The organism is Pedobacter sp. KBW01 (assembly GCF_003852395.1).
Lineage (GTDB): Bacteria > Bacteroidota > Bacteroidia > Sphingobacteriales > Sphingobacteriaceae > Pedobacter.
Genome location: NZ_QAJQ01000007.1, coordinates 1 through 57,671, shown reverse-complemented (window position 1 = coordinate 57,671; position 57,671 = coordinate 1). Strand labels below are relative to the sequence as shown.

Below are 57,671 nucleotides of genomic sequence, written 5' to 3'. Positions count from 1 at the left end.
TTACCAACTCTCAGTTCGAATGGGCAGAGACAGGGTGAAAAGTTACTTCGGGATGCGCAAGATCAGCATCGGAAAGGATGATCAGGGCGTCGATCGTATTTTATTGAACAACAGGTTCACCTTTAATCTTGGAACCCTTGACCAGGGGTTCTGGCCAGATGGGCTGTATACTGCGCCCAATGACGAGGCACTCGCTTTCGACATCAAGGCAATAAAATCAATGGGTTTCAATACCATCAGAAAGCATATTAAGGTAGAACCGGCAAGGTGGTATTATTATGCTGATAAACTTGGGTTGATGGTATGGCAGGACATGGTAAATCCCAATCAGGGATTGCCTGAAGGGAGCAGGGAGGTTTTTGAATCCCAGAACGCCGAGATCATCAAACAGCTACACAATTACCCTAGCATTACCACTTGGGTATTGTTCAACGAGAAGTGGGGAGCATATGACCAGGCGCATTTGACCAGGTGGTTAAAGGAAGTCGATCCTACCAGGATAGTCAACGGGCACAGTGGAGAGTACCTATATGTTAATAATCAATTGCGAAGCCCAAGTCCGGACGCTTATGTTAATTCGGACATGACCGATGTGCATGCCTATCCAGATCCTATGATCAGTTTGAAACAAGATGGAAAAGCACAGGTTTGCGGTGAATTCGGGGGAATCGGCGTACCCGTACCGGGACATCAGTGGACTGATCTTACAGGTTGGGGGTATGTGCAGGTACTTCCCCGGGAGCTTGATAAGAGATATGATGAGATGGTTAAAAAACTACAAACACTAGTTCCCAAGGGACTTTCTGCAAGCATATACACGCAGCCATTTGATGTAGAGGGTGAGGAAAATGGCCTGATGACATACGACAGGGAGGTGATTAAGATCCCACTGAAGCGTCTACGTGAGATACACAGCCAATTGATAAAACCCGAGGATAAAAGCTTTTCAATTGATCCTGGTTTCTCAATTGGGACCGATATAGATCCTAATGACACGGATGAGCGGTATGCGGAATTTTTGAAACTATTTAAGGATGGAAAAAATGATTCCATTTTCTTAAGAAGATTAGTTTTGATGTCTTTAAGGCAAAAAGATGATTCAAACACGCAAAGGATTGCAGATGTTTATTTTTCTGTCATCCAGTCTCCGTTAAGCCCCGATAACCTAACTGTGCTCCAGAAAACCACGCAAAGTACATCTTCCGGCGCATTTGCTAAGTTGTTTTCGGCCTACAACTTACAAAAGGATTCAGCGGCTAAATCAGAGATAGGCAAATTGGTAAAAGATGTGATTGACGGTGAAATTAAATCTGTTGTTTTTGACAAGAACAAAGCGCCGGATTTTTTGCAATTGAGAACAGAAGCAGATAAGTTCGGGCCGATTGGCGAGCAGGCCATCCTAGAAAACATCGCTTTATACTACTATTTTCAAAAAAATCTCCCGGGTTTTGTGAAGACTAAAGCAGAGATTTTGGCAAAATATCCATCCTTGCTCTCAAATTTTACACTTACCAATGATACCTGGTTTATCTTTTTACATGCTAACGATGAACAAGATCTCGTTACTGCACTGGAATGGACCAAGCGGTTACTCAGCAGTGAGCCAAATAATAATGCAGCCATGGATACCCATGCGAATATCCTTTATAAATTGGGTCAGAGAGAAGAAGCTTTAAACTGGGAAAAGAAAGCGTTAGCAATTGATCCTCAAAATAAAGAAATCAAAGAAAATTACAATAAAATGCTGAATTCCTTGCCTACCTGGCCTGTGAAATAAGCTTCGGGTAATCAAAACAAGTAATCATCCCCGAGGCAGTTTGTTCCCATATCCGACAAGCTATGGTAGGACTGATTTACTCGTGGTATATCAATAAAGAAAGAATAATAGATATGAAAAATAGGATCATCAAGCTGGCTGTGTTAGCCATTGCATTCATCAGTTTAACTTCAAGCAAGTTATTTAAAGCAGAAACGGACTTTTCCGGGAAATGGACGATAGATTATGAACGTAGCCGCATGGCAGACAAGCCATTTCCGAATACCGGGAAGAAAAGCTTGAAGATATCCCAGTTATCCGATAGGATGGTTTTGGAGAAGTTTTCGGTAGACAGTTCGGGAAAAGAGCAGTCGAGGCTGGATACGGTGGTATTTGATGGTAAACAGCACCTGGTGGCTTTAAGCAATGGGCTGCAGGTATTGAAGACTGTTAATAGGAGCTGGTCTGCCGATGGAGGTGTGATGACATTGAAATCTGAGATGGTAATGGGCAGTGAAGAGGAAGCGGTGGTGATCAAGATCACAGAGGACTGGAAGATCGAAGAAGGTGGAAGAAAACTGGTATTGCTTACCGCAGCGGTGTTTCCGGACCACACTGAAAAAGGGGAGCTGGTTTATTTAAGGGATAAATAGGTAATAACAAATGTTAACTATATAGGTTATTGTTACGTTGTAGTAAAGGAGTGCCGGGGCTGCGAGAGTTCCGGCCTTTTTCCTTTAGTCTAGTATTAAACGCTTTCCGTCTATGGATAAAATTGAATACCTGACTGTAAAAGGCGGAGATGCCAGGTATCCAACAAGCAGTATTGAAAAGGATGAACACGACTTAATCTAGAAAAAACTTGAAGTACTGGTGGGATATAGGATCTTGCTGTTTTTAAGCATTCACCCAATAATTAAGTTACGATTTTAATTTTGAAAATTATGTGTATGTTTGAGAATAGTATAATAAAGAAAAACTAATGGGAACTAACGCTCCAGGTCAACTATTAGGTTTTTCGCTACAATTTCCAAGAGCTCTATGGCACCTGCTGACCAGTGGTCCGGGTGATAAAATCAGCTTAGAGGTATTGGGAGATGTTGGCGTTGCTAAAGAAGACCAATCAAAACTCGCTGAAGAGGATAAATCATCCCAGAACGGCAATCCTGTAACGGACCTATCGTCTGATCTATGGAAAACTTTTTACAACTGGACCAATCAGGTCATTAGTGGAGAACTCGATCCTGCAAACACAGTTTTTATGCTTTACGCAAACAAAAAAGGCAGAAAAGGCATAGTAGATTCATTTAATAGGGCAATAACGAAAACTGATGCAGATGCGGCAATCCAGACTGCCCTTCTAAAAGTTAAAAAGATAGATTCAAAACATGAAATTTTTAAGCATGTAGATTTTTTGAGTAAGCATACATCTGAATTATCGTCTGTTGTTGAAAAGTTCGAATTCGTTACGGGTAGCGGAACGGGTTTAAAAGAAGTTGAGAAAGCAATCTTGACCAAACACGTGGGCGTGAATCAGGTTGATTATTTAAAGCAGAGGCTGCTGGGATGGTTGTTTGAAGACGTAATGGCTAAGCTTGCCGTGAAGCAGCAGGCAGTTATAACTTGGGAAGAATTCGATAAAAATGCGACCAAATTTCTCGAAAGCGCGCGTAAGCGAGAACTTATCGATTTTGCACTTGAATTTCCACCTAATGAAGAGGATACAAAAAAGCAAAAACTGCAGCGTCCACTGTATATTCAACAGTTAGAAGCTATCGATAGTGATGATGATGAAATCCAGGACGCAGTTACTGCTTTTCTACGCGCTAAGGTGAATAGGCAAATGTGGATAGAGAATGAACTCATTGATGAGGATGTTGCTTTAGATTTTGAAGGAAAGCTGATGTCCTTTTGGCGGAATAGCGAAAAGGAGGTACGGATTACCCATTCTGCACTTCCAGATGTCAGCAAAGGGCAACTGGTCTACCTGGCCTGTATGAAGAGACAATTGCTGATTAAAAATCAGGAACCGCCCATCTACACAATAGCAGGTTCTTACCACTTGATGTCCAATGGCCTAAGTCTAGGCTGGCATCCCAATTGGAAAACTTCGTTCAAACCACTAAATAAAGCAGAAGATGAGTGAATTGATTGAAGAGGTAAAGATATGGAACACTCCTGCGGTAGGTGCGTTTTTACTTTATTGGTTCACTAAGGGTTTTGTATCTGCCCATCAGGAAGGAGCGGCACCGAATGCGCTTAACCACTTTATAGCGGGTGCAATATTGACCAATGACAAGCTAAAAGCGCCTATTAGCAATATGCGGAATGACCTGCAGTCCTACGTGCGCAGTTTTGAAGACCACAAGAACTCAGACCTGTTGCTGGATATCCAGCAGCGCGTGAAAGCCAAACTGTCTTATACCTGGGCAGCAATAGATATTGCTGTTTCTACGGGCCTACTTTTTTGGGAGCCCGATGAGGCCAGCCTTTATGTAAGGAGTGGCGAGGAATTACTAAAAAGGGGCAATGCTCCCAAACCGGACCTAAAAAGAGACGGAGAAAAAGCAGAAATATTAGGCAGGTGGTTCGCCGAGCATGATATCAGTACCGTTTGTACATACCTTAAAATAGTACTTTAATGAAATTTCAGATATTAAAATTAATTATATGGCCGAAACTCGAAGGTACCCTGCCTCAGGTGATCGAGTTTGTTCCGGGAAAGCTCAACGTAATTACAGGTTCCTCAAGAACTGGTAAATCAGCGATAATTCCCATTATCGACTATTGCCTGGCCTCAAGCGATTGCTCGATACCAATTGACACCATTAGGGATCATGCATCCTGGTATGGCATCGTTGTTGAAACAGCCATGGAGCAGATTCTCATAGCAAGAAGGGCTCCAGTGATCAACAAATCACCCAATCATTTCTATTTATTGAGGGGAGAAAAACTGGTTGTCCCCGTCGTTTTAGTTGAATCAAATGAAACGCTCGACGGCATCAAACTGATGTTAGATGGCCTTTCTGCGCTACCATATCTGGACCTTAACAGTTCAGGAGAGAAAACCTCATATCAGGCCCGTTTAGGATTCAGGGACCTGATGGCTTTTGTATTTCAGAGCCAGGATATTGTGGCCAACCAAAATATATTGTTTTACAAAACCCATGCACATGAGCACAGGGAGAAACTACGCAACTGGTTTCCGTTCATCATAGGAGCGGAAACTACCGAAATCCTTCAGGCGAGGATCAGGATACAGGAAATAGAACGTAATCTGAACCGCTTAAAGCGTGAGGTTGAACGTATGGGAACTGTTTCTGCGGCCTGGGTTGCAAATATGCAGGGACATCTCCGGATTGCTGGGGAATATGGATTGCTTCCGGATGATTATGAAGAATCTACCGATCCCTCCATTCTTTTGGAAACCGCTGCAAGTTTGTTGCATACCACTCCGGACCACTCGAAAACAGCCGCTGGAGACATTCAGACTTCCAATGCCGAGAGACTTGAAATGGAGCGTAAGGAGGAAAAACTTAGCATCAGTATCGCTTCCATTAAGAAACGCCTGCATGATCTTAAGGACCTACAATCGGGCCTATATAACTACGGCAACTCGGTGAGACGCCGCAAGGACCGTCTGCATATCTCACAATGGTTGCTTGATATGGACAGCGAAGGTGGTCCTTGTCCTTCATGTGGCAGTGCTGAACATCCTTTGGCACGCCACGAGATTTTAAAGATTGCAAACGTATTCCAACAACTTGAGGGGGAGTCAAAAAAGGTTGCGGAGATCCCCGGTGCATTTCCCCGGGAAGAAGAAAAGCTTAAGATCGATCTAGATAGATTACTAGAAGAGAAGAAAATACTTCAGGACAGTTTTGACCTGTTGCGGGCGAGAGATCAAAAGGTTCAGCAGGAATTTCAGCAAAATAAGAACATGTACCTTTTTCTCGGCCAGTTGAAGGCTAACTACGATTATTTTCAAAAACTGAATGACGGCGGAGAGTTTCAAAGGGATATCGAACGTTTGCAGGCTGAATATGATAGGCTAAGCAAGATTGTAGACATTCAGGGCGTCAACAGGAGAATTGCCGCTGCAACAGAGCGGATTTCTAGCAAAATGTTGACCTATCTGAAAACACTTGATGTTGAAGATAAGTACAAAGAAGTCCCTCCCAGGTTTGATATAAAAGATTTAAATATCAAGGTCTTGGGTAGTGGAGACCATTGGTATTTTCTGTCTGAGGTGGGAAGTGCATCCAACTGGGTATCATTCCATATAGCTCTGATGTGTGCACTACAGGAATTTTTCAAAGATCTTAAAAATTCAGCCGTTCCTGGTTTTGTGATATTTGATCAACCTAGTCAGGTGTACTTTCCAAAATTAAGTAAAGCCCAATCTGCAGAGATTGGAGAAATAGATGTTCAGTTTGAGGAGGATGAGGATGCCGAAGCAGTGAAGAAAATTTTCAGGACTATTGCCAATTGTATCAAACAAAGTAATGGAAGTTGGCAGGCGATTATTCTGGACCATGCCGATCAGAGCATCTACGGTAATGAAGATGTACATGAAGTTGCAGTTTGGAGAGATGGAAACAAATTGATACCGACAGAATGGATACTTCGACAGTAAAATTATTCTGACAGTTAAATCTGCGTTTTTAGGTCGCAGTAGCCACTGATGTAATATCAGTAGCTGGCAAACCCAATTACTTTAATGAAATCCAGTGTCTTGATAGCCACACATGCAATCAGATCAGTTTCGATTGACGTATTATTAATCATTTTGGAGAATGAAGAGCACTAAAATATCGATAACAATACCTTTTTCTACAGTTGGCAAACATCAAAGAGCCAGGACTGAAATATTAAAGAAAGTTCCTGATAATGTCCTTTTTGGGAATTCTGTTCCAAACCTATGTTATCACTGTCTGCTTGGGTTTGATTTCCCAGAGACTGACCTCGGTGCCTATGACTCACAAAAACTTGAGCATGCTGCCCAGAGAATCATTGAACTGATGGGATACGGAAAGGATTCCAAAGAAGTGTGGAAGAGAGTTAATAACAACCCACTTGAGGGGTTTATGTATTATTTTCTTGAGTTGAAAGAGCTCCCTGCTGTCCATAAATCAATGTTGGAAACGAAGGTCGCAGCAGACCTCAACGCCATTGATGCATTGATTACCAGATACCAGTCTATAGAATTTATCAGAGCGGGTACAACACCAAGAAATCAAGCCCAGCGTACCCAGAAAAAATTCTTTGAAAGATGCGTGGCAGAACGCAAAAAGATCTGGACATACAAACGCTACGGGATCAAGCAACGTGCCCTTGTGAAAGCTGGGGCCTATTCCGATATGCTTGGCAGCTGGTGGATGGATGCCTTTTATGACCGGCCATATACCCTTCCGCATTTTCGTTCTGAACGCTATTTCGATTACGAAGAAATTGATAGGATCACCCATAGGCTGCTGCCAATACCTTTAAGAAAGGCAAATGAGCTTAAAGGGGTGTACAAGACGGACAAGCAGTCTTTTTATCAGCAGCTGGAAGCATATATTCCTATTGAGCAGGCTATCATAAGCATGAAATCCTCAATCGATTTCCTGCCTTTTCTCAGTCCACAGCGGAAGGCGATTTTTGGGGAACTTGTGGAGCTTTACAGGGAGGGGAAGTTTTATGGCTTTTACGCACTGGCAGTTCCACAGGTAGAAGGGCTTTTTACTGAAATGTGCAGGATATGCGGTAAGCCAGCAGATGCAAAGTCCCTGCCTGATAAGGTTGGTCTGGTAACACCATTCTGCAAACGTTCTACCGGAATGGATTATTTTGAGCATCATTTCCCGCATCAACGTAACCGTTTTTTACATTACGGAACAGATTCTACAGAAGATATACAGATATTATGCAAGGAGGTCATTCATGATCTTGTCGAAGTGATTGTGATCTTCAATAACCTCGACGTGGATACCATGCACCTTTTTAAGTTGATCAGAAAACGTGACCATTCAGAATTTCATTCCATAAAAGACTTATCCCTATTCATAAAACTTTATCTCAGCGTTTCAGCCAGCGGTCAATCCGATCACTATCTTGATGAGCTTAATGACTTCAGACGGATATTCATCCCTAATGTGCTAGATGATGCAGTCGGGGAACTTATAACTGAAATACCAAGTATCCTGGCTGAAATCATTCCGGTTATTGATGTGTACCTAAGCCGCAATAGCATCTCCTTCGATCAACTTGGGCTAAATGTGGTCGATAAAAAAATAGTAGGTATTAAAAAGAGCCTTAAAAGCAGCTTTCAATACCAATGTCAACAACCGCTCAGGGACATCTACGCAATCAAATACTTTTTGACCAATTACAAAAAGGGTCTGGATATCGGGACGGTATCAGCCGAAACACTTGGTACGATAGAGCACTTATTGAAAGAATACAACATGACATTCCGAAAAATAGAGGTTCTGATAACAAAAACCGGTGATCAAGCCAAAAATTACCAGTATTAAAACTCGGGATCTCAAACAATTCGCACACTTAATCTAAATTACACCCTCATGGACGAAAACCAAATAAGAAAAATCCTCTCAAAGGCGAAGGAGCTAAATATTGTTATCGATCAGGATCTTGCAACAAAGGCACTGGAGATTAATAGTTTAGCTGCAAGTGCAGAACGTAAGAAGCTACTCAATAGATTAATTTCAAGCCTTGAACAGTACATTGCAAAGGAACAGAATCTGGTTTACATTGGATTTGTAGGCCATTTTTCCTCCGGAAAATCGAGTACCATCAACAGTATCCTGAAAATTTCAGATACGCCTGATGAACGGCATACGGACCAGAATCCAACAGATACAACGATAACCCTGATCACCGACAAAAGCAATTCGCATAAAGTCATGCATATGACTAAGGAGAGTACACTGGTGCCGGTAAGGACATTTCTGATTGAATCTGTTTATCTGCAGAATGTGGTGGTTGCTGATACACCGGGATCGGGTGATCCTAACATTGCCAATGAGCTGATCCAGGATTTCTTACCCATATGTGACTATATCCTGTATTTCATCTCAGCAGCCAATCCCATTGATCAGGCCGATATACCGTTGTTGATGCAAAAAAATATCAAACTGCCGTTCATTCCGCTAAAATTTGTGGTGACCAGGTCAAATGAATTTTGCAAGGTCGGAGGAACAGCCGTTTCATCTGAAAATATTGACGATAGTAAGAGAGATAATTTTACCGGTCAACTGATCTCTAGATTGAAGGAGTTTGCGAAAACTGATGAACTTACCGTGGATGACTTTATATTTATCGATAACCGTGATAAATATAACATTGATGAACTTGGCAGCAAAATTTCATCCTGGTCATCAGCCCTTGACCAAACTGCAATATGGAACAACCATAGCCATAAAATTGATTTCTATTCCGGAAACCTGAATGAGCTGGAACAGTATTTCCTGAAGACTATTAGCGACAAGATTAGGATTACAGCGGACTTTTTGACAACTGCCGGCGAAAATATCCATAAATTTGATGCAGCCGTTGAGGTCAATAACGAAAAACTAAGAAGTGTCTGGATCGACAGCGAACGGAAATTAAAAAAGTCCTCACAAACAGAAATAGAACAGTTAGATTATCTCATTAAGGCACGGATTCCGGTAGTGCTCTTCAACTCGGAGCAGATGGCGTCTGAGCAGCGGATAATCAATTCCTTTATAGAAAACCAGTCAAATGGCAACATCGGTCAGTTTGCCTCGGTACTTTACCAACAGGTAAGAAGCAGGATAACTGTTGTGAAACAGGATCTCGAAAATGCCTTAGAAAATGAAGATATCCTTATAGAAGATATCCGAAATGTTTTACCTCCACGAATAGAACTGTCCACTATAGAAGAAAAAGTTGGTGTTGATTTTTCAAAAATGGATGCTCAGGTAATCAGTTACCTTAACCGCTTATATAACCTGGCAGATGGCTTCAGATTGGCGCTTATTTCAAGGATTGAAATGTTTTTGACGGCATTAAATCAGAAACCGGTGGTCAACACATTAGAAAATATCTACAAACATGGGGGAGAGACCATTTCGGAAAATTTTGATAAGTATTTTGATGTAATAGAAATGTACAAGGCAAGTGTACTGACTAAAAATACAAAGGATACCATTCAGAAGTTGCGGATAGGTAAACAATTGGATGAACTGGATGACGAGTTTCCGGAAGAGTACAAGCAGACCAAGAAGGAGGAAGCGATTGATTCCATTTATCCAAAAAAAGAGGATAAGATTGCTGAACTCAGGGTTGCTGTGCATGAGATTGAGGATCAGGTTTTGGCACTTAAGAGGGAATTGAGTTCCGAACAAATTAAAAGAGATAGTACATTAAACACGTTTTTTGAAAAAGAGGAATTCAAGATTACCGACATTATGGAGGAGGCGAAAAACTCCATTGAAAAAGAGGTTAACCGGATCTATCAGGAGAAGTTATTGAAGGTTTTTGAGGATCACCGGAAGGAATATCTTGTATATCTTGAAAGAAAAGAAAAACAAAATAAGATCCGGATCTGGGCAATTGCTAAATGGACACTTATTGCGGCGGTGCTCGGTGCATTGTTTGCTGTTGCACTTTTTAAACTTAAAATGGTGACCCCAGCGAGTGTCATTTGGACAATTGGGATTGGCCTGGGGACGAGCTTTATTTGGGCGGTTCTGGCTTACATAATTGCGATATTTAAGAATGATCTAACCACACTAACTGAAAAACACAACCGTGCATTTCGGGAAAAGTCCATTCAGCGGATAAAATCAGACTTTAACGAAGATTTTTTTAACGGGATTTCGCAGGCTATAAACGAGGCGAGGCCAAAGAAGCTGCCTTCGTTGGAAAGTATTTATCTAAAAAAGATCGGTGAGGTAACGGGTGCAGGTAATTTGGAGGTTCAGCAATTGCTAGCAGACTTAAATAACCAAAATGACAAGCTGATAAGTGAAATAATAAAGTACAATCAACTGGTTTCCGGTTTTCAGCAATCATTTAACGGTATTTTTTCGAATCTTGATGAAAATATACTCAAAATAAGATTGATCACGCAACAGATTAAACAGAAATCGATTGAACCATCATTTGCCCTGCTGGAAAATACACAAATTGACTTGAAAAATGTTAAGGTCCAGATCGAATCCATTGTCACAGGAACAGAGGTGGTAGAAAGTGCGATGATCGGATAAACTGGAACTTGTTGATAGCACTTCATGTAATAGCGTGCATTGAAGAAAAAATACTGAATGCGTTTGAATTACTACAGGATATTCCAAGAGGATATCCTGTAGCTTAGGCTAGGTACAATATTGTTATAGTTTTGTGTGGATCATTTGGTTTTCAAATATTTCCATTATCGTAGTATGTGAATTTCTATCTTCATCCAGGTAATCAATTTTCAGTTTTAGGCCTTCTGCCAGTTCGGGGATATAGTGGTCGAAAATTTTATCTGCAACCTTATGGGTATCTTCGATGCGCTGTAGAAATTCAGCTTTTAACTCGATACTGCTAAAGGGTGGGATATTATTGATCTTAGGCAGTTTTTCCAGTAACGAAAAATGTGCATTTCCAATACTCTCAATACCAACATTAATGGCGTGGTGGCTGGAGTTGTTATGGATAGCCAGTGAGAATTTCCATTTGATTTCCCAGTGGATGATGGGTAGGGATGAGCCTCCTCCGATCACCCTGACCGCTACGCCATTTTCAATGGTAATAGGGTTTTTATGACTGTATCCGCGGTTAAGCCTTTGTCCACCTGTCCAGATAAGATCGGGTTCGAGATAAGGTTTTTTATTTGATTTTGTTTTTGCTTGTATGCCCATCAGATTGGCCAGCATTGACGCTTCCGCTTTCGCCTTCCATTGTTTCAATAGGGCAACAGGGTAAGAGTCAGCATCTTTATCGATCAGATCTGAACAGCTGGAGCAGAGCCATATGCCATTTTCGATGCTGCGCCTTTCATCACGGCTCATCTGCACATCGTAACGCGGCCCACCAACTGAAGCGGCGCAGATATGCGCTGCCTCGCCAATAATTGTCACCTTTGCGGGGTTGGAATGAGGGCCGGAGGTATGTTTGCCACATCCAGGATTGGAGCAGAGAAAGCCTACTCGTTTTCCAAGACTGTTAACGGTTTCAGTGGTGAAGTTATCCCTTGCCATTTGCTGTTTTTTTTGCGCAAATGTCGTGAAATCTACTCAAGGTTTTTTCATAGAAGTGAGAAAAATACCAAAGCTGTAACATAGATAGTTTTGTTATAGTAGCTGCAAATCTGTCTACCGTTTTTTCAAAGTAATCGAAGTGTTTTGTTTCTGCGAATGCTCTTTTTGCTGCCTCAGATGGCATTGCTGGTGAAAGCCATAGCCGGTAATGGACCTGTCTCAAAACACAACAACTAAATCAGAAAAATGATAGAAAAAAGAAAGATGCATTTTGCCATAATGGTTTTTGCAGTAGTATGTATATCATGCCAAAGCAAAAGCTCGAAACCAAAAGGCGCAACAAAAAGCTACAGGGTATTTGAAATAAGGAACAAAAGGGGAGTTACAGCGAAATTTTGTGAGAATGGTGCAAGGTTGATGAGTTTAATGGTTCCTAACAGGAATGGTGACCGGATTGACGTGGTGATTGGCTTTGAAAAGCCAGAGGATTATGATTCGGCGACAGAGCCCTATTTCGGAGCCACCATCGGGAGGTACGGAAACAGGATCGCTAAAGGGCAGTTTAAGCTCTCTGGAAAGCAATATCACCTGAGCATAAACAATGGAGAAAATACCCTTCATGGTGGAAAGACAGGGTTTCAGTATAGGATATGGAAAATGGTCAAGATTGGTGATAGTGCACTGATCTGCAGCTTGCATTCCCCGGATGGTGATAACGGTTTTCCCGGGAACCTTGATATTAGCGTTACCTATACACTGAATTCGCGGGATGGCCTGGAGATGAGATATGAAGCGGTTACTGATAAAGAGACAGTGGTTAATTTGACCAATCATGCTTTTTTTAACCTGAACGGGAGTGGCAATATTTTAGGGCATGAACTGCAGATCAGTGCTGCCAGATATAATCCGGTGGATTCCGGATTAATCCCCCTGGGGATGCTTAGCCCGGTGGCCGGTACGCCGTTTGATTTTAGGGGCTTCCATAAGATTGGAGAGCGGATCGGCGCGGTTGATCAGCAGTTAGAATATGGCAGGGGTTACGACCATAATTTTGTAGTAGATGGTAAAAAAGCGGCACCGGTAGCGATAGTGAGGGGAGAGCATTCTGGGATTGAGATGCGTATATTTTCCACTGAGCCTGGTCTACAATTTTATTCGGGGAATTTTATGCAGGGCAAGAATACCTTGAGAAACGGTAAGGATGAATTTAGAACGGCTTTTTGCTTGGAAACGCAGCATTTTCCGGATAGTCCAAACAAGACTGAATTTCCCTCGACCGTGCTGCGTCCCGGTGAAAAATATACCAGTAGTTCAGAATATATATTCAATGTTTACCGATGATTAAACAGTAGCATTTTGGACATCACTTATTAGGTATCCTTAAAGGATATAGGCAGCAGGGATTCTGTTGTTTAAGAATGAAGTACCGGGAACCGTCCGTATCCCCGGTATTTTTTCTAAATGGTATTAATCGGGAGTTTTTGCCGAGTAGGATACTGATGCTGCTAATTTAATAACTGACTCGTCGACTGGCATCACGGTGTCAATGGAAAAAGTTGTTCGGGTGCCAATATCGTATCGATCTGTTGTTTGGTTAGTTTATGGTTTTCAGCGATTAGAAGGGCTTGGGCGATCAGTGCGATTGCATGCCAGACTTTTGGCTGATGAAAAACCTCATTGATCTCTTTGTCTATTTTTTGAACGAATTCGAAACTATCCAGGCCAATTCGATCGATTTCATCTTCAACCACCTGGCATATTTTAATATCTTCACCTCCTTGGTAGCTCTTTAGGTTACGGATATGCAGGTAACTCACTTTTTGGAACCTAGCCTGCGCGATTGGACCAGCCATTGCAATTCCATAACGCATTCTGGCAATCGCAATGGTCTGAGCTTCGTCCGGAGCATCAATATTGGCTTTTTCGGTCGGAAATTCCTGGTCATGTTCATACACTTTTAGTTGGTCGGTAAAATCATATTTGGTCCTACCGCTCCATTCCGGACCATACTCATCATCCAGCTGGACGCGGAGTGGAGTGCCTGCTCCCATGTAAAGCGCCCCGATGACATGGCCCGCTTCATGGATGGCAACCATTTGCTGATGCTGACTGAACCGGGAAAAAGTTTTTTCAATTGATAGAATGTTACTTTCAAGGGAAGCTGGTTTTGAGCCACTGGGCTTTATTCCGAAAAGTTTTTTTAATAATTTCATCGACAAATCTATTTGTTTTTTGACGTCATAAAATGTAATGACTGGTACCAAACTAGTGGTAGCGTATGATAGTGATACCGGTCTGCAAAAAGTAAAATAAAAAGATTCTACACATAGGCCTTTCTCCACTTTTGTTTAAACCGACCGGTGATTTAATTTTTTTTGGGCCTTTTTTATTTTAACGGTCAGCCTGTGGCATAGGGACTGACCGGTCAAACGGAATAATTTTCCTCCTCATCTGCTGTTTGTTTCTGAAATGGCGTGAAATCTCCTGTGTTATGGGCGTATAGTTATTGAATGCACCGTTTTTGTAATAAAATATCTTCACGGATTTGCAGTTTTCGTGCTCAAAAACCATATTGAGCATGGTGCGGTCCGAAAGGCCGCAGGAGTGCCCAAGTATGAAGATCTGGTAGGGACTTTCATCAATAAAGCGGATCAGGTTGTGATAATTTGAAGTACGGAAATACCAAAAGGATTTGATGTATTCAAATATGCCTTTAGTTCGTTCCAGTTCAAAACCTGCATAATCTTTATCAAGTTCATCCCCGAATCCAAAAATGATCGGATTGTCCTTTTCACCAAGCTTACCATGGATGTAGTTGATTTCAATCGGTTGGCCCGCTGGCTGGTGGCCATTAACGTATTTCTCCACAGTCGAAGTATAATTGAAATTGAGTACATGCATGGATTTGAGATAGTGCGTATCCAAATATTGGAATTCTTTATCTATGAAGTCTGAGGGATCAAACGGACTGTTTAAGAGCGCATGATATCCATCAACAACAGTATCGGTATTGACGGTCTTCAAATAGGTCTGCAGATGGGCGATCAGAATGGTAAGGGATTTGTTCAGATCGGCAACCATCATGTTTTTTTCCTCCGCATTCGCCATGATCAGGGAAGCCTTGAGCTGGTCATAGAACGTATTTTCGATATCGACCCATTTGGCACTGTTACAGTCCGACAACAGCGTATGTAGCAGATTGGATTTGACGCTGATTTCAAAAGGGTTATAAAAATCGTTGTTCCACCCTTCAAACTTTAAGGTCTGATGTCCGATCATTTTATAAAATCCCTCATGATAAAAATGGTTGATAAATGCAGCGACAGTATCCACCTTGGGGCCGCGGAGCCCGCTCAAGGTATTGATATCGCGGACCGTAACTGTCATCAGTTCATCCTCATATTGGTAGCTGCTCTGCGCTTTATCAAATGCGAGGTTGAGGTACCAGAGAATGAAGTCGTTGTAGCCCGTTTTTAGCCCGTGGGCAAGATCAAATCCGTTTCCGATGAGTATCAGTCTGTTTATTCCTGTTTTGGTGGTCATTGTTTTCCTTGGTGTCATTCTTTTTGGTGCTACAATTCTGGTGATGTTGCTTGGTTTGTCTCCGTAATTTCATCATTGCTGATCGTTGACGTGGAGGGTAGACAATTCAGAAGGAGAATGTGAAGCCCCTTGATATCAGCATATTCCTGGATCAGGGACTGATAGTTTTGCAAATGCTTTGCGTCGTTTCTGGTCTGAAAGATGGCATATATCCCTTGATAGCCATTTGCTGAAAGGTATTTTTCAAGCTTTATTTTATATGCTTCGCGCTTTGTGGGATCCTGGATCTCGGGATTGTGTAGCAGTTTTAGTTCAACGACAAGAGGACCATAAAGGCCATAACTGATCAGATAATCATAGCGGAGGTTGTCAAAACTCTGCACTTCGCGGTGGATATCCGATTTTCTCAGTCCTTTCTCCAGCAAGCTTTTCTCTAAAGCGATTTTGAGTGTTTTTTGGATTACAGTTTCGCCAATATTGACTTCCGGGCTATCTGTATTAATCTTGAAATCGGCCGTCAAACGGTAAAAACCTTGATCTTCAATGAGGTTCCTGATCTCCGTTTCGAAAACATTCCCTACGAATTCTTTAAGTTCGAAATTGCTGTTGATCGGCAGATACTTTCTGGCCATCAGTTCGTTCAACCTGTGTACGGCGGTCACAAAGGGTTCATTATTGCCTTTTTGATTCAAAAGGTCTACTGCAAGCTGGCTTAGATACTGGTTAAATGCATAGGTTCTCTCCCTGAATTGATATCCGGCAGTATGATGGCGAAGCTGGCTAAGCAAATCTATGCTTATTAGACCGCGGAAGTAACTATATACAGCCCGTTGAAGGTAGCTGCTATATTTCCAGTAGTTTTTTTCTATACGGATTTCAAAGGAATATTCCAGCAAACTGAACATTTCAGCCCTGATTAGCTCATTATCAATCCCGTAAAGACACTTTGGGAATGAGGGGCGATCCATTTCGCTCTCAAAGTCAGACACACCGCGTATTCCACTTCTGAAAATATCATCGTTGAAGCCTTGTATCCTTGATTTTAATTGAACAAACCGCCATTTTATAGCTTCCTCGTCCCTGTATCGTGTGATCAAGAAGGCATTTGCAATATCTTTGATCCTGCTTTGGTCATTGCTCGCATGTTTTTTCCATAGTTGCCTGAGCGCTGCTTTATCCTGCTCTCCATCAGCCAACCTTCCAAAAGCAGTTAATGCCTGTTCCTGGTCAAAAGTGGAAAGTTTGTTATCTTCGGCTAATCTGAGCAGGATGGGATTCAACGCGGAAAGCTTCATCTGTGCGACAGTCTGAGCAAATGAACGTGCACTGATCTCGATCAGGTCGTCCTTACGCGTATTAAAAAAGGTGACAACCATTTCGGTTTCGGCCGGAGATATCGGATGGAGGCTTTCAATAATCCTTTTTGTGAGGTCATCATTTCCATGGTCATAAAGGTCAAGTCTGGAAATACTCTTGAGCAGTTTTTCGCGGAAAGTGGTGAGAATGCCTATTTCATTGAGCAGAAAGGCCGCTTTGAAATAGAGCTCAATATGTAGCCAGATGCTGTTATTGTGTTTATAGTTGACCTGGCTCTCGCTACGGCTCTGAAAGGTTAGTTCAAACTGATCGGGATTATAGCTTTCCAGCACCATAACAATGACCTGCGCTATGTAAAACCGATCACTTGGCTCAAGGAGCTGAGCCAGTTTATCAAATTCCTTCACCACGAAAGGGATCAGACCGGTATTGAAGTGGTCTTTTTTCCTTACATAGTGTCTGCGCAGATCATTAAGCAGTTCGTTCAGTGATGCCACCTGGTTGTTTTGATCGCTTTTCTTTGGATATTTTTTTTCCAGGTATAGGTAGATGGGATGCGAAGAATGGTAAGGCTCCAGCTCATGTCTTGCCTTGCTGATGACCTGGCCCATTCGCCAGCTTTCGCCATTTTGGTTTAGGTGACGCTCGATTGCGCGGAATTCGCTAAGGCTGAGATGCCGTACAACCGCTTTTATGATCCCATCAACAGAGCTGTTGAAACTCCTCGATTTCACAATGGTCATCAGAAAACCGTTTCGTTTTTTAACCAGATAACTTGTAGCGTGTTTGATCATTTCTGGGAAATAGTCATAGTAGCGGTCCTCATCGAGTGCTTTTTTGACAAGCTTTGCCAACAAGAGGTCAAGCTTTTTGCTGTTAAGCGCAGTTATCGTATCAAAAAGTCTATAAAAGCTCTTTCCATAGCCAAAATTCGCATGGTTGAGTGCTTTAGTCTTAACCTTAAATTCATTCAAGATACTGATGATAGCATATTCGTCCGCCAGATTATTGATAGCGGTAGAAAGGTTTTCCAGTTTTTTACCTGAACGGATAATGCGTTGCAGAAGCGATATTAATCGTTCATCGTTTGATGCAAGCTCCGAGGCTGCTCGAAGGAATTCATTTAGGATATGGTCGGGACTGGATTCAAAATATGCAATTTCAACAAGCACGGGTTCTCCCTCGCCCATAGCAATCATTGCATAAAAGGCTGTGCTGTGCATGGAATGCAGATTTTCTTCTTTTGCAACTGAAAGTAAGTAGGGTATCCATGTTGCTTTTTTGCCTGCAGAAAGCTGCGATTGTGATGCTACCGCCTCGATGACCAGCATCTGGTTGGCCTGTTCAGTTCTTAATGGGGCAGAAAGCAATAGCTCATCAAGTCTGTAGCGAGGTTTTTCAAGCAGGAAATGATTTTCGGAGATGAACTTTGCAAGTGCACTATGGATATTGAGCATGGAAAGGCCATTTTTGGTGTAGTAAGAAAAAATGGTTTCAAAGACTTCATCTAAAAAACGCTCGTCAAAAGCCTTAGCATCAGTATCCATGATAATGGAAAAGAGTTTTTCATCAATGTTGTGGTATTTTTCCGATTTGATGAATGCAATTACCGGCCTTAAAAACTCCGGTTCCATTTCCAGCGCAAAATTGAGAATATCCACCCAGTTTGGCCTCAATAGATCCAGTTCGGTATCTATCATGAGATCGTAAACAGTCTGAAAACGGTATCCAAGCCTTGTCAGTTCCTTTGCAGCCAGATATTCCTGAAATTCCGTATGTTCAAAACTAAAATAGTCACCAGTCGGCTTCATTACCCTTGAGATCAAGGTGTCCAGTTCGATCAGGTTTAGAAAGATAAGACTGATATTAGAGCTGTTCTGATCAAGAAAGGTGATAAAGTCTTCTTTGGAGATCTGATTAAGACCCTGGATCTCCAGGGTTAGCGCCAGTCTTTCGAGCACCCTTTTGGTCAGGTGGCTTTGGTTACTTTTGCCTTTTTTGGTATGGCTGTCCAGGTTATAATAGATCACCTTATCAAAAAGTTGTGATTTATTGATCTGGAGTGTGCTCTCAGGGGGAAGCTTACTTTGAATGACGTAGTTACAGAATTCATCAAGATACCTGGGTACTTTTAAGATGGATTCACCTATGCCACTTTTAGAGTTGCGGACAATGGCCTCAATGTGATTTGGTTCAAATTTTGAAGGGGATAGTCTAAAAGTCAGGTAATCTGATATCTGATAGTGATTAAAAGGGATCAGTTTGATGAATCGGAACTGTTGGCCATCTAGCAGATAAGCAATCACGGAAGTGAAATGTGTCCGGTTGCTAATAATCAAGTTGATATTATGGGCATTGCAATGGGCCGATATGGAGATAAATGTGGGAATGACGTCCCGGTTTTCATCAAGGGCATCGTAGATCAGGTATTTAATATCACTTCTAAGAGGGGTGGGCTTGGTTTGCATGCCGCGGATGAGCTGGTATTGCTCACCCCGCTTGTTCAAAAACGCAGCGGTCTGGTTAATCAAAGTCGTTTTGCCATAACCTGGCTCAGCTAGGATAAGGACCTGTTTATCATTAAGCAGCTCTTCTGGCGAAATGAAGGGCGATCTACTATATAAGCTGACCTTCTGTTTTGGTTTGTCTGCCTCTAGGTCCTGGTAGGAAGTAAATTCCTCAAAATATTGTGAGATGAAAGCGCTCATGTGGTGATATTATGCTCCTCATTTATTTAAGATTGATGAGTGCATAAATATGGAGAATATTTTTGTTTCATAGGTAATTGATAGAGGGATTCATTATATTTTATTGCATAGTTCGCTGAACTAAAAACACTCCCAACTATAAAGCTGTGTTATTTTTAAAAAATAAACAGAAATAAGTAGGGATTGCTCAGGTGCCCAGATACCCGGTTTTCATTTTTGACAGGATTTCGTTGATGTCCATTTAATAATGTCTTGGTTCAAGAGCTTAAGTAATATTTCATGAATTGTTAAATTACCTGTCGCTATCTCATAGGTCAGTAGCATGCACCGGCCGGTCCAAAAGTATGTTTTTGGTCCATTGTCCCCAATCGGTAAGCCGTCGGTGGCTGACCTGGACAATATGGGGATTCATTTTACTAGCTGATTTGCGTTCAGCTTCAGTCGGGATTTTGAGTGTTATCGTCATAAGTCCCAAAGATTCAAAACTATGGAAGGTATTCCGCCCGAAATTCAGGAATGTTTTTTCAGTGAGTTCCAGAAGATCCGTTTCGGTCAAATTGTCCATTATATGTGCGAACCGCTGGTAAAAATCATAGGTGATTTCGCCACGGGAAAGATATTGTGCTGCACGGCCAAGATATCCAGCCTTAAATTCATCATTCAGTCTATCCAAGTATAGAAGCGAAAATTTGCCGAACTTTTGCCGGTATTGTGTATCCTGCTGGATTTTTTCGATCATTTTTTGACGTGCTGATGTTGGGACTTTTCCGATTTCGGAGAGAAATGCAATCACTTTTTCCAGAAATACCGCATCCCGGACGGCAATAGTGGCTTTCAGGCCTTTGGCTATATAGGAAAAAATGGGGACGGCGTCACCAACGTCCAGGATTTTTTCCAATGTAGAATCCGCAAGCCCTCCGATAATTTCGTACAGCTTGTCCTTGGCAACAGATGCCTCGAGCGTTTCCCCGGCGAGATTAATGCCTTTTTCCATGTTTTTATTTTTACGTTTAAAATAGCCTGTCATGCACACTGGGCGGGTCTATGCGCTCAGAAGTGACCGGACTTCCCAGAAAGTTTAGGTGGGGGATGTTGGGAATGCGCAGGCTGAAATTACCGTTCAGGAGGTTTTCGCGCAGTTCCATTAGCAGGCGGCCCAATGCGTTGGTGCCGACGTAGTATTCACCATCCTCCACAGCCCCCCAAACTTTGTCTTTATCGGTGTACTCCACAATGTTATAACCCGAAGTGCTTTTGAGCACATTGGAAAATATGTCGTAATGCTGGTAGAGCTTGAGTTCGATGCAAAAGCGCATGATTGCAAACCGCTGCCGGTCCCAGTCTGGCCGGTTGAAGTCCATAACCGAACGGGCATAGTTTTTGGCGGATATCGGGCTTTTGTAGCCGAGTATATTGCGCTGGATATCAGCCCTGTCTGGGAATCGCAAGGCTTGATAGAGCGCTTCGGCTGACAGTATTTTATGGCCGGAAATGAAAAGGGGCAGGTTGGGTGCCATGTTGGAAAGCGCCCCATACTTACCCTTCGTACTTTTAAACGTAATACATTCGTCCTTTTTATAAGTCCTGCTGCTCAGTACCATCTACCAGTGTGCCCCCCGGTTTTTAACTTCAAATAACGGAAACCAGCCATTACTGCCCCACCAGAATACCAGTGGGCAGGTATTGGATATGTTCCGCCAGGTAAAAAAATGTGTGCCGGTACCGAGCGTCTGGAAGCTCGGCGGGGTGAAGCCTAAAGGGCGTACACTTGGTGCAGTTAGTGTTTCAACGCGGTTGATGATTTCAATACCTTTGGTAAGCAATATGTTTTCGTAGCGGTCGCGGGCTTCGGGGGAGGAATAATAGGTTTCGGTTTTCGGATGGCCTTCGGGTCTGAAAGCGTATTTGAAGTTTTTTAAGGGGTAGTCCCGATCAAAGGCGCCCTCGATAAACTGCAGGAAATTTTCGCCTGCCTGACTTTGTTTGGGATAAACTACGTCCAACAGTGGGTCAGGATTGTAGTAATTGATAACAGGATAGTTCATGGTTTCGCTCACACAATAATAGCGTATACGTTTTTCCATGTCGAAACCCAATTTTTGCGTCAAGCCAAATCTGACATTTCTACCGCCCCAGTTATGCAGGATGATGAAAGAGCCAATGATCTTGATGCCCGAATCCCGGAAAGCTTCAGGACCATAGGCCGCAATTTCCGCTTCGATGTCACCCCTGAAGTTACCGCCAGAGGCCAGTACATCATCGAGGTAAATCCAATATTTCACATCCCCCTGACCGCAGTCATTCAGTGTATAGCCATATTTTTCCAGAAGGGTAGCATTCATGATCGCCAGCATGTCCTTTTGGCTTTTCAACGGCTGTTGGCAGTCCAGGAACCTGCATTCATCAAGCAGGTCCGTGACGTTTTCATAACCAAAATCCCGGCAGTATATTTCCATTTCTCCGCCAAATATACGTAATGTATTTTCTCTGGAAAGGTAACTTTTGGGCAATAGGTGGAGAAACTCGCCAAGTATGAACTCCCGGTCGTCAGCTTCGAACTGGTTGATCCAGCGTGTTACCCGGTCGCGGTCGATAGGTCTGAAAAAAAAACCGGCTTCCTCAATACGGTAGTTGCCGATTATGGTTAAAATGTCGTCAATAAGTGCATCCATGACTTTGTTAATTTAGGTGTGGTTTGAGAGTAAAGTCAGGACTAAATATCGTACAATTTTTAGAATTATGAAAAGTAGGTTAGTGCATTGTGGAAAAATACGATTGAAGATGAGTGAAGCTTTTGTTTATTATTGTTCAGCCGGCCAAGTCTAACTGTTTTGTCGCTACTTACATATGCTAGAAGAATTATTTGAACTTATACGTACCCAGCAGGTCTGCCTTTGGATCGGTGCAGGTTTTTCGAGGTATGCAGGTTATCCCACCGGATGGGGGCTGAAGGAGAAGCTGGAGGAAGGCTTGCCGGAAGAAGAGCGGGCACAGCTTTCAGCTTACCAGAGCCTGCGGGAGTTTTCGGAATATTATACGGTACTAAAGGGAGGCAGGCAAGACCTGGAAGGTTTTTTGAAGCATACTTTTTCGCAGGCCCCGGCCTCAACCTATTTTCATGACCTGCTTAGCCGGGTCAGCCATTTTAAGACCATTATCACCACCAATTACGATCATTTGATCGAAGATAGTTATAGCCGCAAAGCCTATGTGGTCCGTTCAGCTAAAGACCTGCCCGGCCTGAATACAGATCAATGCGTGATCTACAAAATCCATGGGGATATCAATGATGGAGGCAGTATGGTCATCACTTCAAAGGACTATGCGCAGATGTACAACCGGGGAGCGAAAAATCCGCTTTGGTCCAGGATCAACGGGGAGATTGCGAGCAAGCACATGGTGTTTTTGGGTTATGGTTATGAGGACGATAACATATGGGCAGATTTTGACTCGGTTTACGGGCAGTTGCCAGGGCACAGCCTACGGCGGTTTATGGTCGGACCGGGTATCGATGCGCTCAAGCTGGCCAGGTTAAAGCGGGAAAAGATAGAGTTCATTCAAATGAGTGGAGAAGACTTTATCATCCAGCTAGTGGAATACCTCAAGCAGCATGTGATTGCGGATATGGAAAAAGGCCGTGTTGCCCCGCAGGTTGCTTTGAATTTTATGTCCGGCTTTGGTATGGTGGCAACAACGGAAATGGATGAGTACAAAACCCGCTTACTATCACTGGGGAAACGCAATGGTAAAACGGATTCGAAAATCGAGTTCCGCACAGACGATAAGGATTTTATAGCTGAATACAAAAAACTGGTGGACGGCACGGGCAGCACGGTTGTTGAAATACCCCAAGATAAACTTTTGAGTTTTGTGCATTCCGTCGAGGGTTTCCACTGGAATACCCTGGAGGAGATTAGCAGGTTTGGTTTGGCCATGCTACCTGTACTTTCGGAAGCCTGCAATGTGGAGTTTCCGGACCACGATGTTGAACTGCGCGGACTTCCAATAGAACTGTTTGTATTCCATAATAAAAACCTAAGGCTGAAAACTAAGGTCCACGGTTTTGATTTTGAGCTGAACAGTTCCATTACCAAGTCCAAAAAGACTGATGTCAAGATCCATATGGCTGCCCCCGCTGAGTTCAGCAGTGTTAAAGCCTACAGGGATGCCTATATTGTGTTTGATTTGCTGTTATCGGGGGAGGAAGTCAGGCTCTACAGGCCTGGCAAACCCGAACCGCTGAAGCAAAAACTGGTGCTGCCCGGCCGGGTGCAGGAAATCAGGTATTTTCGCGAGATCTATAGCGCACTGGCCACGATCGAAAATTATTTTGATGTCCGGTTTTCAGATGTCCAGCCCGGATCAATTACCGAGGAAGACAGGTTGAATATCAATATGCTCACCTCGCTGATCAATAAAAAATACCATGCTGTCGAAATCCCGGAAGGGATCGTTTTCCAGGCCAGCCCCGACACGATAAACAAACTTAAGGTAAAGCTAGAGCCTGATATGTTTTTTGTCCTACATGCCCAGGAAAAGTACCTGGAACTGTTCGGCCAGAGGCTAGACCTAGGCGAGGAGCAGATCATTTTACAAAAGCCGACGGACTATCACCTCGATCCCAAAACCCATACGCTGAGTGTCAGGGATGCCAGCAACCTGGTCGTTTTCAAGTATAGCAGGTTAGGTTTTGAGGATTTTTCAACACTAGAAACAGTTTTCGAAAAAAAGATTGGTTAACAATACAATTTAAGATTTGTATGATCAACTATTTAGATATGGCTGATCAGCTTGTTAGGGAAACTATTCAGCATCGGTATTTACACTTTGGTTGAGCTGAAGTCAGTGAAACGGAAAAGTCCGAGATAGCAGGTGGGCGGCAGTGTTGACTGCCAGCTAGAATCGAACTCATAAGGGAAACTTTCGATAAGAACCTGTCACTTAACATCGATGGTCTTAAAGTGTGTTTCGCAATTACCATCCCGGAGGTATCTTTGGATAATTCAACATTTTTTCACAGTTCAGGACCGCCAGAAGGGAAGATAAACAAGGATTACGATAAACTAGTTGTTTTGTTAATAGATAGATGCTAAAACTTACGCATTGGATAATTATAAATTTGGGAAGGGCCTTGATCTAAAACTGAGTAGTTGTTTTTGAATGGTCTTTTGGGTCTAAAAAAATGCTGTATATTTATTGGTCTTTTATTCTCCTTAAATTATTTTAACGCATTATGCTCAATTGGCTTTTCGGCACGAAAAAAACTGAACCTGTTTTATCTAAAGTGGATTACTGGAAGGCGTTTGAATTGTATGCGCTTTTCGATGATCTGGATAAAGTGATGGCCGTTCTGGAGCAAATGGATGATACCCGCATTGATTTTATCGCCTTTAAGGATTGGTTTTCTGAAGAACTGGGTGAACTGGAGGGGGCTAACGTGCCTGATTTTACCAGGGTCTGGTTATGGTTTTCCCCGGGGGCGGAGTGGGACCGGGTGACGGGTAAGCAAGGCGCTGAGCTCGGTAGAAGTGTCTTTAAAAGGGCAGATTGGTGGAAACGCAATCAGGACTTTCTGCCAGGCAGTATCGTTTGTTTAGAAGGGGAGTATGGTGTGGTGTTAGGGGACTCCGAAGACGGACTTTTTGGCCTTGTCAGGTGGGATACCGATAAAGACCAGGATGCCGAAGACTGGCGTGGTATATGGGGGAACTTTCTAGCTATGGGCGGAAAGGTGGTGGAAGACCATGAGTTTAACTTTATTGATAGGTATGGCAATTTGAAAAGAGGCATGGAAACGGAAAACAGGGATTTTGTCGCGTTTAAGGAGGAGATTAGCTGGTTTTTAAAACCGGATTCAAAAGTGGTTTTCAAGGAGGGGAGTTTAAGGCTGAGCGAAGAATTTAAGGAGGTGTTTCCGATACTAACTACCTTGGTAAAAAAGGCCAGAACCAGTTACTTGAGCATTGACGGAACTGATTACCTGCTTTTGGCCTGGGATGGCATAGATGGTAAGATCTGTGGCTGGTTAAATAGATTGGAGGATCCCGATAGTTATGCTGGTGGGTTGAGCGCGGAACATGAATTGTTGTTGCGGGGTATCAGTGGGATCAGGGAGAACTTTGGCTTATCCGTTCCGGCATTGAGTGATAACCAGGAGTGGATGTTTTTGGGCTCGGAATGTTCACTGGGTTTGGGAGACTACGATGATTACTATGAAATGATGTGTGCAGATGAGAAATGCGGGCAGATTGATAGCAGTGATTATATGGTTTTTGTGGTCGAGGCTAACGGTGGACAGGTGATGTATGAACGTGCAAGCGGTAGCGTCCACATGTTGTCACACGACCATTGTTTTGAAAATGTGGCGTTTTTACCAGGGCAGCCTGCCTATACTTTTCATACCATTAACGGAGTAGGTACATTTGTGGATTATGTGGAGATTCTGGCGGGGCAATGGATGGAAGGGATCAAGTAAGCCTGATTGCCCAATGGTGCGAGTAAGGCATTAGCCTATATCCCTTACGATTAACCTAAAACTAGTGTTGTTGAATGGTAATTTGCTGAGGTTAAATAGGGGTTTGACTTTGGATTCAATGCAGATTTAACTTAAGAAACTAAAAGGTTTCGGCTTTGCCTGTTAAGAGGTAAACAACATGGCCGGAACAGCTGTGCTGCCCGGCCAACAAAAAACAAAATAATTAAGATGTCACTATAATTACTGGGTTTGCCCATCCGGGAAACCATTAAGGAGAAATAAAGCAAAGCGGTGCGGCATCCACCAGCACCGCAGGTCGCCACTAATCATTAACTAACTCCACAGCCGCTCTCGCTGCTGTGGGCAGATATGCCTTTATGCGGTAAACATTTTTCAAGATCCCTGAACCTTAACACCTGGCCCTGGGATCGGCATATCCCCTAAACTTGTTGCAAATATGGGCAGGGCGATTTTGAAGGGAAAGGGATTGTATCAATTCAGTCATTTGGGCTGGTAATACGCTCGTCTGTAAAATTTAATATGGCAAATGGTTTGTTTGCGTGCTGCTGGCGAAAGATAATTTATGACCGTTTTCAGCATTTGAGCGGCCTTGGCTGTAGCTGCCGATAACGGGTTGTTATTTGCCTGTGTTTTTTAGCCGGCCGGTTTAGATTAGCTGGTTTAATAACAGAATTTTATTGCGTTTAGGTGGGTGATTTTAGCCAGGTTTACTGAAGTTTCAGGAAATCTTGACCGATGCGCCAACTTTAACGATTATTGATTATTCATAGAGAAATAACTCCAGCGTCCCGTTGGTATAGGCCTGCAATCCTTTGCGGGCCTTTTTTTGACAAGGAGGACTCCATTTTTACACTGAGCAAATAAAAACTTAATATATTTTGATATTAAATGTAATTTTATTAAGTTTGAACTATAATTAATGATTGTATGAAATTTGGTGTCATTCCTGAGGAGTTAATTGTTGCGCAAAAACATAAGGTTCATATGGAATCCCTTATGGATTATGTGTCCAATATGGACAAGGGGTTCAAAACAAGCCTTAATTTTGAACTTCGTGGGGAACTGTTTGATCTCAAGGACAGCAGTCGCACAGCTCAGAAGCGATTCAATGCCCTTCAATTGGAGCGGTTAAAAGAGCCGCAGGATGGTGATCTGTTCTTTGGACTGCTAAGCGATTTCAAAAAGAAGTTCGAGAAAAAACAGAATGGGCTAGCACAGTTTGATTTCGAGGATGATCACGCAGAATACTTACGCCTAATTAGATGCGGATACAGGGAAAATAGTCTAGCCATTGGCTTGCTGAGCCCGGTTCAGGTGATGGACTATATTGAGCCAGATTACTCCACCGAGTTTTTTGACTACGTTTCCAATGCATTGCGTAAGCGGATTTGTGGTGTCAACAGGTTTATCATTCAGATTACAGGTAGCTTCAAGCGCTTACTTTTAGATAAAAGGGCCATATTCAGATCAATCGTGGAGCAATTTTTTAAAAACCTGGATGATGAACATGCGGTTTTAAATAGTTTTTTAATCCCAGAAAGTATTAAACTATTTAAAGTAAGACAACATGAACATTCAACATATAAATACATTGGTAACGGTTCTCGACGAATCGCTGCTTAACGAAACTAATTTTAGCGAAGAAAAGAAAACAAACCTTTTGGAGATCAGGCAAATACTGATCACTGAGGGGGAAAACATCAAACATAAAAAAAGAGATTGGGGTTCCATCGCGGTCAATGTGCTACAGGCCATTAACCTGCTTATGGAGATTCTCCGTTCCAATGGGGGTTAAAAATGAATATCGGCAGAGCTGTAAAACAGCTGAGAAAACACCATAAGCTAAATCAATCAGAACTTGCAGGTTCTGTTGGCATTACGCAGACATCGCTCTCACAGATCGAGTCTGGAAATACTGTACCGAACAGTGGTACCCTGAAAAAAATCTGTGATTTTTTCCAGATACCCGAATTGGTAGTTTACCTGTTGGCAACTGATGATAACGATATTCCGCTTGCCAACCGTGAAATGTTCGCAAAGGTGTTTCCCTCAGTTTCTGGGATTTTGCTAGATCTTTTTGACGTACCAAAAGAAGTGAGATAACTAAGGTGATTTTGATTAGTATCTATGCTGAACAAAGGTCTTGGAAACCAGTAGGCAATAAACAAGAAAAGCTGCATTCCCATGCAGCTTTTCTTTGTTTTATCAATAACGGATTAAAAACCTCCGAAAGGTCCTCCGGTTTTTTTTCTGGTGTTTGGAACCTGATAGCTTTTTTCAGGAAATACCTGCCATTCATCGAGGTTTTGTTTCAGGCTTTCGATTTCCTCGGGGGCTATCTTTACCAGGCCCATAGTGGGCATAGCACTTCCATCAATCAAGTCACCCTGATGGGCCCTGATCACCTCTGCCACCTTTTTCAGGTCAACAGGCTTATCTCCCGTATGTTTGATGATATAGTTCATGGTAAGTGGAACATTCCCTTACCTTCAAAGTTAGCACCAAAACCCATAGCTTGTATATTTTGTGACAGAAATTTTAAGATTTCGTCAGATCTGACCTGGTTTCTGGGGAGTCCTAAGAGATCGGGCCTGGTGGAAAGCAGTCTTGCGGCAAGACCGGTAGCTGCCGGGCAGGCCATACTCGTACCGTCCATTGCTGCATAATGGTCTCCAGGATAGGTGGAGATGATGGCGACTCCCGGTGCGATCAGATCGGTTTCAGGCCCGATGTTGGAAAAAGCAGCCACATAGTTATCGGGGCTTGTACCATAAGGGGCACTTTCTGCATCTGCATGCGTACTGCCGGCAGGATAGGTTCCTTTGCGGCCCATGGCACCTACTGCAACCGATAGGCTGTATGCGGCTGGAAAGCTTACCGGCTGCCTGCCATCGTTACCATTGGCGGCAAAACAAACGATTCCGGCATTATAGGCATCCTTGATGGAGCTGATCAGTCCTTCATCCAGGTCTTTTTCGCCAAGGCTCATGTTGATCAAGTCGCATTTGTCGGCAATGGCCTGGGCGATGGCTTTCATGATGTCAAAGTTAGAGGCATTTTTGCCCAGGGCAAATACCCGGTAGATCTGCAGCTCGGCACCTAAGGCTACGCCTGGCATCGCACCGGACGCGCCGATGATGCCTGCAACGTGGGTGCCATGGCCTTCCTTATCGCTATAGTCATTTGGATCCTCACCGTTGATCATGTTTTTCCCGCCGGATACCACTAAATTGCCATGCGGGCCGGCACCGGTATCGATCACACCGATGCGCACCGGGTGTTCGAGCGGATGGAAGTTGCGGGTATCAAAGAAATGCCTGAGCACATCGTTTGTGCCTAGATCAATGGGGCTGAGTTTGACCTTCAGGGTAGCTTTGGGTTTGATGTTTTTCTGGAGAACGCCCCAATAGCTGTGATCGGGGTAAATGTAGAGCCTTTCGACCTTATCAGCGTTGAGCTGGAGCTTGGCATAACCACTGGCATTGGTTTTTGCTTTAGATCCGATGCGTTGTTTGAAATTGGTAAAAGCAATCACCAGGATGCCCTGTAGCGGCTTTTCGGCCTGATCGGTGATGAGCACATCCAGGGTTTTGGTGGCGGATTTGGCGGTTATTTTGTGGTCGAGCTTTTCCTGCATCGCATCGGTCCTGGAATAGAATTTTTCGGGGATGATGCGCAGACCGGGATAGGAGAAGCGGAAGTTGGCCATTTCATCGGTATCCAGGCTGACCAGTTTGGCACCTTTGCTTTTGATGGAGTCAATGACTTCCAGTGCGATTTCCTCCTGTGGCGCCTGTGGCATATTCCTCACGCTAAAGCTCATCGCGCTGCTGCCACTGCTTTCAAAGTCTATGGCATTATCGAGAGTGGTCAGGAAGTCCGCCACATGTGGGTTGCTTTTCAGGCTGATCTCCGATCCCGATGAGGGCAGGAGAATAAAGTTCTGTCTTTTTGAAGTTTTCATGGGATGAGGTGTTAGAACCAACGGGTATTGAATGTTCTTTTAACTGGGGGAGGAGGCTGATTAAGGTCAACCCTGTTGTCCTGCTTTTCCGCACCACCGCCCGCCGGTGGGCCGGAGGTACCGCGTACCGCATTTACGCCGGTGGCCGTTAGGAAGATTAGAAAACCGTTCAATATGGCGATCACATATTTGAGCAGTGGGTTAAGTTCAGAGTGGGTTGTGGCGGCAAGAATTACCGAGATCAGTATAGACAGCACTAGCCCCAGCCATCTGGGGTTCCAGTTGAGTGCGGTCTGGAGGCCACCGCAGACGGCATATACGCCCAGTGATGATCCGGCGAGCGTAGCAAGGGTACCGGATGTGATGAAATCATTGGTCTGGAAATGCGGAACAGCGGCAGCGGCCGGCGTGGCTTGATCCTGAATGAGTGATAGGATTATTGTGATCATGGTACAATGGTTTAAAGGATGATATTGTCAATTTCAAACTGTTTAACTGTGTAGGTTTCCTGGTAGGCGGATAACCTGCCCAGTGTAAATGGATCGATTTCGGTCTTTACATACGCTTTTGCGCCTTCGGTAGTGGCTCCACTTGCTTCCGCTTTTACCTCCGTAAAGATTTCAGCATAGGGACGGATGGTTTCCACGGGGCTTGCGGTGATTGCCTGTGGCTTGGCACTGGTAAAAGGAAATGAAACGTTATCCCATTTAAAGGTAATACCGGTCGCTTTTTCGATCTCCTTCAAACTAACCTGATAGGTTTTATTGTCTGAAAACCTTAGTGTCTCAAAATAGTCGTCAGGAAGCGGCTCTTTGATGTCCACCATGGCTTTTTCCATCTCTGCGCCGTTGATCATTTTGTCCTTGATAAACTCCCATTGGCTCATCATAAAGCCTACTGCATAGAGTTTGCCATCACTTTTTTTGTAAACGATCACTTTCCAGAAAACCGAAGGGATCTGGATGGGATTGTCTTTATAGGGCTTGATGAAATTCAGGTCCCTTTTGTCCAGCACCGGGCCGGCAAATACACTGATGTCTGCAATTTTACCTTTTACGCCATGCTCCATGATGTGCTGTTCCAGTTGGAACCAGATGCCGCCTTTTTGGTTGAGCAATTTGTGCTGTGGGGTACAGTTGGCCCAGTTAAAGGTCTGTTTGTCGGCAAGGATGCTGGTTTCCTCCGGGCCCCAGCAAGGATCAACCCGGCGCACGATGTGGCCGCGATCAAAGGTGTTCAGGTCTTTGCCATAAAACTTGTTGTCCACCTGGAAGTTTTCATCGATCTGCTCACAGAACTGCCAGTCGTCTCCGCCTATGCGTGGTTTTGCACTATAAGCCTCGCCGCTGATGTTTACCGCGGCAAGCAGTGGTAATTTCCTTACCCGGTGCTGAAAGAGGCTGAAGTGGGTGTAGCGGATTTCTTTATCGCTGCCCTCATGGATGAATTCCTGTTTCAGGGGGGCGCAATTGCCGGAGTCAAATGCCGGGAAGGTAACAGGCTCGCCCAGAAAGCCTGGAGCGTAGCCAACAATTTGTTCTGCCATAATGTGTTGTTTTAGATGGTTTGAAAGGTTTATGGTTTTAGGGAGAGGGGTTATTATATTTTTAGCTTAATACCTAGGGCAAGGAGTTTGGTTTTGACGAAGTTGCTGGTTGGGTCTTCGCCCTGGCTGTAGTCGAGGCCAAGGCCCAGATTGGTCTTACCGCTTGGGAAAAAGTTTAATCCAAGCATTAGCCATTTCATATTGCCGTTGTTGTAAAGATTGTCACTGAAAACTTTCCTGTAGGTATAGTCTACCGTCAATTGAACATATTGATAGGCTTTGTTTGAGATCGGGAAGAACTCAATGTAGAGACGGTTGGCCCATATACTTGCTTTTTGACCTGATTCACCTAGACTTCTGTATTGCTCAAATCCCGTATATGGGTAATATCGAAAAATAAGCTCATCGTCTCCCGTTTTGACCTGCCCACCGGGTTCGCCAACATTGTATCCCTGTAAAGAAGCAAATATATTGTATTGTATCGTTTTAAGATTTTTTACAAAGTCCTTTTTATAGTCAAAAGATCCTGTAATGACAGGTCTTGAATACCAGTGTCCACCATTATACAGAAGTTCTGTGCCTAGTCCACCCGAAAGGTTGTTTTTCGTTTTAGTAACGTCATCAATGGTATTGCGGTGCCACTCTGTCTTAGGGTAAGCAATCCAGATGATTTTAGAATTTGGCAGGAGTTCGAAATCAATAAGCTTGATCCCTGCATCTATCACGGTGTAAAATTTTTCGTTCTCATAGTCACTGTTCCAGGCTATGGCGGCTGGTTTGGTCTCACTTTTGGTCCCGTCAAAGCTCCGGCGGATCTGAAACCCTTCATTCTCCAGCCATTTGGTAATTTTGTTGATCTTCAAAACAAAAGTCGGTGGATCGGGTTTTGTTTTGTCGACTTCCTCCTGGGCAAAGACTGTAAAAGTGCACAATAGTATGATAACAATGGTCATCGATAACTTTTTCATGTTATTTAAGTTTTTCATAGATCAGCTCAATAAGTGATTTAACTGTAAGACCGCTTTTTCGTACTTCTTTAACAACAATAGTCTGATCGGAACGGTAAGTTTTAATGTACTTTCTTAGCGTCAGGGTAAGCATGCCCAATGCTACTTTATCAAGGTAAATGGGGTAGTCTGCAAGTACATGTTCTTCTTTGACTCTGTCAGGTGAAATACCTGCTTCTTTGGCCACTTCGGTCGTTACTTTTCTGGTGACCTCTTCTTTTGTTGGCATAATTGTTTGCGTTAAGGTGATGAATAATAAATGTTCTGTTGAGATGAAAACAAAGCCCGATCCCTTGATTTACTACTCCCAAGTTGGGAATTGCTTATGAACTGAATGTTACCTAATAGTTGTCTGTTTGCACATAAATTTAAACCACTTTAAGGAATATTCAAATACTTATAAATGGGTATATTCAATCTCTATCATATTGTAATTGAGTTTGTTATAGACTTAGTTTCTTGTGGATGTTTTGTTCGTTTACATGTCTTGTACTAGATACAGTTTTTATGGTTTTTGCGGGGAAATATAGGCTAGCCGGTAACGTTGAGTGTGGGCGATCAACTGCCACCATTCCCAGAACTTCAAAGGGTTGATGCTGAACGTGCGGTACAGCGTGCTGTGCGGCGTGTTTGGATGTGCTTTCAGAAACCTGTTCCACCTGATCATACCTGTTTCAAAGTCCAGGCCTTTGCCTGGGAATTCAGTATAGCTAAAGCTTTTATCCGCGTTTTGATAATGGTAATTATCCAGGGTGAAGAACTGGACTGGCGGGGTATTGCTGATGGCGATCAGGCAGATGGTGATCATGATCATTCGGGAGATTCGGCGTTTTTTTGTTGGATTTGTCATGGTCGATGTTTTAGATGTATGGTTACTTATTGCATGGACCTTTGCTGGGCGAAGCTTTTCCTCCGCCCTGGTTGAGGTCCATACCAGGGTTCTTTGCCTTTTGTTCCCTTAAGGCAGCCGCCATTCCCGCGGGCGTGTCGGCAAAACCAGCGCCGCCTGGACCAGAGATACCGACGTTTGTAATGGGGTTGGGGATGTTGATCCCGGCGGCCTGACCGGCCTGATAGACATAGGAGGCGCAGTTGAAGTCAGTGAAATGGTAGTCTTTGCGTTCTCCGCCGATATAACTGATCAGTTTATTAAAGGTTTCGCTGTTTACCGCATAGGTAGCGCCAAGATCGTACTTCAGATCACCGTTATCGAGGATCTGTCCACGGGATTCCAGCTTTGCAAGGCCCGTTCCTGTTGGGTATAGACCGATGGTCTGGGTGATGGTCTGTCCGTTTCCAGTTTTGGAGAGCTGAATGGCCACATGGCCGAAACTGTTGGGTCCGAGGTTGAAACTGGTTCCGGCAAAGGGTTCAACAACCAGAACACGCACAGTGAATGCTGCATTTGGAGTGGTGATCAAAGCAAAGCAGTCCATCATTTTTTCCGGATCAACCGGTTTTGCATCCTCCATAGGCAGGTTGGAAGGCTCAGGCGTGGCAGGTGTACTGGGGCCTGTACTGCCGGAACCTCCAGAGCCGTATTCATAGTCGTAGTTTCCTCCTCCCCCTCCACCGAAATCATCGTATATGCTCCACATGCAGTCCTGGTAGAATGAATAGGAACAACTCATGGAGCTGTGAATAGTGAGACTACCTTCTCCGTCGATATACCAGTCCTGGCTCCAGCTGCACGATGCTACGATGGCGAGCATCAGCGGATCATTTGAAGAGGAACCTTTAATGGGGACCGGACTGTTTAATAAATGCTCCCGGAATGGTGCGGGGCCGGGCCGGATTTCTCCAGTGGTTTTTCCGTTGGAAAGGATAGCGCCAGAGCTCAGATGGTAGCTAAGGTTATATCGGAAAATTTTTCCACTGAAGTGCTGTGGCCCGTTGATCTGACCCAATTGCAAAGCGATGGGGTCAGGCAGTACTTCGATGACTTCGGCTGTGACTTTTTTGGTGGTACTGTCACGGAAAATATGCAGTTTCCGGTAACCAAGTTTCTGACCGTGGTATGTCGGTGATCCTTCCAGGGGAAGGTTCCAGGAGCCTGGTGACGGGCTTTTCCTACGGTATAATTTACGGTAATCCGCTTTAATGTTAATAAGGAAATGGCTATTGCTGTCTGCAGGGTTTTGCTTTGCGGTTTTAATCTGGTTGTTGAGGAACGAAATTACCTCGTCTTTCGACAAGGCTTGGGCGTTTTGCTGTTTTGCGTTAGCTGAGATGCCCGCTTCCTGCTTTTTACAGGATGCCAGGAGCATTGCCAGGAACAATAAAAATAGCCATAAGCGGTAGCTGGCATTGAAGCATGGTAATTGATTGATGATAAGATTGTTTTTCATGATGGTTTTGTATTTGGTTAGCGTTGATGTATCCCTGGTTTGGTAATCGGTCAGGTTTTAAATGTTTGCAGGATGATTAGTGCTTTTTGGCCTTTGGTCATTGCGGAGTTTTCCGGTGATGATGCGGTTGAGGGTTTCCCTGCCGATCCCCAGGTAAGAGGCGACGTTGACCTGGGTGGTCTGTTGCAGAATATCGGGATAGCGCTGCAATAGCAGGTGGTACCGGTCTATAGGAGTTCTGGAACGCAGGAATATCGTCCGTTCTTCACTCAGCAGGTAGTAGCGCTCCATCATGGCCCGGCCGATGAGGTTGCCTTCGGAAAAGTCTGCATAAAAGCTTTGTAATTCGAGATAGGAAATGGATTGCAGGGTAGCCTGCTGGAGTACCTCGATGTATTCATCCGCCGGCCTTTGGGTGAGAAAGCTATAAACTGAGATCATCAGTTCGCGTTCGCCCATAAACCAGCTGGTACATTCCCTTCCTTCCGTGTCGATGAAATAGGCGCGCAGGAAGCCTTCGCGGATAAAATAGATATGCCTGGCGGTTTCGCCGGGCCGGAGCAGGATATGCCGCCGGTTATAACGTTTGGTGCAGAGCTGGGCATGGAGCCGCTGCTGAAAGGGCAGGGACAAGGGGCAGATCTGGGATAATAGGGCAAGCAGTTCGGTAGCTGGCTGCGAAATGTTTTCCATCTGGTCAGATTATTTCAGACCAGCTTTATTTTTTCTTAGGGGCTTGTGGTATTTTCAATGAGGGGATACAAAGATGAAGATCGAAAATATTTCAGATTATCTGCTGTTCATTTTGCTTTTTTGTTTTGAACGGCTTGGATTAAGCGATGCGCTTTTTGTTCAGGTCAGGTTATTTATGGGCACATCAATGGTGTTCCCAGATGCAGCATGTGACAAGTGGTTATGCTTTGAGGTCCTAAATAACGAAATCACAGGGCATTGATCTGACCCTAATTTGTGACTGAGCGCACAATTAGATTTCAGCAGTGTGAATTTAAGGTCAAAAAAGTGGGTTTTTTTCGTCGGCATTTTGTGCCTGCAAGCAATCTTTTTCCTTCCAGGCCAGGGTAGTTTTACAACAGATAAATGCAAAGGGATTTATGCATTTGAGCTTTTTAACCTAATCAACTACCTATGATCAGAGAATTTGCAAAACGCAGCCTGGCTACTTTGCTCGATGAGCTGCAGCAATTGGATTATGCCAGTGCAGATCCATTACAAAAGATGAGTGGCTCGTTAAGGGCTATAAAAGCAGGCATTACCAGGCTTCAGCAGCTGGTGCAGGAACAGGGTTTTTCCTCAGAAGCGGAAGAGGTCAATTTTTTTAAGCACATCAAAACGGACTTTTATGCCTGGCAGGTATTTGTCGTGGAGCGTTATACGCTGGAAAGAAATATGCCGGAGCGGGATGCTGGTGCGCAGCGCTTATTCCTGCTAGCTGAAGTGGCGTATGTGGAACGATTTTTTCTGTCCAACCCCTTTGTTTTTGAGTATTTCCGTATAGGGGCAACGGAACTTGATGAGCTTTATTTCCTGCGGAAGAGTGATGGGGTGGGATTGCTGTTTCCAGAGGCGGCAGAACGTGACCGCTCATTTTCTACCCCCGCAGATTACCTGTTCTCCAAATTCAAGGCTTATGGGATGTTGAAGACGTGGTTAATGGAAAGACTGGATTACCTGGAGCGGAATCCGGCAGTGGCATATCTTGCAGGAGCGGAGTCCATAGAACTTAAATGGACAGGGGACAGCGTGAACCTGGCCGAGCTGGGTTATGCCCTAGCACTCAGCGGGCAGCTGAACCATGGGCAGGCGGCTATCGCGCAGGTGTTCAGGTGGCTGGAGGAAAAGTTGTCGGTAAATATCGGGGTTCCGGCAAGAAGGCTCGCTTCGATCAGGTCCAGGAAGCGGCTGAGCAGAACAAAGTTTTTGGATGAGCTAAAGGATGTACTTGACCGGAAGATGGATGAGGATGATGGGAGGTAGGCTTCCAGGTAGCAGGTGGCCAAATCAAAATGTTAATTGCAGGTTTAGCCTGTAAGGGGTGGCTTACAGGTTATGCCAAATATTTTTGATTTCTGTACAGGTAGCTAACAATAAACTTTCAAGTCCTGGCCCTTCCTGAGCAGTAAGCACATTTCCAGTGGGAATGTCTATGAAAAGACAGTCCCTGGCATTAAGCGAAATACCACTTATTTCCTTTGAGTACCTTTTAAGTACCTTTAATGCCAGCTCAGCTTCATTTGCCCTGAGACGGGCTTGTGGGAAGTTGAACCTTAGCAGACCGATTTGTTCCCCGGTAATATCACTGAGCAACATATCTGCCCTTGAGCTGATTTTTACACCGGCAACCGTAATAGAGGCCCTTTTTCGGTTGGTATTGAGTACATACTTGTTGAGTATTGGGATCAATTTGGCGGACATTCTAACCAGGCTTTCCAGTGCGCCGGCAGAGAAATAACGGTTTTTGTAATTATCGGTTCTAGGGGAGAAAGCTAACGCTTCCTTCTTTAATCTGGCAGCATGCCTGCTGAATTCCTCGAAATACAGATCGTAATCATCAAAGTTAGCTGAAAAAGTAGCCGTAATAATGTCCCGTGCAATGTTGTAGTATTTAGGGATATAATCCCCTGGATATTTACCATTGATCAAAATTCTCCTGCGGCCATTTAGCGTTGAACCATGATATCTTGAAAACTGTGTGAGGGAGAGTCTGGGATCCTCTACAATTTTTGCCTGCTTTACTTCAATCTCCTGGTTTTCCATGTTTTGTTATTTATTAATTCATTGTCAATCAAACTATTGCTGAGGTCATCTTGATCTATATCAAATTTAAATAAAGCAAAATATATTAGTATAATCCAGTTATCAACAATTTATGGTAGCTAAGATATACTAACAATAATAGTATTGTCATTTTGCTGGACTGTCGCATTTTAAAAGGGGTTTAACAAACTGAAAGACAATGGGGTAGATGTTAGTAATTAATGCCTTTATACGCTAAGCGAGACCTTGAGATACGATCAGTGGGTTGATACTAGACTAATTAAATCCATCACTATTGTTTAGCTTCTGTTGAATTAACGTTGATTCATCTCTATATTGTGTTGATGAAAAGAGTCATACTACTGAAAACGCAGTTGGCAGAGGCTGCGAAGTTAGCAGGTAGCCCGGATTTTGCAAAGCAAAGGCTTGCGGTGATCCTATTGGATAACTTTATGGAAATCCAATTGGTAGAATTCATGAAAGCCAATTTCGCACATGATGACTGGTTTACCTCAAGGCCGCTGAAATATAACTTTGATCAGCGTAAGAAGATACTATACAATTACAATGATCTGCTAAAGGCCTGCGTTTTGGAAGGCATTATCGATGCCGATGAAAGGAATCTGCTCGCATTTTGCCATGATGTGAGGAATAACCTTTATCATCAGGCCAGGGAGGAGCCGCTGCTTACCTTTATCGCCTTACTGTTTCTAAACGACCTGATCCTAAAATATCAACCTCAATGGAAGTCTGCAAGGGATTTTACTTCCTGGGATACAATAACGGTCGATCCTTATGAGGTTGATACCGGTAAAGATTATTTTTTTCATGATTTCAATAGCAGGGACGCCTGGGAACTGTTTTTGGAAACGCACTTTAAGAGTTTCATAGACCGGTCAAAAACACCTTCAGTATTAATTGCCGAACATTTGCTTGGCAAAATAACTCAATCAAGGGACCATTACAGCTTTCTCATAGATAATCATCCTGCCTTTCATGCCAATAGCGAAACCTGGGAATTAAACGAATACCTGATGTTTTATTCGTTTTATAATGTTAAGGAATTTGAACTTAAAGTGCTGAAATCGAGTGATCAAAAGCACAATTTCAGACAGATCCGCGATAATATGGTTTTGGATTACCAAAAGAACTGGGTTTACGTCAAAACCACGAGGCTAGATACACTGGAGGGGCATTTCAAAAAGATTGCCAATCTTCCTGCGGCGCAAGCACTCAAAAAGTTCATGGCATTCAGGGCTGAAATAACCATGATCCATGAGGCACTCTCCAGGGCGGCTTCCGATCTCGATCATGAGATTGATATGGCCATTGATTATGCTAAAGAGCAGTCCAGGGAATAGCAGCCACAAGATTATAGGATCCTCCAATAAGACGGCTTTGGACTTAGAAGGAGGGAAGACTTAGAAACGATGCTGAAGGACCTGTTATCATTTGGCAACATCTTTAGTGATAGTAGATTTATCTAACCAAATCTTCCTTTAAATGGATTAAGTTTTTGCCACCCAGCCTCACCCTGGTTGTCTACAAAGCATATTTTGACCTGTGCCATACCTATAGAAGTAAAGAAAAGCCAGCAGGTGGCATCCTGTTTTTCACGGGTGATAAACCAGCGGGCGTCGCCATTGGCCTGGCCCCATGATGAAACCCGGCAGACCAGTAGGTCTGCTTGAGCGCGTTCGGTTACCACTGCAACCCTTATATGGGCTTCACCCATCGTTGGGGTCTGAAATATTCTTGCCACTTGCTAATGTTTTTTGATTTTTTTTTAAAAAATATGGGCGCATGCCACTGAAAGGGTTATTTTGGCGCTATCGATAATTCCATTGCTGCCCTAGTCAGTTATTGGTCAGTTAACCCCCCAAGTTGATCATGTAATCGGTCACTCGCCTTCGTTAACAAATCCAGGTTGGAAAGCACCGTCTGGATTGGTTTCAGATTCTTCAATCTTTACAGTAAAAATAGTCGAACAATCTATATTCTGTTCTTCGCAACTGAGTTGAAGCTTTAATGTTTTGCTATTGTCCAGGTATTTAACGAAATCACTGAAATATTTGAATGGTGCTGAGGATAAAACCTCAACAGTTTTACTTTCGTCCAAATTGGTCAAACTTAATGCAAAATACCTGCTTTTTTCCAATTCCTTGATCACAACGAATGCGGTGTCGTTTTCGTAATAACTATCTATCTGGGTTTTAATTTCGGCCAACTCGGTTTCTGTTTTCTTTTCTCTGTAGTTCAACACCAGTTTTCCATCGTTTTCTGATCCCCAGGTTGTACTTAAGTAGCCTTCCGATGGTGATGCCAGAGCTTGTTCGATTTCTTCTTTCATTACTTATAATTTGAACACTAAATTTCGAAATAATTTGACGATTTCGAAAGCCAAAACGTCAATTGACTCCCATTACGTTGATGATAAACGAGATAGGGTAATGCGACCTCAGCGATAAGATATATTTATCATCCATCAGCACCATTGAAAACTGTCGGAATCACTTAAATGCTAATTTTTTAGACCTGCCTTTTTTTCGTTCAGCCTTTTTTATGGGTACTACCCCTTTATTACCCACTGTCAGTCATTTTCCAGAGCAATTTTGTTCCATCACCCAGCAATAAAGCCGGGAGAAAAACAATGAGTTTATGTTGGGACAATTTACATGGGGAGAGTTTTTGTGCTGTTATGGAGCCGTCTGCCTGCTGTGGTATTTAGGGCTGCTGTTTACTGCATATCGAAAAGAAATGGTCGGACTTTTTGGAGGAAATGCTGCCAATGCGGCTTCGAGTGGGATCTTGAAGTTCAGGGCTGATGATAATGTTGCAACGACAGGTCGTGCTATTGCTTCTCCTGAACAAAATGAAAACAGAAATGATGGACTCCTCGAACATGGTGATCAGACCATGTGGCAAAAAGGAGATGGATCCGGCCAGAAACCAGGCTTAAACCAGGTCAAAACTGAAAAGGATGGAAATACAACGGAAAATTACCTCATGGGCAAGGCTAAACCTCCGCTAGGGCTTGAAAAGCTGGAGACTGCTGATCTGTCCTTTGCAGCATCATCAAAGGACAGCCTGGAGGAAGAGATGGTCAATGAAGATGCTGGAGCTGGTCTATACGATGACCTGGTAAACAGTATAAGGGAGATTTATCAGATACTGGCCGCTAATGATGGCAATAAACAGGACTTTTTTGGAATGGTGTCTGAGCTCAAGAGCCAGTTTGGCCCACTAGGTTCAAGTCCATGTATGGCAAGGGTAAATACCTATATCAGGGAGAGTGCTCCATTTTCGATAAGTAATGAGGAGTTTGAAAATCTGTGGGATTAAATGGAAACGTCTTTCTGTTGCAGGCGTGTTTTTAGATCTGGTCTGGATTGGGTAATACTCGAAACAGGCGATGCGGAAAGATTGGGTTAGCTGGAACAGGTTGATATAGTTTAACGAACAGAAAAATTTTAATGAATAGTATTTAAGGGATTAAGTGATGAAATACAGAAACAAGGGAAAGCGGAAGGAAAAAAGGGCTTATTTTTTAAGATTGATTTACATTTTTTCCATGCTGTTGGTAGTGATAACAATAGGCGTGCGGGCGCAGGATGGCAATGCCGGGATACAGGAAGCAGCAAATAAAGTGAAGGGTTATTTTGATACGGGCTGTGACCTGATGTATGCCATCGGTGCAGTGGTTGGCATCATAGGCGCTGTCAAGGTATTCAATAAGTGGAATGCGGGAGAGCCCGATACGAACAAAGTGGCCGCGGCATGGTTTGGGAGCTGTATATTTTTGGTGGTCGTGGCCACTGTTTTGAAATCGTTTTTCGGCATATAACTAAGCGCAGCGTTCTCCCAGAATTCAGATGAAAAACAATAAAAAACACATGAAAAACGATGGCAAGGGTATTCCAGATCAATAAGGGCGTGTCGAGGCCGATCGTTTTTAAAGGATTAAAAGCGCAGTATATCGCATATCTGGCTGTTGGGCTGGTATTGCTACTGATCACCTTTGCGGTATTGTACATTTTGGGCTTGTCGCTATTTGTGGTGTTGCCAGTGATACTGGGTTTGGGGACGCTACTGTTTTATGGGGTATTTGCGCTGAGCCGAAGATTTGGACAGTATGGGCTGATGAAGTACCTGGCGAGGAGGTCGCTGCCGAGGGTGATTGTTTTCCGTTCGAGGAGAGCGTTTACTTCGCTAAAGGCTAAGCAGTAACATACCTATCTGCAGTTCTTATCCAAGCTTAAAGTGTTGTTTTTATTAACCTGGTTGAGGCTTGGTTCCGACCCATAGCAAAAAACTAGAAAAGATTTCAAATAAATCTGTGCCAAGTACGAACTAGGGTGATGCCGGGCCAATAGAACTATTGGATTTAAATATCCAGGTTATGGGACTTGGTTGGAGCCAGGTTGTTGCCGGGCAAATAAAGGTAGGATCAGGGTGAAAATGAGGGGATGGGATTGGGTTAGTACCGGAAGAATACCAGGCAAAAAAAAATAAAAGTTTAAAGTAATCTAAAAAATGGTCTCATGATCGAGTCAGCAAACATATTTCCAATTTATAAGATCGAAAACGGTTGTATCCTGTCACGTAAAGGTGATATCACTTATGCCTACGAGCTGAAACTGCCTGAAATATTTTCCATGTCGGCCAGTGATTATGAGGCTTTCCACGAGGTATGGGTGCGGGCGATACGTGTGCTGCCGGAGTATTCAGTGGTGCATAAACAGGATTGGTTCTTAAGGGAAAAGGTGGGTGCGGATTTTGATGCCTGCGGTGAGGGGTTTTTGTCGCGGTCATCCGAGCGGTATTTTGCCGAAAGGGAGTACCTGGAACACAGTTGTTTTTTGATGCTCAGTAAAAGGCCGGTGGGTAAAAGGCTTTCGAGTTCTGCTTATAGCAACATCCTGCGCAGGAGCCTGGTTCCTGTTGAGGTGGTGGAAAGAAGAACGGTTGAAGATTTCAGGGATAGGTGCAGCCAGTTCTGCCAGATTTTGATGGATAGTGGTTTTGTGGAAGTTAAGGCGATGGGGGATGATGAACTGGCTGGAACAGCGGTCCGGCCTGGACTGCTGGAAAGGTATTGCTTTTTGCTTGGAAGAGATGAGATGAGCGTGGTGCGTGATATCAGGGTGAAGGATGGACTGATGGTTGGGGAACTGCCTGTGGAGCTGTATACCTTGGGTGATGTGGAATCGCTGCCGTCCATTTGTGGAAGCAGGATCGATTATGATGCCTACTCGACCGATAAAAGCAGGTTTTCGATCGGTTTTGCCGCGCCTTTGGGTCAGCTGCTGGATTGTGAACATATCTGTAACCAATATGTGTTTGTGGGGGATGCTCAGAAGGAGATCAAAAGGTTGGAAGCGAAGAAACTGCGTCTGGGTTCACTGGCCGGATATTCAAGAGAGAATGCGGTTGCCCGTGATGCGGTGAATGATTATTTGTCCGAGGCGGTGGCGATGTCGAGGATGCCGGTGAAGGCACATTTTAATGTCCTGGCCTGGTCGAGGGATATAGCAGGGCGAAGGGAGATCAGGAACAAGGTAGCTTCTGCTATGTCACGTCTGGATGCGGTGGCAAAGCTGGAGAGTGATGGTGCGGCACAGATCTGGTTTGCGGGGCTTCCGGGCAATGCGGCTGATTTTCCGATGAATGACAGCTTTGATACTTTCCCTGAGCAGGCGGCATGTTTTTTTAACCTGGAGAGTAATTGCCGGTCATCACGTTCAAACTTTGGATTGCGCATGGGGGACCGGCTTTCGGGAAGGCCCTTACATGTCGATCTATCGGATGAACCGATGCGCAAAGGCTGGATCACTAACCGCAATAAGTTTATTATCGGTGGTAGTGGTAGCGGGAAAAGCTTTTTTACCAACCACATGGTGCGGAGTTACTATGAGCAGGGTACCCATATACTGATCGTCGATGTGGGGCATAGTTACCGTGGGCTTTGTGATCTGGTGGGCGGCTATTATTTTACCTACAGTGAATCTGATCCCATTGCTTTTAATCCGTTCTATCTGGGAGAAGGAGGATTGCTGGATACCGAGAAGAAGGAAAGCCTGAAAACGCTATTGCTTTCCCTATGGAAGAAGGAGGGTGAGGAGTATCGCAGGTCGGAGTATGTGGGATTAAGTAATGCGCTGACGATGTATTTTGAGCATTTATCAATCTCAGCTGATGTTTTTCCATGTTTCAATACTTTTTATGAGTTTTTGGGGAGTGGCTATTCGGAGGCTTTGCGGGCTAAAGGCGTGAACAGCCGCGATTTTGATATCCAGAATTTTCTCTACGTGCTTGGACCTTACTATAGGGGCGGTGAATTTGATTATTTATTGAATGCGAGGGAAAACCTGGATCTGTTGAAGCAACCTTTTATTGTATTTGAACTCGATGAGATCAAGGATCATCCGATACTGTTTCCTGCCGTGACGCTGATCATTATGGAGGTTTTTATTTCCAAGATGAGGAAGTTGAAAGGTGTGCGCAAGATGATCCTTATCGAGGAATGCTGGAAGGCGATTGCTAAAGAAGGCATGGCGGAATACATCAAATACCTTTTTAAGACCGTGAGGAAGTTCTTTGGGGAGGCAGTGGTGGTGACGCAGGAGGTAGAGGATATTATTTCGTCTCCCATTGTAAAGCAGGCCATTATCAATAATGCGGATTGTAAGATACTGCTTGATCAGAGCAAATACCAGAACAGGTTTGAACAGATCCAGTCGCTACTGGGGCTTTCTGATAAAGACAGGTCGCTGATCCTATCGATGAACAGGGCCAATGAGTCTGGAAGGAAATATAAAGAGGTGGCCTTTGTGCTGGGGAATCATTCGCAGGTGTACCGCACAGAGGTATCGGTTGAGGAGTATTTAACCTATACCACAGAGGAATCTGAGAAAATGCGGGTGCAGGAATATGCGATGAGGTATGGTTCGATCCGTAAGGGGATAGAGATGCTGGCAAAAGAGATGCGGGATTAAGCTTAAAAGCCACTATTCCAAATCAATTTCATTTTATGACCAGGATTTAGCTGGGTTTCTTTCAGGCGGATGAAGGAATCAGGTTAAGACTGGGTGAAAAACAATAAAGATGATGATTCAAATTTTAAACGATATGAAAAGGAATTTTATATGGGCAGGGATATTTCTGGGATTCGTTCTGGCGGGTTGTAATTCGCTAACGGGTAAAAGTGTGCTCGAAGGCACTTACGTTAGCCACAGCGACGGAAAATACAGTGTCGCCGATGATACACTGGTGGTGGAAAAAGGTGATGGTAACCTGGTGCTGATCCATCGTCGGACAGGTTTCAGAAGGTTGACCGATGGTAAACCGGGCAAAAAAGAATATGAGACAGAGGAATGGAAAGCGGTATGGAATGCAGCTGATGGAACATTGAAGGAATTACGGAAGGGCAGGCTATTGTACCTGGACCGCGATTCAGACGGGCTTATTTTGGGCAGAAGGGTTTACAGAAAAGTCAAGTAAGAATTTAAACAGGTGGTGTAACATGAATTGGATCAGGGAGATGAAAAAGTATATGGTGATTCTGCCGGTGAGCGCAATGACGCTTTTTGTGTCGGTACCCAAAGGTGCCAGTGCGCAGATCGCGGTGCTGGAGGTGATTAAGGCAGGGGTGAAAAAGGTGATCAAGGCAGTGGATCTGAAAGTGCAGCGTTTGCAGAACGAAACAATCTGGTTGCAGAATGCGCAGAAGGTGCTGGAGAACCAGTTATCGAAGTTGAAGCTGACCGAGATTGCGGACTGGACGGAAAGGCAGCGGAAACTTTATGCGGAGTATTATGAGGAACTGTGGAAGGTGAAGGCAGCGATCAGTTATTACCGGCAGGTGAAATCGCTGACGGAAAAGCAGGTGGAGATTGTGAATGAATATAAATGGGCCTGGGGGCTGTTTTCCAAGGATAAACATTTTAGTGTAGAGGAGCTGGAAAAGATGGGGCAGGTGTATTCGGGGATACTGGAAGAAAGCCTGAAAAACCTGGATCAGATCCTGCTGGTGGTGAATGCCTTTAAAACACAGATGAGTGACGGGGCGAGGCTTGAAATTATTTATAAGGCCAGTGAACAGTTGGAAGATAACCTGCGTGACCTAAAGCAGTTTAATACACGTAATGCGATAATCAGCATAGAGCGGGCTGCGTCAGCAGATGAGGTGGTGGTACTGAAAGAGTTGTATGGGGTACAGTAAGTTGTTGCGGCTTTAATACAGAATATTGATGATATGCCTGGTGGATCTGGGTTCGTTTCCGGCACAGTAAAAGCGATAGGATGGGCCGCGTGCGGATAATGAGCCCAGTGAAATCCAGGTCAATAATGGCCAATGGTGTTTAGCTTATTGATTGTATAGGCTTAGGTATAAGTGTTTTTTGATATGCAGGAAGGAATAGCTGATCAATAATCTTTAGCGGAACGGTCAATGTCTTGCGATCAAAATTTATGCTGAGTTTTTGATATGCCAGAAAAAATACCTGGTTCTAAAATGGTGGAAGTAATTGAAATAGTATGAGTCTAAGAATAGGTTTAGGTCGGGAACCGGGTTTAAAACCTGGTCGTAAAAAAATAGCAATATGGGTCGGTTGTATCCTGTTGGTATTATTTAGCATGAGTGGTTGGGCTTATGGCCAGACCTTCGGAGAGTTTTTCAACCAGAAGAAAACCCAGCGGAAATACTTTGCTGAACAGTTGGCCGCTATCCAGCTTTATGCCGGATACCTTAAAAAAGGTTATGAGATCGGAAGGGATGGTATACAGGCCGTGCGTGATATTACCAATGGGGAGTTCGGGCTGCATGAGCTTTTTATCTCCTCCCTTTCAAAGGTAAGCCCGGTGATATCCCGGCATAAAAAGGTGGCGGAGGTGATCGCGATGCAGTTGGAAATGGTATCGGTTTTTAGGTCTCTGGCAAAGCTCGATAAACTGGAGCCCATGACACTGGCCTATATCGCATCAGTTGGTGGTAGCATGCTGGAATCCTCGCTATCGGATATAGATGTTTTGATGGTCATTATCACCTCTGGAAAGTTGGAATTGGATGAAGAGGAACGGCTGATGAGATTGGATGACCTGCATAGATCAGTCGAAGAGAAGTACCATTTTGTAAGGTGGTTTCGTGATGATGTGATTATGCTTAATCATCAAAGGGATAGAATGTTGAAGGATGCTGGAGTGATTGGAGGTTTACATGAAAAGTAAGAAATTGGTTTGGTTTGAGGTATCTTATTGCTGGGCGGAATGGTTCGCCGCCCGGCTTAAGATTAAAGGATTACTGCTGTCATTTGCGATGGTATTGTTTACTGGTGTTTTTATGCCGGGTAAAGCAAGGGCGCAAAGCGTGGAGGTGGAGCAGCTGCTGATCAATGTGGAGAAGCTTTCGCAGTTCAAGAACATACTGGAGGATATGAAGAAGGGCTGGGAGGTGGTTTCAAAGGGTTATCAGGCAGTAAAGGATATCTCGCAGGGCAATTTTTCGCTGCATGAGGTTTTCCTCGACGGGTTGATGCTGGTGAGTCCCGAGGTAAAGAAATATCATAAAGTGGCAGATATTATTACCGCGCAGGGAAGGATCGTGTCGGAATACAGGGCTGCCTTGAAAGCCTTTAGGATTTCGGGGGTATTCAGGGATGGGGAGCTGGATTACTTTGCGAGGGTTTATGGTGGATTGTTTGAGCAGAGTGTGGCCAATCTGGATGCCTTGACTACGGTTCTGACGGCATCGGAACTGAGGATGAATGATGACGAACGGTTAAAGGTGATTGACAGGCTGTTTACTGAAGTGGAGGATCAGCTGGGTTTCCTGCGGAGTTTTAACGGGCAGGTCGTGCAGTTGAAGGTGCAGCGGGAGCGGGCGAAGAAATCTATTGAAGGATTGCAGTCGGTTTATGGGCAATAGCTTGCTTGCTATCATTTTCTTTTAATTTTTCTTTTTCTGCCCGGTTTAGACTTGGTTCCGTTATGGTGGGTAAAAGGAATGGGGTTTAAATCCTGTCAATAATATTTAATAAAAAAAGATATGAAAAACATTTTTATGCCTGGATGGAGCAGGGGTTCGGTCATGGTGCTCATGCTTATTTGTATGGCGACAGCTGTGAATGCGCAAGGCGTAGCAGGAACGATCAACGGCATGCAGCCAGTATTGGATCGGGTGTACTCAGAGATGCTGCCGTTGTGTTCACGGCTGATCGGTGTGGCAAGGGGGCTTGCAGGCTTTGGCGCCATGTGGTATATCGCTCACCGGGTGTGGCGGCATATTGCATCGGCAGAATCGGTGGATTTTTATCCGTTGTTGCGGCCTTTTGGACTAGGCATGTGCATCATCATGTTTCCTACGGTGATCGGGATCATGAACGGGGTATTACAACCAACGGTTACAGCAACAGGTCAGATGGTTTCAGACAGCAATGCAGCCATTGAAAGGTTGTTAAAGGCAAAGGAAGCCGCGATCAAAAAGAGCAAATACTGGCAGATGTACGTCGGAGAGAGTGGTATGGGGGATTCGGATAAGTGGTATAAATATACCCATCCGAAAGACCCGGGAAGAGATGAGGAGACCTTTTTGGATGGGCTGGGCAATGACCTGCAGTTTTGGATGGAAAAACAGAGTTATAATTTTAGGAACTCGGTGAAGACCTGGTTGAGCGAAGTATTGGAGGTGCTTTATGCAGCAGCGGCGCTCTGCATCAATACCATCCGGACGTTCTTTTTGATCGTGCTGGCGATACTGGGCCCATTGGTATTCGGTTTTGCGGTTTTTGATGGCTTCCAACAATCGCTTACGATCTGGATAGCGCGCTACATCAACATCTTTTTGTGGCTGCCAGTGGCAAACATCTTTGGGAGCATTTTGGGGAAGATTCAGCAGAACATGTTAAAACTTGACCTCTCGCAGATCGAGGCGCAGGGCGATACCTTTTTCTCCTCGACCGATACTGCCTACATGGTGTTCCTCATCATTGGCATTGTAGGTTATTTTTCTGTGCCTAGTGTGGCCAATTATATTGTCAATGCCGGTGGTAGCAATCCGATATTAAGCAAGATGAATGCTATTGTCACTGGTACAATTTCTACAGGGACTAAAGTGGTTACCGGAGCTGGTGGCATGGCCATGGATGCTTATGGGGATATGGCGCGTAGGCAGGCTGGGGGTTACAGTTCGGATGCATCGGGCGATTATTTTAAGGATGGTGGCGGTGGCTCAGCGCAGCAGAAAAGGATTTCAGGTAAAAGCTAAAAAAAAGGAGGAAAGATGAGCTTTGAGCAGTTGAGGAATATCGACAGCGCTTTTAAACATGTAAAGGCTTTGAGTATCGGTGCTATTGTGGCCAGTTTATTATGCATGGCATTCTGCATCTATAAAAGTTACCAGTTGGTGGGTAAGTCAGCAGAGCGGATTTATATACTGCATAATGGTAAGGTGCTGGAAGCATTGGCGGCGGACAGGAGGGCGAACCTGCCAGTAGAACTGCGGGATCATATCCGCACTTTTCATGGGTATTTTTTTTCGGTCAGTCCCGATGACGGGGCGATAAAAAGGGATATGGATAAGGCGCTTTACCTGGCGGACGAGTCGGCAAAAAAAGAATATGATAATCTGCGCGAATCGGGCTTTTATAACCGGATGATCGCGGCCAATATTTCGCAGGAAATCGAAGTGGATAGTATTGCATTATCGCTGCACAATTACCCCTATAAGTTCACCTGTTTTGCCACTGAAAAAATGGTGCGCAGTAGTGGCATTTCCTATCGCAAACTGGTGACGGCGGGAGAGGTCAGGGCGCTGGAAGATCGGAGTGATGAAAATCCGCATGGCTTTCTGATCCAGAAGTGGCAGACGCTGGAAAACCGGGATTTGGTGGTGAAATAAGTGGGTAATTCTATGTAGGATATTGTCATTGGCAGATTTCTTAAAATACATGATTTTGAATGGATATACATTTAACCTGCTATATCACAACATGTTAATTATTATTCGTGCGCCAACATGTTGCTGATTAACCATTATCTAATTATAAATCAGAAAGTTAATTGTATTGTGATAACATTTTTTGACCTGGACGTTCCTGGTCTTAAAAGCATGTCTTTTATAATAGTGAATATTATAATCTTCAGTTTTAAAATAACTTAAAGTTACTTAATTAAATAATAGATTAAATATGAAGTGGTTTCAGGTAAGACCAGGATATGACCCGGTCAAAAATAAAATGGTCAATATGATGGTACATCGGCTGCTGCTCATCCAGAGGCAGACTGCGGACTGGTTAAACGCAAAGACAAAGGGTATTTCGGGGAGGATATTACTGGCCGCCCTAGTCATATTCTGCAGTCTGGGATCGCTGCTTTGCCTGGCGCTTATACTTGGTAAAATCAAATAAAAAACGGATATGAAAACAGAGAAAAAAAGGAATGCCAGAAAAATATTGCTGGTACTTCCCATGCTGGCTTTGCCTTTCCTAGCACTGGGTTTTTATGCACTCGGTGGTGGCAATGGGAATGGGCAGGAAAAGCTTACGGCCAGGGGGATCAATACAACGCTCCCCGATGCAAAATTGAAGGAGAAGGTGCCGGAAGGCAAGATGGATTTTTATGCCGTCATGCAGGCAGATTCTGCAAGGAAGTCCAGGTCGGAAAATTATGCCGGTGAGGTGATGGGCCATGCCCCTGCGGAAAAGCAGGCCAAAGAATTAGAGGATAAACTAGCTGCATTGCAGAAAACGCTAGCAGCACCTGCAGCGGAGCCAAAGGCAGTGGAAGGAAGCAGGGTATTGGCAGTACCGGGAATGAAAGGTGATGTCGACCGGCTGGAACTGCTGATGAAAAGTATGCAGGAGAAGAAGACCGAGGATCCTGAAGTGACCCAGTTAAATGCCATGCTGGAAAAGATCATTGAGATTCAGAATCCTGTTAAGGTTAAGGATAATGAACCGGCCGAGAAAGCCAAGGAAAGTGAAAAACTGTTCTCGGCCATTCCTGCGCTAATTGCTGAGAAGCAAAAAGTGAGGGAAGGCGCTGTGTTAAAATTGATCCTGCTCGACAGCACCATTTTGAGTAGCGTGATGGTACCTGCAGGGCATGAACTGTTCGGGCTTTGCAAGGTCACCAATCAGCGTTTGCTGGTGGATATCAAAACGGTAAGGCTTGGGAAAATGATCCTGCCCGTGGATTTGAGCCTCTATGGCCTGGATGGGATCAGGGGCATTGAAACGGGTGAGCCTGTGGTTGCCCAGTCGGCATCGGGTGGAGCGGACGATGCCGTGCGCGGATTGCAGCTGCTGGGAATGGATCAGTCCATCGGAACCCAACTGGCCGGAGCAGGCATTGATGCAGCAAAAGGTCTGGTGAGTAGAAAGGTCCGCTCGGTGAGGGTCAGGATACCGGGCGGAATCCAGGTGCTACTGCGCGATAATGGCAAAAAATAATTAATGTGATTTCTAACCAAAATAAAAGATGATGAATGAGAACAACATTAGGGGACTGCGGGAGGAACTTGCCGGCCTTGGTTTCAGTCAGGAAATAGCAGACAGGATGCATGAAAGCATTGCCCTTGGGATCACTGCCTTTACCTTACGCGAACAGGTTAAGGGTTTGAAAGAGCCCTTTGAGGTCGACCTTTACTTCAGGCAATCCAATAAGTCGGAATATTATTATTTCAATAAGTTTGAGATCGCCCAGACCAAGGGATGGAGCCTGGAAGAAGGACAGCAGTATTTTCTATTGGTGCCATCAGCCGAGGGCAAACTGGAGCTCAAAATGCAGACGCATAAGGTTGCGGAAGCTTTGGACGAGTTCAAAAAGCCCTTGCAGAATGCGAAGCTGGGTTTTGGCAGATCCCTGGACGAGGCCCAATTGATCGTCGAGAAAGTGGACGGAAAACTCTCGCAGATTCCCACACAGTTTATTGCCACTTACCGTAATCCACCACTTGCGCAGACCATGTGGGTTGACAGGGGACGTGGATTCAGTGTTTCGCAGGCCGTGAACCTGATGGAAGGCCGGAGTGTGTACCGTGATGACCTGATGAGCCAGGCCGGTACCCCATACAAAGCCTGGGTAAAGCTGGATATGGATTCGGAAAGGGACAGGTATCAGAATTATACCCTAAATACCTACAACGACCCTTCCTATGGATTTGATCTCAAGAGCCTATTGGGCAGTTATCCAATCAATGGGATGGAAAATAGGACGATTTCAGATGGGATTATGGAAGCGCTCCGTAATGGTGACCGTGCCCTTGCTTCCATTGAGAAAAATGGAAAGCTGGAACCTGTCTATCTTGAAGCAACTCCACGTTATCTTCAGTTAAACCTTTACAGTAAAGAGGGCAAATCGCTAAAGCGCGAGGATTACCAGAAACAACTGGTGGCTCAGGTGGGGAAGGAAAAGACCAAACACCAGAAACAGTCTGTCAACCGACAGATGGGAATTTAAGGGAATTTGTTACTTTAGCAGCCTGTTTATACAGTTAAACCTATTGTTGGACATTTAATTAAAATTAAAAAATGGAAAAATTCGGAAAAGTTAAAGAACTTGTAGCTTCAGTTGAAGCGGATGCGGTAAAATTTTATGAAAACGGAAACGCAGCTGCAGGTACCCGTTTGAGAAAAGGCATGCAGGACCTTAAAAACCTGGCGCAGGAGATCCGTGCTGAGGTAACAGAGAAAAAGAACGCAAAATAAACAATATCTGTTTTGGAAAAAATGCCTTGGCCATCGGTCAGGGCATTTTTGTTTTCTGAAGGATATATGCTTACAACCATAGGTTTTGCTTGTGTCTGAAATTTATTTATGCTCATTTTCAGTCTATTGGAACCACATGCTTGCAAGTTTCACCGAGGCTGATATATTTGCCGCATGACGGTAACCGTATTAGCTATTTTAGAAACCGATTTTGTACCCGCCAAGAACCTAGCGAAGGTGATGAATGACCGCCTAGAAAGAGCGGCAAGGGAGTTAAGGGACAATCACCTCAAAGCACTTTATGGACGCGGTTTTTCTTGTGAAGACCTTGTCATCTATATCAGTTACAACAGTAAGTACAAAATGCGCTACCGGATTGTGAATGACGTTCCAGCCGATATCGAATATTTTGTGGCCGAAACCTGTGGCAGGCTGGGCTATATGCTTTGGCGGTCGGTTCCCGTTGAGGTATTGCCAGGGTAAAAGCCAAGCTTTTGCCTATTTATCATTGGTTTTGGGGCTATCTGATACGCTTTTTTAGTATGCTGCGCAGTTTTATAGCCACTTGTCTGCAATCACGCAGATCGAATCTCCCAAAATCCAGCCGCATATAATGTATGGATTGTTCGGGTTTGCCCTTATGGATTTCCGAGCGGATCAGATGCCCATCGTTTTTTAACAGCTCGATAATGGACACCAGATCTAATTTTGCAGGAAAGCGTATCCAGAGCGCCGTTCCTGATTCTGGTAGATCATAGCTGAGGTATTCCCCTAACTGAAGCTGGAGGAGTTCATTCAGGTTTTTAAGGTCTTTCTGTTTTGCCGCCTTCGCCTGCCTGGAGAACCAGAGCAGCTCGCTATTGACCAATAAACGGGCGATTGCTTTTTCCTCGGAGAAATCCCTGAAACCGTAGCATGTATTCGGTATCGCCTTCAACGTTCTGATCAGTTGAGCTGGTGCAACAACAGTCCTTAGGTTCTGCATGTATGGACTGACGCGGCTTAAAGCTGCAATATGGACCACAAATCCGCCGTGCCCATATTGCACCAATGGCCGGAATGGAAATCTGCCCCACCAGAACTCATGGTCGTCATCTTCTTCAATGATATAAAACTGGTACTTTTTCGCCAGCTCCACCAACCTGAAACAACTTGCCTCGTCCAGGCTCCTGCATTCTGGATAGCTGCAGTTGGGCCGGAGGTAAATTGCCGTAATCCTTTTCTTTGCAACGGTCTCTTCCAATTGTGCTATAAAATCATGCTCTACTGCATTAAGCCAGGCTATTTTAAGCCCGCATTCCTGTAGAACCGCATTGATGAGAAAATCTGATGGAGAGGTGTTGATTACCGTATCAGAGGGGGCGCAGAGTGCTTTAAAAACCGCCCTCATGCTTTCACTCCGTCCGCGGATGACCATTAGATGTTCGGTTCTGATATTGAAACTTCTCAGGTTGAGCTGCTGCAGGATCGCTGCCTGTAGCGGTTTGGCATCGTTATCATTGTGCTTTGGCAAGCTGGATGCATCTGTGCTGTTGCGGGAGAATTCCCGTATATATTTGGAGACTATTTTTTCTGGCCAGTATACCTTGTCGATAAAGGGAAGTCCAAGGGAAATGAAGCCTTGCCGATTGTTTATCTCTGGATGCCTCTGATAAAACCTGTTAGGAACCGGCACAAGTGGCAGCATTTCCGGCATAGCTGGAGGCCTGCTTTTTTTGGAGTCGCTTGGTAGGGGATCTGCGACGCAGGCATTACTGCCTTTGCTGTGGGTGAGCCATCCGGTGGCAATCAGTTTGGTGTAGGCACGCAGGGCAGTGTTTCGGTTTACTTTATTAAGCCGGGCCAGCGTACGATGGGAGGGAATCCCCTCACAAGGCTGGACTGCACGGGCCTGTATCCGCTCGATTATAAATTCCTCTATCTGCAAAGAGTTTGGTTTCTTTCCGGTAAATGGCATAGCCCATACCGACAGATCGTGTTGGCGCATAACATGGTTAGTTGTTATAAATCAAAAAAAATAAAGCTGCGAATGTAGGCTATTTCCGGTCAATGCGAAAAACTTCGAAGTGCCCTAGCTGCAAAGACTGAAACTGCCCTAGCAGGAGATAACTTTAAAGGCCTTGGATATTTGAAAATATGCTGCCGTTGTGTTAAAATCATCGCGAAATGAAAAATTTCCAATTGATAATCAAGCCTTTAGAAGTGCCATAGCCGGCATATCAAAAACTGGCCTAAGTAATTGCATCCTATAGTCTCCAAATTTGGCCAGCTCAATCTATCGGCCTTAAAAACGGCCCTTTCAGGAGCAGATTGGAAAGGATGGTATTAATGTATTAAAAGTTCATCGGATTAATTGGGACGTATAGCACTTCCAATTCTAACCAAAAACAAATGATGTTCACCCGTATCCAAACACGGCCTGCAAACGGATACACAAAATGTAGCAATAGATGCTAGCAAAATGCCGAAAACGATCATCAAGGATCTTTTGTGGGCCAGGGTGCACGGGGTGGGAACTAAATTGTTGACAAGCCTGTTTTTGCAGTAATATACCGAAAACAGGCTCAAATTTTTCTCGAGGGTGGTTTTAAAGACCCGTAAAAAAGAAGCACTGGTTGCGGCTGGGTAGCTGCAGAAAAAACAATAATTTTTGGTGTATGGATATTATGATGATCGTGACCACCGTTCAGCCGTCCAAGTTGACCACTTGTTTTGCTGGCAAAATGTTCACTGATATCTAGACCAAAATGTTCAGTCTGAGCTTTACCAGCCCATGCTTTAGTGGCACCAATCCTTCTTGAAAAATTAATAATTCAATTCATTAATGGCCAATATTAATATTAGCATGAATAAAATTAGAAAAATCCTAAGGCTGTATGATCAGGGGAAAGCAAAGCTGACAATCGCTGGCTATCTAAATCTGTCCCGCACAACCGTCAGGAAATATCTCACTGCCTTTGATACCTGTGGTCTTTCCCTGAAGGAAGTCGATTCCATGAGCGACGCGGAACTGGATGAGCTTTTCGGGACTGTACAGGAAAAAAAGCCTTCATTGGGCAGTCATCGTATGCAGACATTGCAGCGCTGCTTCCCAAAGGTAGAAAAAGAGCTCAAACGGACCGGGGTGACCAGGATGCTACTCTGGGAAGACTATATGAAAGAGTTTCCTGATGGATATCAGTATACACAGTTCTGCAGGCACTTCAACGATTGGCTGGCCAAGGTTAACCCTACCATGCACCGTACGCACAAGGTTGGGGACAAACTTTTTGTGGATTATGCGGGAGAAAAGCTTAGCTATATCAATAAAAAAACGGGAGAAGTCGTTCCTGTCGAGGTTTTCGTTGCCATCCTTGGTGCAAGCCAGCTAACCTATGTCGAAGCGGTACACAGCCAGCAAAAGGAAGATTTTATCTCTGCCTGCGAAAACACCCTGCATTTTCTGGGTGGGGTACCAGCAGCGATAGTCCCAGATAACCTTCGGGCCGCTGTCACGCGGAGCCATCGGTATGAGCCCACCGTTAACGAAACTTTTGAAGATTTTGCGCAGCATTATGATACCTGCGTGCTGCCCACGCGCGCTTACAAACCAAGGGATAAAGCACTTGTTGAAGGGGCTGTAAGGATTATCTACACCAGGTTGTATGTTCCCATTAGGCAAAAAGAATACTTTTCGCTCTCTGAGCTCAACGCTGCGATATGGGAATATCTGGCCAAGCATAATAACCAGTTGCTCAAAGGCCGCACCTATAGCCGCCGAATGCAGTTTGAAGAGATAGAACGGAAAGAGCTTAAGCCATTGCCGGTAGAACGCTACGAGCTTAAGCAATCTTTTCACGCCAAGGTGAACAAAGACGGCCATATCTTATTGGGAACCGACAAACATTATTACAGCGTTCCGGTGCGTTTTCTGAGCAAAAAAGTCAAGATCATCTATTCGGCTTCGATTGTTGAAATTTTTTCCAAATTTGAAAGGATCGCCATCCATAAGCGCAGTAAAGTTCCTCATGCCTACACCACCAATAGCAGCCATCTCTCAAACGTCCACAGGTATTCTGCCGAACGCACTCCGGAAACATTTGTCGAGCGTGCCGAAGCCATTCATAGCGATGTGGTAACCGTGATCAAGTCCATACTGGAAAGCCGTCGTCATGAAGACCAGAAAATAAAGACCTGTGAGGCCATTTTAGGTCTGGAGCGTAAGTTTGGAAGCGAACGGCTGGCAGGAGCATGTAGACGGGCAATGGATTATGGTATTGATGTCCGGGTCTTTAAGACCATACAGTCAATTCTGGAAAACAACCTTGATGGCCTTCGGGAAAATGTTTTCTCTCATGAGCTTCCCATGCCTGCCCACGACAATATCCGCGGTGAGGAATACTATAAATAACTTATTAAACGATTATAATGAACAACTCAGATACATTAGATAAACTTAGGTCCCTAAAGCTCTTCGGCATGTTCCATGCCTTCAAAACAAATTTGGAGACAGGAACCGTGGAGGGCTACACACCAGATCAGCTCTTGGCCGAGCTGGTCGATGCGGAATACGAAGACCGGATGAACAGAAAGATCAACAGGCTGATCGATGGCGCCAAGTTCCGCTATAAGGCCTCGATCGAACTGATCAACTTCAACAGGGATCGCAACATAGACCGTTCGCAGATCCTCAGGCTCGCAGAGTGTGCATTTGTTGAAAATCACGACAACTTGCTCATCACCGGCCCGACAGGGATAGGCAAGAGTTATATCGCCTCTGCGATTGGACACCAGGCCTGTGCAAAAGGCTTTAGGGTTTTGTATTGGAGTGCACCAAAACTCTTTGCAAGGTTGAAACAGGCTAAGGCCGATAACAGTTATTTCAAGGAGGTCGCTAAAATCCTTAGGGCAGAGCTATTGATTCTGGATGATTTTGGCCTGCATCCGCTGGATAATCAGAGCAGGCTAATGCTGATGGAGATTGTTGAAGATCTTCATGGTAAGACCTCGATGATTTTTACTTCCCAGCTTCCGGTAAGCGCTTGGTTCGAGATGATCGGAGAGAAGACAATTGCCGATGCAGTTCTGGATAGGATTGTTCATGATGCCCATAGGATCGAGGCCTTGGGCGAGTCGATGCGGAAAGTGAGGTCGAAAAAGCCTGAAGCGCTCGAAAGTGCATTTCAGTAGATCGTTCTCATAGCGATATCTATTTGATAAACAATTACTTTTAATAAGGCTTTTAATAAGGATGGTCACTGGTTTTCTACCATCGTGGCCATCTTTTCCATTTCCATATTTGGGGATTTCGGCAATAGT

The 57,671-nt window shown here is 44.2% G+C and carries 50 protein-coding genes (1 of these 50 running past the window's edge); 30 read left to right on the top strand and 20 right to left on the bottom strand.

Features of this window, described 5'->3' with window-relative positions; all coding sequences use genetic code 11:
* From DBR40_RS07180 to DBR40_RS07150, 7 genes are all read left to right on the top strand, one after another.
* Positions 1-1,777 carry the 3' portion of a sugar-binding domain-containing protein gene (locus tag DBR40_RS07180; RefSeq protein WP_124559073.1) on the top strand. The gene continues 836 nt to the left of window position 1, outside the view, so the window shows 1,777 of its 2,613 coding nt (coding positions 837-2,613); its start codon lies beyond the left edge, outside the window; its stop codon occupies positions 1,775-1,777.
* 113 nt (positions 1,778-1,890) lie between these two features.
* Positions 1,891-2,409: a hypothetical protein gene (locus DBR40_RS07175; RefSeq protein WP_233603825.1), complete on the top strand. Its 519-nt coding sequence runs from the start codon at positions 1,891-1,893 to the stop codon at positions 2,407-2,409.
* Between the two features lie 329 nt (positions 2,410-2,738).
* Positions 2,739-3,902: an ABC-three component system protein gene (locus DBR40_RS07170; RefSeq protein WP_124559071.1), complete on the top strand. Its 1,164-nt coding sequence runs from the start codon at positions 2,739-2,741 to the stop codon at positions 3,900-3,902.
* Complete coding sequence (locus DBR40_RS07165) at positions 3,895-4,398, top strand: three component ABC system middle component (RefSeq protein ID WP_124559070.1); 504 nt, start codon at positions 3,895-3,897, stop codon at positions 4,396-4,398. The genes DBR40_RS07170 and DBR40_RS07165 overlap by 8 nt, the downstream gene beginning before the upstream one ends.
* The gene (locus DBR40_RS07160; RefSeq protein WP_124559069.1) at positions 4,398-6,392 is read left to right on the top strand and encodes a DUF3732 domain-containing protein; all 1,995 of its coding nucleotides are present in this window, start codon (positions 4,398-4,400) and stop codon (positions 6,390-6,392) included. Before DBR40_RS07165 ends, DBR40_RS07160 begins: the two co-directional genes overlap by 1 nt.
* Positions 6,393-6,552: 160 nt before the next feature.
* Positions 6,553-8,274, top strand: a complete 1,722-nt coding sequence (locus DBR40_RS07155) for a hypothetical protein (RefSeq protein ID WP_124559068.1) — start codon at positions 6,553-6,555, stop codon at positions 8,272-8,274.
* A 48-nt stretch (positions 8,275-8,322) separates the two neighbouring features.
* Complete coding sequence (locus DBR40_RS07150) at positions 8,323-10,992, top strand: GTPase domain-containing protein (RefSeq protein ID WP_124559067.1); 2,670 nt, start codon at positions 8,323-8,325, stop codon at positions 10,990-10,992.
* A 123-nt stretch (positions 10,993-11,115) separates the two neighbouring features.
* Here DBR40_RS07150 and DBR40_RS07145 read toward each other — a convergent pair whose 3' ends face one another.
* Positions 11,116-11,967, bottom strand: a complete 852-nt coding sequence (locus DBR40_RS07145) for a hypothetical protein (RefSeq protein ID WP_124559066.1) — start codon at positions 11,965-11,967, stop codon at positions 11,116-11,118.
* Between the two features lie 246 nt (positions 11,968-12,213).
* Between DBR40_RS07145 and DBR40_RS07140 the strand changes: the two genes are divergently transcribed.
* Positions 12,214-13,308, top strand: a complete 1,095-nt coding sequence (locus DBR40_RS07140; protein WP_124559065.1) for an aldose epimerase family protein — start codon at positions 12,214-12,216, stop codon at positions 13,306-13,308.
* Between the two features lie 194 nt (positions 13,309-13,502).
* On the opposite strand, the gene DBR40_RS07135 is transcribed toward DBR40_RS07140, so the two are convergent.
* The 6 genes from DBR40_RS07135 to DBR40_RS07110 all read right to left on the bottom strand — a co-directional run bounded on the left by DBR40_RS07135 (position 13,503) and on the right by DBR40_RS07110 (position 22,207).
* Positions 13,503-14,180 carry a hypothetical protein gene (locus tag DBR40_RS07135; RefSeq protein ID WP_124559064.1) on the bottom strand — a complete coding sequence of 226 codons (678 nt, stop codon included), beginning with the start codon at positions 14,178-14,180 and terminating at the stop codon, positions 13,503-13,505.
* Between the two features lie 178 nt (positions 14,181-14,358).
* On the bottom strand, positions 14,359-15,528 hold the full coding sequence (locus DBR40_RS07130; protein WP_124559063.1) for an AbiH family protein: 1,170 nt from the start codon (positions 15,526-15,528) through the stop codon (positions 14,359-14,361).
* Between the two features lie 11 nt (positions 15,529-15,539).
* Positions 15,540-19,535 carry an NACHT domain-containing protein gene (locus DBR40_RS07125; protein WP_124559062.1) on the bottom strand — a complete coding sequence of 1,332 codons (3,996 nt, stop codon included), beginning with the start codon at positions 19,533-19,535 and terminating at the stop codon, positions 15,540-15,542.
* A gap of 307 nt (positions 19,536-19,842) precedes the next feature.
* The gene (locus DBR40_RS07120; protein WP_124559061.1) at positions 19,843-20,529 is read right to left on the bottom strand and encodes a hypothetical protein; all 687 of its coding nucleotides are present in this window, start codon (positions 20,527-20,529) and stop codon (positions 19,843-19,845) included.
* A gap of 16 nt (positions 20,530-20,545) precedes the next feature.
* Positions 20,546-21,136: an NADAR family protein gene (locus DBR40_RS07115; RefSeq protein WP_124559060.1), complete on the bottom strand. Its 591-nt coding sequence runs from the start codon at positions 21,134-21,136 to the stop codon at positions 20,546-20,548.
* Complete coding sequence (locus tag DBR40_RS07110) at positions 21,137-22,207, bottom strand: hypothetical protein (RefSeq protein WP_124559059.1); 1,071 nt, start codon at positions 22,205-22,207, stop codon at positions 21,137-21,139.
* Between the two features lie 175 nt (positions 22,208-22,382).
* Here DBR40_RS07110 and DBR40_RS07105 point away from each other — a divergent pair, with 175 nt between their 5' ends.
* The 4 genes from DBR40_RS07105 to DBR40_RS07085 all read left to right on the top strand — a co-directional run bounded on the left by DBR40_RS07105 (position 22,383) and on the right by DBR40_RS07085 (position 28,134).
* Positions 22,383-24,275 carry an SIR2 family NAD-dependent protein deacylase gene (locus DBR40_RS07105; RefSeq protein WP_124559058.1) on the top strand — a complete coding sequence of 631 codons (1,893 nt, stop codon included), beginning with the start codon at positions 22,383-22,385 and terminating at the stop codon, positions 24,273-24,275.
* 493 nt (positions 24,276-24,768) lie between these two features.
* Positions 24,769-26,010: a hypothetical protein gene (locus tag DBR40_RS07100; RefSeq protein ID WP_124559057.1), complete on the top strand. Its 1,242-nt coding sequence runs from the start codon at positions 24,769-24,771 to the stop codon at positions 26,008-26,010.
* A 948-nt stretch (positions 26,011-26,958) separates the two neighbouring features.
* Complete coding sequence (locus DBR40_RS07095; RefSeq protein WP_124559056.1) at positions 26,959-27,654, top strand: hypothetical protein; 696 nt, start codon at positions 26,959-26,961, stop codon at positions 27,652-27,654.
* Positions 27,655-27,828: 174 nt separating this feature from the next.
* Entirely contained in the window at positions 27,829-28,134 is a 306-nt protein-coding gene (locus DBR40_RS07085) for a helix-turn-helix domain-containing protein (protein WP_124559054.1), read from the top strand.
* Between the two features lie 113 nt (positions 28,135-28,247).
* Here the strand turns inward: DBR40_RS07085 and DBR40_RS07080 are convergent, their stop codons facing one another.
* From DBR40_RS07080 to DBR40_RS07040, 9 genes are all read right to left on the bottom strand, one after another.
* Entirely contained in the window at positions 28,248-28,496 is a 249-nt protein-coding gene (locus DBR40_RS07080; protein WP_124559053.1) for a hypothetical protein, read from the bottom strand.
* The gene (locus tag DBR40_RS07075) at positions 28,493-29,995 is read right to left on the bottom strand and encodes a S8 family serine peptidase (RefSeq protein WP_124559052.1); all 1,503 of its coding nucleotides are present in this window, start codon (positions 29,993-29,995) and stop codon (positions 28,493-28,495) included. Before DBR40_RS07075 ends, DBR40_RS07080 begins: the two co-directional genes overlap by 4 nt.
* An 11-nt stretch (positions 29,996-30,006) precedes the next feature.
* Positions 30,007-30,444 carry a hypothetical protein gene (locus DBR40_RS07070; RefSeq protein WP_124559051.1) on the bottom strand — a complete coding sequence of 146 codons (438 nt, stop codon included), beginning with the start codon at positions 30,442-30,444 and terminating at the stop codon, positions 30,007-30,009.
* Positions 30,445-30,455: 11 nt separating this feature from the next.
* A complete protein-coding gene (locus DBR40_RS07065; protein ID WP_124559050.1) occupies positions 30,456-31,541 on the bottom strand; it encodes a DNA/RNA non-specific endonuclease in 1,086 nt (361 codons plus the stop codon).
* A gap of 53 nt (positions 31,542-31,594) precedes the next feature.
* Complete coding sequence (locus DBR40_RS07060) at positions 31,595-32,509, bottom strand: hypothetical protein (RefSeq protein WP_124559049.1); 915 nt, start codon at positions 32,507-32,509, stop codon at positions 31,595-31,597.
* A 1-nt stretch (position 32,510) separates the two neighbouring features.
* Entirely contained in the window at positions 32,511-32,777 is a 267-nt protein-coding gene (locus tag DBR40_RS07055) for a hypothetical protein (RefSeq protein WP_124559048.1), read from the bottom strand.
* Between the two features lie 276 nt (positions 32,778-33,053).
* Complete coding sequence (locus DBR40_RS07050) at positions 33,054-33,398, bottom strand: hypothetical protein (protein ID WP_124559047.1); 345 nt, start codon at positions 33,396-33,398, stop codon at positions 33,054-33,056.
* A 22-nt stretch (positions 33,399-33,420) separates the two neighbouring features.
* Entirely contained in the window at positions 33,421-34,896 is a 1,476-nt protein-coding gene (locus tag DBR40_RS07045; RefSeq protein ID WP_124559046.1) for a hypothetical protein, read from the bottom strand.
* Between the two features lie 57 nt (positions 34,897-34,953).
* On the bottom strand, positions 34,954-35,589 hold the full coding sequence (locus DBR40_RS07040) for a Crp/Fnr family transcriptional regulator (protein ID WP_124559045.1): 636 nt from the start codon (positions 35,587-35,589) through the stop codon (positions 34,954-34,956).
* A gap of 453 nt (positions 35,590-36,042) precedes the next feature.
* On the opposite strand from DBR40_RS07040, the gene DBR40_RS07035 reads away from it, so the two are divergent.
* Complete coding sequence (locus DBR40_RS07035; RefSeq protein ID WP_124559044.1) at positions 36,043-36,891, top strand: RteC domain-containing protein; 849 nt, start codon at positions 36,043-36,045, stop codon at positions 36,889-36,891.
* Positions 36,892-36,954: 63 nt separating this feature from the next.
* Here the strand turns inward: DBR40_RS07035 and DBR40_RS07030 are convergent, their stop codons facing one another.
* A complete protein-coding gene (locus DBR40_RS07030) occupies positions 36,955-37,671 on the bottom strand; it encodes a hypothetical protein (protein ID WP_124559043.1) in 717 nt (238 codons plus the stop codon).
* A gap of 344 nt (positions 37,672-38,015) precedes the next feature.
* On the opposite strand from DBR40_RS07030, the gene DBR40_RS07025 reads away from it, so the two are divergent.
* Positions 38,016-39,032 (top strand): hypothetical protein, encoded by a 1,017-nt coding sequence (locus tag DBR40_RS07025; protein WP_124559042.1) that lies wholly within the window; start codon positions 38,016-38,018, stop codon positions 39,030-39,032.
* 122 nt (positions 39,033-39,154) lie between these two features.
* On the opposite strand, the gene DBR40_RS07020 is transcribed toward DBR40_RS07025, so the two are convergent.
* Together DBR40_RS07020 and DBR40_RS07015 are read right to left on the bottom strand one after the other, a co-directional pair.
* Positions 39,155-39,433, bottom strand: a complete 279-nt coding sequence (locus tag DBR40_RS07020) for a DUF6150 family protein (RefSeq protein WP_124559041.1) — start codon at positions 39,431-39,433, stop codon at positions 39,155-39,157.
* Positions 39,434-39,571: 138 nt separating this feature from the next.
* Positions 39,572-40,021: a hypothetical protein gene (locus tag DBR40_RS07015; protein ID WP_124559040.1), complete on the bottom strand. Its 450-nt coding sequence runs from the start codon at positions 40,019-40,021 to the stop codon at positions 39,572-39,574.
* A 308-nt stretch (positions 40,022-40,329) separates the two neighbouring features.
* On the opposite strand from DBR40_RS07015, the gene DBR40_RS07010 reads away from it, so the two are divergent.
* The 14 genes from DBR40_RS07010 (at position 40,330) to DBR40_RS06945 (ending at position 52,856) form a co-directional block, all read left to right on the top strand.
* Complete coding sequence (locus DBR40_RS07010) at positions 40,330-41,013, top strand: hypothetical protein (RefSeq protein ID WP_124559039.1); 684 nt, start codon at positions 40,330-40,332, stop codon at positions 41,011-41,013.
* Positions 41,014-41,242: 229 nt separating this feature from the next.
* On the top strand, positions 41,243-41,515 hold the full coding sequence (locus tag DBR40_RS07005) for a DUF4134 domain-containing protein (protein ID WP_233603839.1): 273 nt from the start codon (positions 41,243-41,245) through the stop codon (positions 41,513-41,515).
* Positions 41,516-41,574: 59 nt separating this feature from the next.
* Positions 41,575-41,898 carry a DUF4133 domain-containing protein gene (locus DBR40_RS07000; RefSeq protein ID WP_124559037.1) on the top strand — a complete coding sequence of 108 codons (324 nt, stop codon included), beginning with the start codon at positions 41,575-41,577 and terminating at the stop codon, positions 41,896-41,898.
* Positions 41,899-42,212: 314 nt separating this feature from the next.
* A complete protein-coding gene (locus DBR40_RS06995; protein ID WP_124559036.1) occupies positions 42,213-44,666 on the top strand; it encodes a TraG family conjugative transposon ATPase in 2,454 nt (817 codons plus the stop codon).
* Positions 44,667-44,799: 133 nt separating this feature from the next.
* A complete protein-coding gene (locus DBR40_RS06990; protein WP_124559035.1) occupies positions 44,800-45,171 on the top strand; it encodes a hypothetical protein in 372 nt (123 codons plus the stop codon).
* Between the two features lie 22 nt (positions 45,172-45,193).
* Positions 45,194-45,892 (top strand): conjugal transfer protein TraI, encoded by a 699-nt coding sequence (locus DBR40_RS06985; RefSeq protein ID WP_124559034.1) that lies wholly within the window; start codon positions 45,194-45,196, stop codon positions 45,890-45,892.
* Positions 45,893-46,206: 314 nt separating this feature from the next.
* Entirely contained in the window at positions 46,207-46,896 is a 690-nt protein-coding gene (locus DBR40_RS06980) for a hypothetical protein (RefSeq protein WP_124559033.1), read from the top strand.
* Complete coding sequence (locus DBR40_RS06975) at positions 46,886-47,593, top strand: TerB family tellurite resistance protein (protein WP_233603823.1); 708 nt, start codon at positions 46,886-46,888, stop codon at positions 47,591-47,593. Before DBR40_RS06980 ends, DBR40_RS06975 begins: the two co-directional genes overlap by 11 nt.
* A 120-nt stretch (positions 47,594-47,713) precedes the next feature.
* A complete protein-coding gene (traJ, locus tag DBR40_RS06970) occupies positions 47,714-48,931 on the top strand; it encodes a conjugative transposon protein TraJ (RefSeq protein ID WP_410522635.1) in 1,218 nt (405 codons plus the stop codon).
* 15 nt (positions 48,932-48,946) lie between these two features.
* Entirely contained in the window at positions 48,947-49,564 is a 618-nt protein-coding gene (gene traK, locus DBR40_RS06965) for a conjugative transposon protein TraK (RefSeq protein ID WP_124559032.1), read from the top strand.
* Between the two features lie 517 nt (positions 49,565-50,081).
* Positions 50,082-51,116, top strand: coding sequence for a conjugative transposon protein TraM (gene traM, locus DBR40_RS06960; RefSeq protein ID WP_124559031.1), 1,035 nt, complete (start codon positions 50,082-50,084; stop codon positions 51,114-51,116).
* A gap of 28 nt (positions 51,117-51,144) precedes the next feature.
* A complete protein-coding gene (locus DBR40_RS06955; protein WP_124559030.1) occupies positions 51,145-52,125 on the top strand; it encodes a hypothetical protein in 981 nt (326 codons plus the stop codon).
* 71 nt (positions 52,126-52,196) lie between these two features.
* A complete protein-coding gene (locus tag DBR40_RS06950) occupies positions 52,197-52,373 on the top strand; it encodes a histone H1 (RefSeq protein WP_124559029.1) in 177 nt (58 codons plus the stop codon).
* A 174-nt stretch (positions 52,374-52,547) separates the two neighbouring features.
* The gene (locus DBR40_RS06945; protein WP_124559028.1) at positions 52,548-52,856 is read left to right on the top strand and encodes a hypothetical protein; all 309 of its coding nucleotides are present in this window, start codon (positions 52,548-52,550) and stop codon (positions 52,854-52,856) included.
* A 37-nt stretch (positions 52,857-52,893) separates the two neighbouring features.
* Here the strand turns inward: DBR40_RS06945 and DBR40_RS06940 are convergent, their stop codons facing one another.
* A complete protein-coding gene (locus tag DBR40_RS06940) occupies positions 52,894-54,360 on the bottom strand; it encodes a GntR family transcriptional regulator (RefSeq protein ID WP_124559027.1) in 1,467 nt (488 codons plus the stop codon).
* A gap of 858 nt (positions 54,361-55,218) precedes the next feature.
* On the opposite strand from DBR40_RS06940, the gene istA reads away from it, so the two are divergent.
* Together istA and istB are read left to right on the top strand one after the other, a co-directional pair.
* Entirely contained in the window at positions 55,219-56,763 is a 1,545-nt protein-coding gene (istA, locus tag DBR40_RS06935; RefSeq protein WP_233603822.1) for an IS21 family transposase, read from the top strand.
* 17 nt (positions 56,764-56,780) lie between these two features.
* Positions 56,781-57,542: an IS21-like element helper ATPase IstB gene (istB, locus tag DBR40_RS06930; protein ID WP_124559025.1), complete on the top strand. Its 762-nt coding sequence runs from the start codon at positions 56,781-56,783 to the stop codon at positions 57,540-57,542.
* Positions 57,543-57,671 lie beyond the last annotated feature (129 nt).

What these genes read in the sequence shown, in the direction of transcription:
- DBR40_RS07100 (WP_124559057.1), top strand. Translation starts at nt 24,769, where the DNA reads ATGCTCAATTGGCTTTTCGGCACGAAAAAAACTGAACCTGTTTTATCT.
- DBR40_RS07125 (WP_124559062.1), bottom strand. Translation starts at nt 19,535, where the DNA reads ATGAGCGCTTTCATCTCACAATATTTTGAGGAATTTACTTCCTACCAG.
- DBR40_RS06940 (WP_124559027.1), bottom strand. Translation starts at nt 54,360, where the DNA reads ATGCGCCAACACGATCTGTCGGTATGGGCTATGCCATTTACCGGAAAG.
- DBR40_RS06985 (WP_124559034.1), top strand. Translation starts at nt 45,194, where the DNA reads ATGAATTGGATCAGGGAGATGAAAAAGTATATGGTGATTCTGCCGGTG.
- DBR40_RS07030 (WP_124559043.1), bottom strand. Translation starts at nt 37,671, where the DNA reads ATGGAAAACCAGGAGATTGAAGTAAAGCAGGCAAAAATTGTAGAGGAT.
- traJ (WP_410522635.1), top strand. Translation starts at nt 47,714, where the DNA reads ATGAAAAACATTTTTATGCCTGGATGGAGCAGGGGTTCGGTCATGGTG.
- DBR40_RS07035 (WP_124559044.1), top strand. Translation starts at nt 36,043, where the DNA reads ATGATCAGAGAATTTGCAAAACGCAGCCTGGCTACTTTGCTCGATGAG.
- DBR40_RS07095 (WP_124559056.1), top strand. Translation starts at nt 26,959, where the DNA reads ATGAAATTTGGTGTCATTCCTGAGGAGTTAATTGTTGCGCAAAAACAT.
- DBR40_RS07145 (WP_124559066.1), bottom strand. Translation starts at nt 11,967, where the DNA reads ATGGCAAGGGATAACTTCACCACTGAAACCGTTAACAGTCTTGGAAAA.
- DBR40_RS07025 (WP_124559042.1), top strand. Translation starts at nt 38,016, where the DNA reads ATGAAAAGAGTCATACTACTGAAAACGCAGTTGGCAGAGGCTGCGAAG.
- DBR40_RS07105 (WP_124559058.1), top strand. Translation starts at nt 22,383, where the DNA reads ATGCTAGAAGAATTATTTGAACTTATACGTACCCAGCAGGTCTGCCTT.
- DBR40_RS07120 (WP_124559061.1), bottom strand. Translation starts at nt 20,529, where the DNA reads ATGGAAAAAGGCATTAATCTCGCCGGGGAAACGCTCGAGGCATCTGTT.
- DBR40_RS07040 (WP_124559045.1), bottom strand. Translation starts at nt 35,589, where the DNA reads ATGGAAAACATTTCGCAGCCAGCTACCGAACTGCTTGCCCTATTATCC.
- DBR40_RS07140 (WP_124559065.1), top strand. Translation starts at nt 12,214, where the DNA reads ATGATAGAAAAAAGAAAGATGCATTTTGCCATAATGGTTTTTGCAGTA.
- istB (WP_124559025.1), top strand. Translation starts at nt 56,781, where the DNA reads ATGAACAACTCAGATACATTAGATAAACTTAGGTCCCTAAAGCTCTTC.
- DBR40_RS07070 (WP_124559051.1), bottom strand. Translation starts at nt 30,444, where the DNA reads ATGATCACAATAATCCTATCACTCATTCAGGATCAAGCCACGCCGGCC.
- DBR40_RS07160 (WP_124559069.1), top strand. Translation starts at nt 4,398, where the DNA reads ATGAAATTTCAGATATTAAAATTAATTATATGGCCGAAACTCGAAGGT.
- DBR40_RS06995 (WP_124559036.1), top strand. Translation starts at nt 42,213, where the DNA reads ATGATCGAGTCAGCAAACATATTTCCAATTTATAAGATCGAAAACGGT.
- DBR40_RS07010 (WP_124559039.1), top strand. Translation starts at nt 40,330, where the DNA reads ATGTTGGGACAATTTACATGGGGAGAGTTTTTGTGCTGTTATGGAGCC.
- DBR40_RS07065 (WP_124559050.1), bottom strand. Translation starts at nt 31,541, where the DNA reads ATGGCAGAACAAATTGTTGGCTACGCTCCAGGCTTTCTGGGCGAGCCT.
- DBR40_RS07005 (WP_233603839.1), top strand. Translation starts at nt 41,243, where the DNA reads ATGCTGTTGGTAGTGATAACAATAGGCGTGCGGGCGCAGGATGGCAAT.
- DBR40_RS07055 (WP_124559048.1), bottom strand. Translation starts at nt 32,777, where the DNA reads ATGCCAACAAAAGAAGAGGTCACCAGAAAAGTAACGACCGAAGTGGCC.
- DBR40_RS07080 (WP_124559053.1), bottom strand. Translation starts at nt 28,496, where the DNA reads ATGAACTATATCATCAAACATACGGGAGATAAGCCTGTTGACCTGAAA.
- DBR40_RS07075 (WP_124559052.1), bottom strand. Translation starts at nt 29,995, where the DNA reads ATGAAAACTTCAAAAAGACAGAACTTTATTCTCCTGCCCTCATCGGGA.
- traK (WP_124559032.1), top strand. Translation starts at nt 48,947, where the DNA reads ATGAGCTTTGAGCAGTTGAGGAATATCGACAGCGCTTTTAAACATGTA.
- DBR40_RS06990 (WP_124559035.1), top strand. Translation starts at nt 44,800, where the DNA reads ATGAAAAGGAATTTTATATGGGCAGGGATATTTCTGGGATTCGTTCTG.
- DBR40_RS07165 (WP_124559070.1), top strand. Translation starts at nt 3,895, where the DNA reads ATGAGTGAATTGATTGAAGAGGTAAAGATATGGAACACTCCTGCGGTA.
- DBR40_RS06945 (WP_124559028.1), top strand. Translation starts at nt 52,548, where the DNA reads ATGACGGTAACCGTATTAGCTATTTTAGAAACCGATTTTGTACCCGCC.
- DBR40_RS07045 (WP_124559046.1), bottom strand. Translation starts at nt 34,896, where the DNA reads ATGAAAAACAATCTTATCATCAATCAATTACCATGCTTCAATGCCAGC.
- DBR40_RS07155 (WP_124559068.1), top strand. Translation starts at nt 6,553, where the DNA reads ATGAAGAGCACTAAAATATCGATAACAATACCTTTTTCTACAGTTGGC.
- DBR40_RS07110 (WP_124559059.1), bottom strand. Translation starts at nt 22,207, where the DNA reads ATGGATGCACTTATTGACGACATTTTAACCATAATCGGCAACTACCGT.
- DBR40_RS06950 (WP_124559029.1), top strand. Translation starts at nt 52,197, where the DNA reads ATGGAAAAATTCGGAAAAGTTAAAGAACTTGTAGCTTCAGTTGAAGCG.
- DBR40_RS07175 (WP_233603825.1), top strand. Translation starts at nt 1,891, where the DNA reads ATGAAAAATAGGATCATCAAGCTGGCTGTGTTAGCCATTGCATTCATC.
- DBR40_RS07015 (WP_124559040.1), bottom strand. Translation starts at nt 40,021, where the DNA reads ATGAAAGAAGAAATCGAACAAGCTCTGGCATCACCATCGGAAGGCTAC.
- DBR40_RS07170 (WP_124559071.1), top strand. Translation starts at nt 2,739, where the DNA reads ATGGGAACTAACGCTCCAGGTCAACTATTAGGTTTTTCGCTACAATTT.
- DBR40_RS06980 (WP_124559033.1), top strand. Translation starts at nt 46,207, where the DNA reads ATGAGTCTAAGAATAGGTTTAGGTCGGGAACCGGGTTTAAAACCTGGT.
- DBR40_RS07135 (WP_124559064.1), bottom strand. Translation starts at nt 14,180, where the DNA reads ATGAAATTATTAAAAAAACTTTTCGGAATAAAGCCCAGTGGCTCAAAA.
- DBR40_RS06975 (WP_233603823.1), top strand. Translation starts at nt 46,886, where the DNA reads ATGAAAAGTAAGAAATTGGTTTGGTTTGAGGTATCTTATTGCTGGGCG.
- istA (WP_233603822.1), top strand. Translation starts at nt 55,219, where the DNA reads ATGAATAAAATTAGAAAAATCCTAAGGCTGTATGATCAGGGGAAAGCA.
- DBR40_RS07050 (WP_124559047.1), bottom strand. Translation starts at nt 33,398, where the DNA reads ATGACAAATCCAACAAAAAAACGCCGAATCTCCCGAATGATCATGATC.
- DBR40_RS07130 (WP_124559063.1), bottom strand. Translation starts at nt 15,528, where the DNA reads ATGACACCAAGGAAAACAATGACCACCAAAACAGGAATAAACAGACTG.
- DBR40_RS06955 (WP_124559030.1), top strand. Translation starts at nt 51,145, where the DNA reads ATGATGAATGAGAACAACATTAGGGGACTGCGGGAGGAACTTGCCGGC.
- DBR40_RS07085 (WP_124559054.1), top strand. Translation starts at nt 27,829, where the DNA reads ATGAATATCGGCAGAGCTGTAAAACAGCTGAGAAAACACCATAAGCTA.
- traM (WP_124559031.1), top strand. Translation starts at nt 50,082, where the DNA reads ATGAAAACAGAGAAAAAAAGGAATGCCAGAAAAATATTGCTGGTACTT.
- DBR40_RS07000 (WP_124559037.1), top strand. Translation starts at nt 41,575, where the DNA reads ATGGCAAGGGTATTCCAGATCAATAAGGGCGTGTCGAGGCCGATCGTT.
- DBR40_RS07060 (WP_124559049.1), bottom strand. Translation starts at nt 32,509, where the DNA reads ATGAAAAAGTTATCGATGACCATTGTTATCATACTATTGTGCACTTTT.
- DBR40_RS07150 (WP_124559067.1), top strand. Translation starts at nt 8,323, where the DNA reads ATGGACGAAAACCAAATAAGAAAAATCCTCTCAAAGGCGAAGGAGCTA.
- DBR40_RS07115 (WP_124559060.1), bottom strand. Translation starts at nt 21,136, where the DNA reads ATGGTACTGAGCAGCAGGACTTATAAAAAGGACGAATGTATTACGTTT.